We start from the raw sequence: 47,464 nt of genomic DNA on the forward strand, positions 1-47,464 counted from the left end.
CCCCCGCCTTCGGCTTCCCCCCTTATCAAGGGGGATCCCCCCGCCTTCGGCTTCCCCCCTTATCAAGGGGGGCTAGGGGGGATCGAACCTAAAATCCATTTTTAATTTAATTATAACCAATAACTTAATCCTATACCTTGACCGATCGCCCTCCGCACCTTAAAACTTCTATACAATAGCCCCAATAAGTCCGATAACAACGATGACTGAAACCTTAATTCAACCTGCCACCCTAGTAGAACTCTTACGTTACCGCGCCACGGCACAACCAGAGGGCCATGCCTACACTTTTCTTATTGACGGCAAAAAAGAAACCCCACCTTTAACCTACAGTGAACTCGATCGCCAAGCAAGAGCAATCGCCGCCTATTTGCAAAAATACCAGGCCCAAGGAGAACGGGCCCTGTTACTCTATCCTCAAAGTTTAGAAGTAGTGGCCGCTTTTTGTGGTTGTCTCTACGCGGGAGTGATTGCCATTCCCGTCCCCCCACCGGAATCGGGACGACTTAAGCGCACTCTGCCCCGTTTACGCGCAATTGTCAAGGATGCTAATGCCACCTTTGCCTTAGTTACCGAAAGTATTCTGACTCTTATTGAAGGTGTAAACGAAGAATTCCCAGAATTAGACCAAATGAAATGGATTACTACCGAAAGCATTGATATTTCCTTGGCGGACCAATGGCAAGATCCCCAGGTGGATAAATCGGCGCTTGCCTATCTGCAATATACCTCCGGTTCGACTAATATCCCCAAAGGAGTGATGTTAAGTCATTTTAACCTGATGCACCATTGCGGTTACTTGCAAAAAGCTTGTGGTTACGAACCGGATAGCGTTACCCTCACTTGGATGCCCTATTTTCACGATTACGGGTTAGTCGAAGGTATCACCGTCCCCCTCTACAACGGTACACCCTGCTATCTCATGTCTCCCTTTGCTTTTATTAAGCGTCCGATGCAGTGGTTAAAAAATATTACTAAGTACAAAGTTACTCATAGTCAAGCGCCCAACTTCGCCTATGATCTTTGTACTCGCAGGATTAAAGCTGCCGATTTAGCGGAATTAGACCTGAGCAGTTGGCAGGCCGCGGGAAATGCCGCCGAACCGATTAATCCGAAGGTCATGGCCAAATTTGTCGATACTTTTGCAGATTATGGCTTTTCTTGGCAAACTTTCGCCCCTGCCTACGGATTAGCTGAATATACCCTCTTGATTTCCAATAAACCCAAGGGAACCACCCCAATTATCACCGCTTTGGATGCCACCGCCTACGAACGCGGTAAAATTGTCCCTGTAGGCTCCGATCAAACCACGGGAGTTAGATACGTCCCCAGTTGTGGTCGTCGCGTCTGTGATACCCGTATAGCTATGGTTAATCCCGATACTTTCACCCTTTGTGCAGCCGATGAAGTGGGCGAAATTTGGGCCAGTGACCCCAGTATGGCCGCTGGATATTGGCAACGGGAAGACGCAACCAAAGAGACTTTTCAAGCTTATCTTGCTGATACAGGAGAAGGGCCGTTTTTACGCACCGGAGATTTAGGTTTTCTTCTCGATGGGGAATTACATATCACGGGACGGATTAAGGATTTAATTATTGTCCGTGGCAGTAATCATTATCCCCAAGATTTAGAATGGTCAGTACAGCATCTTAATGAGGTTTTTCGTCCCGATTATGGCGCCGCTTTTTCTATTGAAGATAACGGGGAAGAACAGTTAGTTATTGTCCAGGAATTAGAACGTCGCAGCGGCGAATTAGATACGGCTGAATTAATTGCTGATATTCGTCAGGAAATCGCCGAAGAACACGAAATTATGACCCATGCCATTGTTTTGGCTAAATCGGGAACAATTCTCAAAACTGCCAGTGGCAAAATTCAACGCCGCGCTATTAAACAGAATTTTCTCAATGGTAATATTAGTATTATCGATGCTTGGTCAGAAAATCCTCAGTTAGTTAGTAAATTTGATCGCTCTAATTCTGCAACAGAAGCATAGTTTTTCGGGTGGGCATTGCTCACCCGATCGAGGATAACAGAGGCAGGGGGCAGGAGGCAGGGGTAGGGTTGATTCATAGTAGGGTTGATTCATAGTAGGGTTGATTCATGAATCAACCCTACCCGTTGGGGGCGTGGCGCCGCCCCAAACCCCGGAGCGCATTAGTTTTTCGGTGGGATGCTTACAGACGGCTGCTGATATATCTGTAATAATTTAAGAGTCACTCCACTTGCATTTGAACAGAACAAGTAAGGGCGAAGCATTCGGATAGGAAATCTACGGTTTCAGCGATAGGTTATCGCTCGAATGCTTCGCCCCTACGGGACCCTTGACTTGTGGGGAAAGGTAGAAATTAATAGGCAAATAATCCCGATATTAATAAAGACATCAGCCAGATTAAAAACAGGAAAATTAATCAATCTAAAATCGAGAAAATCCACCACATAACCAAACAAAAAGCGATCGATGCCATTGCCGAAAGCCCCTGCTAAAATAAAACCGTAGGCTAATTGTTCCCAACGGCTTAAATGCGGTCCAAAGTAAGCAAAAGCCATTAATCCCAAACTAACTAATAAGGATAGCCATTTGAGCCAACCAACACCGCCCCGAAAAGCACTAAAAGCCGCCCCGGTATTAATCACATAGGTTAAATGAAAAACCCCCGGAATAACCGGAAAAGTATCACCGATTTGCTCAAAACTCTGCACGGTTATATACTTAGTTACTTGGTCTAAACTTAGACCAAGCACCGCCACTATCCAAAACCAGCGATTTTTTTTTAACATTGGCTCTGGCATCAATAAAATAATAATTTACGGAAGAAAAAGGCAATAATTACCACCACACAAATTACTACTAATTGCCCTAAAAATGGCCAGACTGAATAATTCATAAATAGGGTGGGCAAACTATCGGGAAAGGTGATTTGACTGGCTTGGGGCTGAAAAATCGACAATCCCAGCATATATAATAAACCGCACAGATGAATCACTAACAAACCGGCAAAGGCACTTAAAGCCAGAGTTTCTATCTTAGCCCGCCAGCGAAAAGCCAGCCAACCACACAGCCATGCCCCCGGCATAAAGCCTAAAATATAGCCAAAACTGGCTTCTTTCAGATAACCCATTCCCCCACCCTGAGCAAACACCGGCAACCAAGTTAAACCGAGAAAAATATAGGCCACCTGGGCAAGAAGCCCGGCATTTTTGCCCCCCAGACAGCCCGTTAACAATACTGCCCCAATTTGGTAAGTTATGCCTAGTTTTTGCGAAGATAGACCCGCAGCCGACCAACTAGCTAGGCTTACTGGAACAAATGTACTAAAAATTGTCAGCAACAAGCCAATCAAGGCCCAGATTAACTCATTGGGAACCGATGCAGAAGTGCGCCGCGGCGGAGATTCTCGTCCTCGACGTGATTTAGGTTGTCTGTTGGGGTTGGTATTCACCGGGGATGGGGGCTTCTCCTCCTATTAAACTAAGATCAGCCAACATCGCCTGATCCTGTTGGGGCGGTTGTCCTAGGGTGGTCAAATAATGCCCAATCAGCATAGCATTAATTCCCGATTTTAGCCCCAGATTTTGCAATTCTCCCATCACTGCCTCTCGTCCCCCGGCATAACGGAGAATTTGTTGAGGTAAGATAAACCGGAAAATGGCGATCGCTTTTAGGGCAGTAAAAGGGTCCAGTTTGGGTAAATGACCTAAAGGGGTGCCACTTCTGGGGTTTAATAGGTTAATCGGCACTGATTCCACTTCTAATTCCGCCAGAGAAAAAGCTAAATCAATGCGATCGGTCCAACTTTCCCCCATACCGATAATTCCCCCCGTACAAGCCTGAATTCCCGCCGCTTTCAGGTTTTTAACCGTTTCTACCCGATCCTGCCAACTGTGGGTGGAGACCACGTTAGGATAAAAATTCTCGGAAGCTTCCAGATTGTGATTATAACGGGTAACTCCAGCTTCTTTTAAGGCCTGGGCTTGGGGGAGGGTTAACTCTCCTAGGGCGCAACAGGGTTTAATCTTGGCTGTTTCGATGATTTCTTGAACTGTGGCCAGTATTTCCTCGAATTCCTTGGATTTGGGGCTATTGTACTTTAATCCCCGGCCTTGACTAACTAAACAGAAGCGTTTGGCCCCCGCGTCGGCTGCCGCTTTCGCATGGCTGACGATTTCCTCGCGACTTTTTAAACCGTAGATAGGCGAATCTTGACCGGGATGGTGGACGGATTGGGAACAAAAACTGCAATTTTCCGAACAACTTCCCGATTTTATGTTGATAATGCTACATAAATCTACCGTATTACCACAACAGGCCTGACGAATGCGATCGGCAGCTTCACATAAGCTGAAAATATTTTCCTGACCTTCGATCGCAGTTAAAGCTAGGGCCTCTTGCTTACTGAGTCGATCGCCAGCGATAATCTGATTAGCCCTAGTCTGTAACCAGTTTTTTAAGGCTTCTCCCTCCATGGGGATAGATTGAGTAGCGGTGTGTGTAGAGACTTGTACCACGTCGTTTATGCTCTGACTAAGTTAGGCTCATCTTATCATTATTCAGTTACCTGGGAAAGATTAATAAAAAACTTTAGAAAAAAATGCCCTTTTGTGCTAGACTACCCGCAAAAGTTATCTTGTCTCCGATTTTATGAAAGTTATTCCGACGGAAATTCCTGATGTTTTAATTATTGAACCGCAAGTTTACGGAGACGATCGAGGTTTTTTCTTGGAGAGTTTTAATCAGAAAGATTTTCGAGAAAAAACTGGGGTTAATACCACTTTTGTCCAAGATAATCACTCTATGTCCTTAAAAAATGTCCTGCGAGGATTGCACTATCAAATCCCCAATCCCCAGGGTAAACTGGTGCGAGTGGTGAATGGTAGTGTTTTTGATGTGGCAGTGGATGCGCGTCAAAGTTCCCCCACTTTTGGGCAATGGGTAGGCTGTGTTTTAAGTGCGGAAAATAAACGGATTTTCTGGGTTCCCGAAGGTTTTGCCCATGGCTTTCTAGTTCTCTCCGATCGAGCAGAATTTCTCTACAAAACCACTAATTATTATTATCCAAAGTACGAAAAAACTATTTTATGGAATGATGCCGATTTAGGGATTGATTGGCCCCTAGAGACCCCCCCGATTCTCTCCCCTAAAGACCAAGCTGGACAACCCTTTAAATCCGTGGAAGTTTTCCCCTAAAGACGATGAAAAAAGTTTTACTAATTGGTGCTAAAGGTCAAGTGGGACAAGAGTTACAAGTAACTTTACCCCAGTTAGGTGAAGTTATTAGTATCGGTCGAGAAGAACTAGATTTAACTAACTCGGAAAAAATCAGCCAGTTAATTAGGGAAATTCACCCCGATTATCTGGTTAATGCCGCCGCTTATACGGCAGTGGATAAAGCCGAAACCGAACCAGATTTAGCCTATTCTATCAATGCTATAGCTCCAAAAATCATGGCGGAATCTGCCGAGAAAATTAAAGCTAAATTTCTCCATATTTCTACCGATTATGTCTTTGATGGTCGGAAAAATACCCCCTATCTAGAAACCGATCTAACTAATCCTTTAGGGGTTTATGGACAATCAAAGTTAAGGGGAGAAGAGGAGATTAAAACTGTTAATTCTCAGGCAATTATCCTCCGGACTGCTTGGGTTTACGGCAGTTATGGCAAAAGTAATTTTGTCAAAACTATGCTGAGATTAGGCAAGGAAAGAGAGGAGTTAAAAGTAGTTGTTGATCAGGTGGGAAGTCCCACTTGGGCAAAAGATATCGCCACGGCCATTACTCACCTTCTAATTAATGTCGATAATCCCCCAGGAATCTATAATTTTACTAATAGCGGTGTCGCCAGTTGGTTTGATTTAACTAAAGCGATTTTTGAGGAGGCAAAAATAAGCGGTATTCCCCTAAAAATTCAGAGAGTAATTCCCATTACTACTGCTGAATATCCTACCCCAGCAGTGCGTCCGGCCTATTCGGTTCTTTCCAGTCAAAAAATATCGCAACAATTAGGTTATATTCCTCCCTATTGGCGAGATTCCCTCAAAGCTATGCTCAACCAACTATTTAATCTTTAAAACTATGAAAGCACTAATTTTATCTGGTGGTAAAGGTACGAGGTTACGTCCCCTAACTTATACTGGGGCAAAACAGTTAGTTCCCGTGGCCAATAAACCGATTTTATGGTATGGAATCGAATCAATTGTGGCCGCAGGAATTACCGATATTGGCATTATTATCAGTCCCGAAACTGGGGAAGAAATTCGTCAGACCACGGGCAATGGTGAACAGTTTGGCGCTAAGATAACTTATATTCGCCAAGATCAACCGGCAGGATTAGCTCACGCGGTCAAAACTGCCCAATCTTTCCTAGGAGATTCCCCCTTTATTATGTACTTGGGTGATAACCTAATCGAGGATGATTTATCGCCCTTTTTAGACTCTTTTCACCAACAGTCCCTTGATGCTTTAATTCTGTTGCGAAAAGTCTCTAATCCTAGTGCTTTTGGGGTGGCAAAAGTAGATGAAACTGGCAAAGTTTTATACTTAGTCGAAAAACCCAAAGAACCCCCCTCAAATTTAGCTTTGGTGGGGATTTATTTTTTTGCCCCCACCATTCATCAAGCGATCGCATCTATTCAACCTTCGGGCCGGGGTGAGTTAGAAATTACCGACGCTATCCAAGAATTAATCAATCAAAATAAAGCAGTAGAAGCCAATAAACTACTGGGTTGGTGGTTAGATACGGGGAAAAAAGATGATTTATTAGAGGCCAATCGGATTATCCTCGATACCTGTCTAGAAATCGCTTTACAGGGAGAAATTGATGCTAATAGTCAGGTGATCGGACGGGTACAAATTGGTCAGGGTAGTAAAATTATTAATAGTACCATTCGCGGTCCTGTCATTATTGGAGAAAATTGTCACATTGAGAATTGTTTTATCGGTCCCTACAGCAGTATAGCTAATGGAGTAAAATTAATTGATGCCGACATAGAACACAGTGTAATTCTCAAAGATGCCACGATTATTGGCATTCATCAGCGCATAGTTGATAGTGTGATTGGACGACGGGCAAAATTAGAAATTGCTCCCCAACGTCCAAAAGCTTTACGCTTTATGATTGGGGATGATTCCCATGTGGAATTAGTGTAGTTATTGGGGATTAACTGCCCCTTTAATTAGGGTTTGCGGCAAAAAGTTTTTCCTGGGTGTAGGGTGTAGGATTTTACCGATTTTCAGGGAAAAAGTCCCGGAATTTTCACCCCAATCACTGCAATCGCTGGCACTTTTTGATGGGAAAAAAGTCTAAAAGCCTTATCCAACAAGGTTTTTAGATTTATTCAGCCAACCCTAACTATGTTATAATCAAGAGTCTGACCTATTTTACCGTTCTAGAACTATGACGCAACAGTATCGCATTACCCTACTACCCGGCGATGGCATCGGGCCGGAAATCCTCGCTGTCACCGTAGAGATACTGAAAGTCATCGGTAAAAAATTTGACCTCCAGTTTGACTTCCAAACCGCTTTAATTGGAGGGGCAGCCATTGATGAAACCGGCAGTCCCCTCCCCGAAGCAACCCTGAGCGCCTGTAAAAATAGTGATGCTGTTCTCCTGGCCGCTATTGGGGGTTATAAATGGGATAATTTGCCCCGGCAGCAAAGGCCGGAAACCGGATTATTAGGCTTAAGATCTGGTTTAGGTCTTTTTGCTAATTTACGTCCTGCCACCATTTTTCCGCAATTAATCGACGCTTCTAGTCTCAAACGGGAGATTATCGAGGGAGTGGATATCATGGTCGTCCGGGAATTGACCGGGGGTGTCTATTTCGGTCAACCGAAGGGGATTTTTGAGACGGAAACGGGAGAAAAATGCGGTGTAAATACCATGGTTTACTTGGAATCGGAGGTGGACCGCATCGCTAAGGTGGCCTTTGAAATTGCCCAAAAACGCGGCAAGAAACTCTGTTCCGTCGATAAAGCTAATGTTCTTGATGTTTCCCAACTCTGGCGCGACCGGATGACGAAAATCGCCGCTAATTATCCCGATGTGGAACTTTCCCATCTCTACGTCGATAACGCAGCCATGCAGTTAGTCCGGGCCCCCAAACAATTTGATACTATCGTCACGGGCAATTTATTCGGTGATATTCTCTCCGATGAAGCGGCCATGTTAACTGGTAGTATCGGAATGTTACCCTCCGCTAGTTTAGGGACTGCTGGGGTGGGAGTTTTTGAACCCGTCCACGGTTCGGCCCCGGATATCGCCGGCCAAGATAAAGCCAATCCGATCGCCCAGATTCTCAGCGCTGCTATGATGTTAAAATATGGGCTAAATCAGCCTTTAGCGGCAGTATCGCTGGAAAAAGCCGTAGAAAAAGTCTTAGACCTCGGTTATCGTACTGGAGATATTTTCTCAGAAGGTATGACCTTGGTGGGATGCCAAGCTATGGGCCAGTCCATCCTGAAAGTTTTAGAATCATAACAAAAGTGGCATAATTCGGAAATCGTCATATACCATTGATTTAATAAATACGTCAATTTAATCGTGGGGAGACGAGTGAGATGGTGGCCCTATCCGAGAAAACAGAACAACAGCGTGTCGATATGGAAATCCCAATTTTGTTAGATCCTACTGTCTTACGGGCAGCCAGACGCATTTATCGCATCTACTGTACCCTCAACAGCCGAGTTAGTAAACGTCCTTTCGGTGTCGCTATTAACCGCGACAATCATCGCGGCCAATTGATTTTTAACAATAAACCGATTCTACTCCCCGGGGAGTGTTTCGTCCCGATTAAGCAAATCGAATCGGAAGCCTATTAATTTTTGTGAAGATTTGCCCTAAATATCTTGCCAAACGTCAGCTAATACCCACTGACGTAATTTTTTTGTCTAATATAGGGTTTGCTGAATAAATCTAAAAACATTGTTCGATAAGACTTTTAGACCTTTTTGCAATCCAAAAGTACCGGCCATTGGAGTAATGGGGGGGAAATTTCCTGGACTTTTTCCCTGAAAATCGGTAAAACCCTACACCCCACACCCTACACCCCACACCCCACACCCAAGACAAACTTTTTGCCGCAAACCCTAATATAAAAAGATGTTCGGGAATAATCTTAACTCTACCCTAATCCAAGACCTCGATCGCCTAGAAAATCGTCTTCGGGAAATTCCCCTCGAACCGGGGGTGTACTTCCTGCGCGACCAAAATGGTGAAATTCTCTACATCGGTAAATCCAAAAAACTCCGGTCTAGAGTCCGTTCCTATTTTCGTCCCAGTCAACCCCTCAGTCCCCGCATTGCTTTAATGGTGCGACAGGTGACGGAAATTGAATTTATCGTCACCGACACGGAAGCAGAATCCTTGGCCCTGGAAGCTAATCTAATTAAACAACATCAGCCCCATTTTAATACTCTCCTCAAGGACGATAAAAAATATCCATACATTTGTATCACTTGGTCGGAAACCTACCCGCGCATTTTTATCACCCGCAAACGGAGCATAAATAACCAAAAAGACCGTTATTATGGTCCCTACGTCGATACTAGGCTGCTGCGCTACACTTTACACCTAATTAAACGCACTTTTCCCCTGCGTCAACGTCCCCAACCTCTTTTTAAAGACCGTCCCTGTTTAAATTATGATATCGGTCGTTGTCCGGGGGTTTGTCAAAAATTAATCAGTCCCCAAGATTATCGGGAAACCTTGCAGAAAGTGGCGATGATTTTTCAGGGAAGGACGGGGGAATTATTAGAGAAATTAGCAGCAAAGATGCTAGAAGCGTCGGAAAACCTAGATTTTGAAAAAGCGGCCACGATTAGGGATCAAATTCGCGGATTACAGGCTCTTAATACCGATCAAAAAGTCTCTTTATCTGATGATACCGTATCCCGGGACGCGATCGCTTTAGCTAAAGACGAGCAGCATTGTTGCATACAATTATTCCAAGTGCGTTCTGGTCGTTTGGTGGGACGTTTGGGATTTTTTGCCGATAGTCAGTCAGCAAACGAGGGAGAAATCCTGCAAAAAGTCCTAGAAGAACATTATTTATCGGTGGAAGGGGTGGAAATTCCCAGCGAAATCCTGTTACCCTGCGAATTACCGGAAGGTGAGGTGTTAGCGGGGTGGTTAAGGGAAAAAAAAGGTCGCAAAGTCGAGTTAACTGTCCCCCAACGGCAAAGTAAAGCGGATTTATTAGCTATGGTCGAGAAAAACGCTCTTTATGAGTTAGAAAAGACGAAAAGAAGCGCCGACCGGGATTTACAGTCTTTGCAAGATTTAGCGGTAATTCTCGATTTACCGGCACTGCCGCACCGCATCGAGGGTTATGATATTTCTCATATTCAGGGTTCTAATGCAGTCGCGTCGGGAGTGGTGTTTATCGATGGGGTGGCCGCTAATCAACATTATCGTCACTATAAAATCAAAAATCCCGAGGTTAAAATCGGCCATTCCGATGATTTTGCCAGTTTAGCAGAAGTAATTCGCCGGCGTTTCCGTCGTTATGCCGAAAATCCCGATAATATTGCCGAAAGTGATGATTTTCCCGATTTGGTTATGATTGATGGGGGAAAGGGACAATTATCGGCCGTGGTGACAGTTTTAGGGGAGATGAATTTATTAGAACAGGTAAAAGTTGTTAGTTTAGCTAAACAGAGAGAGGAGATTTTTTTACCGGGGGAATCCTCTCCTTTAGAGACGGATAAGGAACAACCCGGAGTGCAATTATTGCGTCGAGTCAGGGATGAAGCGCATCGCTTTGCTGTTAGCTTTCACCGACAACAAAGGATGCAAAAAAGTCGCCGTTCCCGTCTGGATGAGATACCGGGGTTAGGTTTTAAGCGACAAAAAGATTTATTAGCTCATTTTCATTCTCTGGATTATATTCGCGAAGCTTCCCTAGAACAATTGCAACAGGTGACAGGAATTGGGGAACAATTAGCTAAGGAAATTTATAATTATTTTCATCCTAGGTAGGGATAAGCTGTTGAAGAATATCTAAGGCTTGACGGGGGGTTATGATGAGAATATCTTCAATAACGCCTAGTTTTAGCAAATCCGATTTATCCCCACTCACCAGATAATCAGCTTTACCCGCAATCGCTGTGGCCAAAATGATATTATCATCTGGGTCGGGTGAATAAGACACAATAGGGAGGGATGTCACGCAGAGGGTAGAAGCGGTTATCCCTGCTAACATGGTTTGGGCTTCTTCTGGGGTGAAATAACGTTGCAATTTAGGATAAGCCATCACTCGCTGTAATTCTTCAAGTTGCGATGTCGAGGTCACTAGCTCAAACAGATTCACACGCCATGCTTGATAAAGAAGATAAGGCGGTGTGTTTTTGCGTAACAGTGCAGAAATTAGAATATTGGTATCAAGAACGAGACGCAGCACGAGTTTCTCGGATAGCCTCATTGATAGATTCTTCGATTTCTTCCTCGGAATAACGCAAGTTACGTTCTTGGACAGAATCCACGGTTTCTTCAAAGCTCGCTCTTTGTGCCGCTTCTTCAACGTATTGGGATAAGCTTCCCTTTTTTGCGCCTTTTTGTCCTAAAGCTGATTCGGTTAGTGACCAACGTACCATGATTTTTCTCCTTTAGCCCCTAAACGCATAAACATCATAACCCATTTCTAGCAACAATTAGAAAGAATAAATCTTAACCTCAGATAAGGTGCTTTACACCCAACTAAGAATAACCGTTGGGGTGGTTGGGTTTCGCTTTTTCAATCGAATTGAGCCATTTTCGACCCCGTATTGTTTCGCTTAACTCAACCTACGAGGCTAGTTTTAGCAAATCCGATTTATCCCCACTCACCAGATAATCGGCTCTCTTGGGTTTGGTGGGTAAAATGTATTCTAAGATACATTCTTCCTAGCGAGGGGGTGGAACGAACCACAAAGACACAAAGGACACAAAGACTGATCGATCGTATTGTAAGTTAAACTTATCACACAGAACCTAGAAGAGTCACTCGGTTTTAACTTCCGTATCGAGAATCGTCCCTTTGACGTTAGCATCTATAAAATTAGCCCCGTCAAGATTTGCCCTTTCAAGATTTGCCCCTTCAAGATTTGCCCCATCAAGATTTGCCCTTTCAAGATTTGCCCCTTCAAGATTTGCCTCGCCCAGATTAGCCCCGACCAGATTAGCCCCCACAAGATTAGCCCTTTCAAGATTCGCCCGTTGAAGATTTGCCTCTTCAAGATATGCCCCATCAAGATTTGCCCCATCAAGATATGCCCATTGAAGATTTGCCTCTGCAAGATATGCCCCATCAAGATTAGCCTCGCCCAGATTAGCCCCGTAAAGATTAGCCCTTCCAAGATTAGCCTCGTAAAGATTAGCCTCGTAAAGATTAGCCCCGACCATATTAGCCTGGTAAAGATTTGCCCCTGCAAGATTTGCCCCTGCAAGATTTGCCCCTGCAAGATTTGCCCCTGCAAGATTTGCCCCTGCAAGATTTGCCTCGACCAGATTTGCCCTGTAAAGATCTCGATTTATCAACAGACAGTTTTGTAAATCAAGAAAACTGAGGCAATCTAACACAAACATAGGCCCATAATTTATTCTTTGTCCCTGAAGACGGGCTAACCAATTGCCGAAAGCGTCAAGAGAAGGCCATTGAATGGAAGAAATTTCTTTGGTGACTCGCCCACAGGCATTAAATAGGGCTAATAAAGCTTCCTCGGCATTGCGTGCCTGTCGCATTTCCTCCTGAAAATTGGGGCGGTTTGTTAAATTCTCCATCGGCATTCCTTTGTCCAAAAGATATTTAATTAAATCACCCAGAGTTTTCTGCCACTGTTTCACTTCATCAGGGGACTGTAATTGCATTTGATTGAGAATAAAACTAAAAAGATATTCATCTATTGCCCTCGGTCCGCATAAAGTCGCCCAGGCGATTAAAGCTTGTCTGGGATCGTAGTCATTGTCATAATCATTTTCACTGTCTTGTAATTTCTTATGAATTTGCTTAACTCGGTCAACAATTCTGCGGGCAGTTAAATATTCACCAAAACTTTTATGGGTAAATTCAAAGGTTTTTTCGCTGCCTCGTAAATCGCCACTTTCTCGAAAATAAAAGGCTGTTAAAAGACGGGTAATACTCCCTTGGGAATCGCTTTGAAAACTATCTTGGAAATTTTTTAGGAGATTTTTTAAGCCATTATTTTCACAATGTTCTTCAATCTCTCTCACGGTGGTGGTTCTACCGTTACCATGCCAACAGGAAAGGGCAATTTCCATTAAAATTAGCACAAAATCTTTTTCTGTAATCCCTTCTATAGCCCGGTGGCCTGGACTATTTTTTTCATAACCTCGCTCATAGACTGCCTTGAGCAAATTTTCATAAATATTATTGAGGTTAGTTTCTTGGGAAAATTGAACCTCGCCTCGTTCAAAAGTGAGAGCAATAAGATAATTTAATAGCGGTTGAGCGGTAATTTCTTGTAAATTTTCCCCCGATAATTCCGGCGGTAATTGTGCATAGTTTTTCCCTTTAGCTTGCCCATACTGTTGCCACCATTGATCACGTTGATCGACCTTTAATAAGTTATCAACATCGCTAAAATCATCGCTTTTATCAACCAAATAGGGTAAAATGGTGATAATTTGCTGAGGTTTTTTAAAATTATTTTTATTGGATTGTACCACCACATCACGCCCGCTAATCAACACTTGTAAACGGGTTTTATTTTGATTAAAACTTTTGACCTGATCTCGTACTTCATTAATAAAATTTTGGGCGACTTCTTGGGCGAGTTTTCCCTGCATAGATAGCTCATCTAAGCCATCAAAGATAATTAGTAATTTTAAATCTTGATCGCTCGGTTCTAGGGGATTTTCTGGTAAAAAACCGTCATGTTGAACAAAAGTTTTAACTGCTGTTACTAAATCTGTGGAGAAACTCAAGCGATGCAAGGGAATATATAAAACTTGTTTTTCTAACCCAGCTTGTTGGGCAGCAAATACTTTACAAAAGGACGATTTTCCACTACCCGGCCCACTGGTCAATAAACGGATAGCATCATCGGATTTTGCCGCTTCTAACCATGTTTCTAACTGCTCTTGGAGCTTGATAACAATGCGTTTACATGATGGCTCTCGATGGTAATCTGTGTCTGTGGTGGCTTTGATTTCTTCTTCATAAAATCCCCGTAGAGGTACATAAATTTGCTTTAAACTAAAGGTTTCCCAAAAAATAGGTTCATCGATCTGTTTTTGCAACCAAGCTCGATAATGTAACCAGCCTCCTTCTCGTTTCCAAGCATTGTTAAAAGGAGTGTCGATTTCATCTAAAAGCAGACTGTATTCATCTCGTTTATCTTTCCATTGCTCCTGCAATGCTAAGACAAAATAAGCTGGTAAACGGTTACTTAGGCTCTGTGCTTCCTGGGAATTAGTGATTAAATTATTTGTTGTTAACCACCGTAAAAAAGCTGCTTGGATTGGTGCGACTATAGGTAATCTTTCGGGATGCTCAAAAAAATCTTGATCGAGAATTAATTCCTGCTCTTGTAAAGAGTCGGTAATCTGACTGTAAAGTTCTTTTAAAGGCAGCTTTTCAACTTCTTGGGGCAGTAAATCAGCATTACTTTTAAGTAATCCTTTCATCGCTTTCATTAGCGATTGACTTATTAATAAACCCGCTAATTCCCCCGGAGTCCGACTTAAACCAAGAGCATCTAAAACTTCTACTCCATTTTCGGCCAGATCATCCCACTGCAAAAATGCCCCGTTAAGAGCGGCTTTTCCCAGGGTACTAAAGAGACTTCTCAGATTGACTTTAACTTGTCGTTTCCAGATATTTTGGGGTTTGGAAACAGAAATTCCAGCAGCTGATTCGGACATAGAAAAAAGCGATCAATAAAGCTTATGTAGTCTATTATATAAGTAATAACAACCGTTGAGGTGGTTGGGTTGCGCTTTTTCAATCGAATTGAGCCATTTTCGACCCCGTATTGTTTCGCTCAACTCAACCTAGGAGGCCGAAAACCTAGACTAACGCGGAGTAATTTCACTCAACGCTTCTTGCAGCAGTTCATCACTTACACCATGACGCTTCAAACTAGCAACGAGAGCAGAAATTGTATCTCCCTCTAGACGCTCCAAATCCGCACGCAGCCCTTGTCCAATGTAAGCACGGATCAAAGGTTGATAACCTGAGAAACCAAGCAACGGTGCAACCCGCTTTAAATCTTCAATCACATCTTCGGGAATACGAATCGTGATTGTAGTCATAGGGCGATTTTTCTCCAGTCGTTTTTTTAATGCCTCAACTTTCATAATACTCACGTTCCTTGCGTGTGGCTTTGCGAGCCGAAATGATCCGAATGATGTCGTTTTCACGCTCAATATAGACGACGTACAGGAGATTCCACCGTCTATCTAACCCAATGATCGCATCTCGTGCCTCATCATTGCGACTTGCATCAACAACAACCAGCAGTGGATCGAAGAAGACTTCTGCTGCTTGCTGAAACGTAATACCGTCATGGTTGATCGGGTTAATCCTAGATTTCTCGTCATTCCAAACAAAAGTAATGCCACTGAGGACAAAATAGACATCCATACTTGTAGTATAGGCAGAATGTATTTACATTGTCAATACTTTATTAACACACCCTACGAGAGCAGCAATTATTATAGGTTGGGTTGACGCAAGGAAAAACACCCTACGAGGCTCTAGGCTTATTGACAGATAAAAATCAATTCAGGGTGATTTTATGCTAATCTGCAACTTACCGACTTATAATAAAAATGTTCTTGCCAAAGAAGTTGTAGCTAACTGCTTAACTGAATCTGCTAGGATGCTATTACAGAATAGAAGACTACATCTATTAATTGCTGAGGCAGAACTAAGTTTAACCGCTCCTTTTTTAACTACTTATATCGCTTTCAGGCAAAAAATTAGGCGTTTTCGGTTTACCATAGTCAAAGTGTGCTTTCTAGGCTAATGACTTTGACTAAAAACCCCGTGATCAGAAACCGTCGTTTTTCCCTACGCAATCTCTTTGAGACTTGCATGGCCCTATTGGTGTTATGCAATTATATTCTGGTTATTTTCGATTTAACCTATATTCCCCTGCGAGATTTTTGGTTACAGGGACGCTTGCAAATAACTTTATTAAGATTTAATGAACCAATAAAACTCGGTCCGATTTCCTTTCAAGAATTACAAATACCTCCCGATAAACCCCTAGAAATTCCCTTTGTTAAAGGAATTGCTAAGTATGATGTGGTGAAAGGGATTAAACCCTATCGCAGTACCAGCGAATATTTAGCTACGGTTGATAAACTTAATGAAATAATTAATCAAAAGGTCTTTAACCCAGAGTTTAATCTGCAAGAATATCGCCAAGAGATCGAGAAAATTTTAGCCAATTTACGCCAAAAAAGTGTCGATATGATCGATAATAATCCCTTTGCCTCGGCCGAGAAAACTGGGACTTTAGAGAAGATTAAAAATAAAATGCGCTTGCGGGTTTTTAAAACAGAAAATGTTTCCGCAAAAGCAGCCTTTCAGAAGTTTTGGACTTGGGATTATCTCAGTCAAAATGGCTGGGAAAAAGAGTTGAAATTTTTCAATCAAGAAATTCAACCTTTAATAGAAACTAATTATTTTCGTCCCCTGGGAGAAGATGGGAGACCGATAGATAACTTTGAGGCGATCGATTTTTTCTTTGGCACCATCTTTTTCTGGGAATTTATGATAAGAACTTGGTGGATTGCTCGCACTCATAAAGGTCTGCGTTGGCGCGAGGCTATGTTATGGCGATGGTATGATATTTTTCTGTTTGTTCCTATCTGGAGATGGCTGCGATTTATTCCTACCATTATTCGCCTAGATCAAGTTAAAATTATTAACTTAAGAGTAATTAAAGAGCAGGCAGTTAAAGGCTTAGTTGCGCTAATTTCTAAAGATATTACTGAGATAATATTCCTGAGAATTATTAATCAAATACAGGAATATATCCGACGGGGACAAGTGGAGAAATTTCTCGATCAATCCCTTAGTGGTGGATATAATAATCTCAATGATACTAATGAAGTTATCGAAATTTTTCGGTTAGTAGTTAATAGTACCGTTGATAAGGTTTTACCGCAAGTTAAACCGGAAGCAGAAGCTTTAATTAAATACAATATCGAGAAAATTCTCAGTCAAACTCCTGCGTATCAGAGCTTATTGCGATTACCCGGCATGAAAGGGTTAAAAACTGACTTGAGTAATCGTCTATCTAGTCAATTGTATCAATCCTTTGTTAATATAGCTGACAAGATTACCCAGGAAGACGAAGTTTTTGAGCGTTTATTACAGCAATTAGTCCAACGTTTCGGGCAATCTCTCGCCGGGGAATTACAATCCCGTCACAGTCTAGAAAGAATCGAGATGTTATTAATTATCTTCCTAGAAGAAGTGAAATTAAACTATGTACAAGAATTCTCGGATGAAGAATTAGAAACTATCCTCGAACAAACTCGCTTACTCCACTCTAAAAGTGCAGAAATTACCCCAAGAGAAACCATGGATCCTCGTCTTCTTCCCTAAAAATTAAGTAGCTGGTTATAATTAAATTTAAAATGGATTTTAGGTTCGATCCCCCCTGCCCCCCTTGATAAGGGGGGTGCCGATAGGCGGGGGGATCTCCCCTTAATAAGGGGGGCATCTGATAATTTTTAACGCCTACCTACTTAGCGATCATTGATTAGGTAATATCCCTTGATCTTTTGATCACTTTTCTAGTAAAATATCTGCTGAAACCCCCATTACTCAATTAACCTAATTATCTACTCCCATGTTAACAAAAATTATTCTCGGTTTACTTTGGTTAGGCTTCGGATTATACGCTTTTTTACTAGCACCACCCGATCAACCAGATACAATAAATTTAATTATCGATCTTTCCACTGGGAAATGGCAAAATATCAACCCGTTAATTATCGCTCTTTTTAACCTGATGGGAGTTTGGCCACTTATCTACACTAGCCTTTTAATTATCGATGGTCGTGACCAAAAAATCATCGCTTGGCCCTTTACTTTTGCCTCCTTTGCCGTGGGTGCTTTCGCTATTTTACCCTATCTAACTCTCCGTCAACCTAACAGCAATTTTACTGGTAAAAAAAATCTGGTCATTAAACTTTTAGACTCACCTTGGTTAGGAGTAATTGCCCTAATTACTGCGGCAATTTTAATCGCTTACGGATTAATTAACGGCAATTGGTCTGATTTTTGGTATCAGTGGCAAACTAGCCGTTTTATTCATGTTATGAGTTTAGATTTCTGTCTTTTAACCCTATTATGTCCAATTTTGCTGCAAGATGATCTAACCCGACGGGGATTAAAAAATCCTTTCCTGTTGCCGGTAATTTCCCTTTTGCCTCTAATCGGTCCGGCAATTTATTTAATTATTCGTCCTCGCTTAGGGGAGAATTAAGGGTAAATTGTCTTGAGCAAACTTAACTATTTCTTGACAAGAGAAGTTCATATTTAACAAAAATTATGCTGAGGTTCCCCTAAAATATGGGGAAAGAGATTAATGTCCAGATTAGAAGGAGTGTTTAACCTTGTTAGAGAGTCAAAAACCACCTCGGATTTACTGCTTTCAAGCTGATTATCTTGCCTCCCAACAATTTAACCCCCAAGAGATTCCCGCTTGGTTATCTTTAGAAGTAAACTGGCAGGGTTATAGAATTCATACCCTACCCTGGGTAGCAGACGTAGCTAGGGTATTAGGATTATTAGCGATCGAAGATACTCCCCAAGGGTGGCAAGATTATTTAGAAAGCTTGGGATTAGCCAAAATTAGGTTAATGGACAGCGAGGAGTTTTTTGAGGATAAATCTTTATCGGGATGTTAGAAATGCCCTATAATTGGCAATTTAGTGATGATTCTACCAGTCAATTTATGCCCTATAAACTACTCTTTGTCTGTTTAGGAAATATCTGTCGTTCTCCCGCTGCCGAGAATATCATGACTTATCTGATTGAACAAGAAGGATTAGGCAATAAAATCCTCTGTGATTCTGCGGGGACTGCCGGTTATCATATCGGTTCTCCTCCTGATTCTCGCATGAATACGGCCGCCAAAAAACGCGGTATTCTTCTGCAAGGGACAGCTAGACAATTTACCCGCGAAGATTTCGAGAATTTTGATCTAATCCTAGCCATGGATAAAGCCAATTATCAAGATATTTTATCCCTAGATCGGACAGGAAAATATCAAGAAAAGATCAAGTTAATGTGTGACTATGCTCGTTATCACCCAGAAAAAGAAGTTCCCGATCCCTACTACGGTGGTCGTGAAGGTTTTGACCGCGTAATCGAGCTACTTTTAGACTCCTGTGGCAGTCTTTTGGAGGAAGTAAAAAACAAAATTTAAGTTTTTTCTTTCAGCTAATCGATTAATCTATGTTCGAGGGAAAAACGAACCAATTCGGCGCGATTGTTAGTAGTTGTTTTTCTGAGTAAACTACTAACATATTTCTCGATCGTGCGAGAACTAAGATGCAGTTTTTGCCCAATTTCACTGTTAGAAAGTCCCCGGGCTAAATGTTCTAACACTTCCCGCTCGCGATTAGTTAACTTAAAATCGTCCTGTAAAGAAGAAGTTAAAACATCCCTAGTTTTGGGACTTTCTTCTGGTTTTAATTTCTGATATTGACGTTCACTTTGCACCATTTGCGATCGCTCTAAAAGATTGCGAATAACTGCTTTTAATTCCTCCATCTCAAAAGGTTTAGGAAGATAGATATCACAACCCACTTGATAACCGCGGATTCTTTCCTCCGTTGACCCTCTTTCGGTTAAAAAAATTACTGGTAATAACCTAAATTCTGGCTGTTGCCGCACCTTAGTCACCAAAGAATAACCGTCTAAACGCGGCATTTTGATATCCGATACCAAAAGATGGGGATGATAGGTATCCAATAAATTCAAAGCTTCCAAACCATTACTCGCCGCTACCACACTATAACCTGCTAATTCTAAATAGTCTTTGACTGCTAGGCGGATACCAGGGTCATCATCGGCAATTAGAATCAAAAGAGGCATAGAAATCAACAGGACAAGGTTTTTTCGTTATTAATAGCCTAGCACCCTCCGCTCGTCACAATTGTCCATCAAGCTACAGAGGCCGTTGTAACTGATATTATACTAGCAGTTAGCTATCAGCCTTTTCAGTAATCAGATGTGAGTTTTCAGCTTTTTTCTCCCCAACTCCGGCACTCCCCCACTCCCCCAACCCCTTTTTTACTTTTTACTTAAGATGACAGATTATTTAGTTTCCCTGACAATTTGGGCGGGTATTTACGCGATTTTTGCCCTCGGTTTAAATCTACAATGGGGATTTACTGGCTTAATTAACTTTGGTCACGTTGCTTTTGCCACTTTAGGGGCTTATGCAACGGTTTTATTAACTTTACAGGGTGTACCGATGATTTTTGCTGCCATTGTCGGGGCGCTCCTAGGGGCATTGTTGGGATTAGCCATCGGTTTTTCCACCCTGAGATTAAGAGCCGATTATCTAGCGATTGTCACCATCGGGGTGTCTGAGTTAATTCGTTTGCTGGTGCTTAACGAGGATTGGTTAACGAAAGGCAGTTTCGGACTACAACGTTATCCCCTACCTTTGGATATAAATCCCAGTTTTCCCGTCAAATTATTAATTATTGCCCTGTTTACCCTGCTTGCTATCTTTGCTCTCTGGCAATTGGGGCGCAATCTGCAACGACAATGGCGCGAAGCCGGGCAAATTAGCGGTAAAAGCTATCAACCGACGCAAAAGAGAGCTTTAATCTTTTGGGGGTTGTTAGGGGCGATAATCCTGCTTTTTCTGTATATAAACGGTGTAATTGCCTTGAATGATTATAATTACAAAGCCGGGCTGATGGTGGTAGTTTTAGTCCTCCTCGCTCTCGTTTATACTGGTTTAGAATTAGTTTTGCGATCGCCTTGGGGACGCATCCTCAAAGCGATTCGGGAAGATGAAGAAATTCCCCGGGCTTTAGGAAAAAATGTCTTTTGGTATAAGTTACAATCTTTGATGTTAGGCGGTGCGATTGCTGGTTTAGCCGGGGCTTTTTTAGCATGGCAATTAACCACTATTTACCCGACTAATTTTGAACCGTTATTGACTTTTAACGCTTGGATTATTATTATTCTCGGTGGCTCTGGTAGCAATGCCGGCACCTTACTAGGAGCAGTAATTTTCTGGGCTTACGATTCCCTGACTCGCTTTATTCTACCCCAATTAGATATTTTTAATGATAGCCAATTAGGGGCTTTACGGATTATGATTATCGGTCTGCTGCTCATGGTTTTAATGATCTGGCGACCCCAGGGTATCCTCGGCAAAAAAGAGGAGTTAACTTTGGGAAAATAATTTCAGTTATCAGTTATCAGTTATCAATTATCAGTTATCAGTTATTAGATTTGAATATTAAGTGAGCAGTATTAAATAGCAGTTTTCTAAGGACTTGAGCAAAATTAATTACACATTTAAATAATCCTATTGCCTATTGCCTGTCTCAACTAAGAAATTTATTTCCCACGACTACTTACTGTCTTTTCACTGATTACTGTTTAATGTTTACTGATAACTGATGTTTATCTGATCAATTATGTTACTTTCTGCCAAAGGATTATCGAAAAGTTTTGGAGGCATTCGCGCCGTCAATAATGCTTATTTGGACGTGCCGCAGGGCAGCATCACCGGGTTAATCGGTCCTAATGGAGCCGGCAAAACCACACTTTTTAACCTTTTATCTAATTTTATTCGCCCGGATAAAGGAGAAGTTTTTCTTGATGGTCAGCCGATTCATCAGCTGCCTCCCTATCAAATTGCCCTGAAAGGATGTGTGAGAACTTTTCAAGTCGCCAGGGTATTATCCCGATTAACGGTGTTAGAAAATATGCTCTTAGCTAGTCCGGGACAAACGGGAGAAAATTTTCTCAAAGTCTGGTTTCAGGGGGCAAAAATTCGCCAACAGGAACAGGAAAATCGTGCCAAAGCTTTGGACATATTAGATTCGATCGGTCTAGGGGAAAAAGCGCACGATTATGCGGGGGCTTTATCGGGAGGACAGCGTAAATTATTAGAGATTGGCCGAGCGCTAATGACCGAGCCAAAATTAATTTTATTAGATGAACCGGCCGCCGGAGTTAATCCCACTTTAATCGGTCAAATCAGCGACCATATTATCGAATGGAATCGTCAGGGAATTACCTTTTTAATTATCGAGCATAATATGGATGTGATTATGTCCCTTTGTCACCACGTTTGGGTATTAGCAGAAGGGACAAATTTAGCCGATGGCATTCCCAGCGAAATCCAAAAAAACGAGCGGGTTTTAAAGGCTTATTTAGGAGACTAAAGCTAATTTTTGCACCTGTTCAACAAAGTTAGCCAGAATTTTTAAGCCATTAGTGGAGGATTTTTCCGGGTGAAACTGCACCGCCACCAAACGCTCACGAGCGATCGCTGCCGTCACCGTTTGACTGCCGTGGGTGACGGTGGCGGCAGTTAGATGACTATCAAGGGGATCGACATAATAGGAATGGACAAAATAGACGTGAGGATGGGGGGGTAATCCCTGCCAAAGAGCATGATCCGGCTGGGTGAAGTCTAATTGATTCCAACCCATGTGGGGAATGGTAATGCCCGGTTCCGAGCGAAAACGGCGCACTGTCCCCGGAATAACCCCTAAACCCGCCTCTTGTCCTTCCTCCGATGAGTCAAAGAGAATTTGTAAACCGAGACAGATACCGAGAAAGGGTTTACCATTAGCGATCGCTGCTTTGATCGGTTTTTCGAGATGACGGCTGCGAATTTGCCGGACAGCAGGATCAAAAGAACCGACTCCGGGTAAGACAATAGCGTCAGCTTTTTCGAGATCGAGGGGAGAATCGGTAATTTTCGGCACTGCACCCACGGTTTCCAGTCCTTTACAGGCAGAGTGCAGATTTCCCATGTCATAATCGATGACAGCTATTAAGGTCATTGCTATATACTGATCAGGCGATGACCTTATTTTAGAGCAATCACGCCGCTAAATTAGGTCTTGACTCAAAAAGCAATTAAGGTCATTGTTATATACTGATCATCCGAAAGTTTCTAAAGCCATAGCCTCTCCGTTTTCTTAGTTGAAGTTGCCAACGAAAGCCAAACACCAGAGCCTATTTACTAGGAGAGCGGGAAGCAGAGAGAAAAAATCCCTAACCGAGCAGTGTTGACGGACCCGCCATCACCCCGGCAATTTGTCGGTCTAACTGTTCTAAATTTTCCGCCGGTTCAAGGCAGCATAACCCTTGACAAATTAACCCAAATGTGCTAGGGGGTAAACTGTCATCGACTCGATACACCGCAGTGGGCAAATAGCGACCTAACAGAGGCTCGATCGAGCTTTCCGGGGCGCGCAGACAGAAACCGTGACGATAGTGATCGAGAGCAACAAATAAACTGGGGCAAGCGGTGGGGGACTGTTCTAGGATGGTACTAAAAGATTGCAAGGCCTTTTCGGCCCGATCGAGATATTCTAGATTTTCCGTCAATCGCGACAGACGAACTAAATTAGCGATCGCAATTCCGTTGGCTGAAGGGGTGGCATTATCCGTATAACCCCGTTCCCGCACGATCAGATCGAGACTATGATCGGAAGCAGTATTAAAATATCCCCCCTCATCCTCGGCCCAAAACCAGCGATCGAATTCCCCCTGTAGATCGATAGCCGCCTCTAACCAGCCAGTTTCTTGGGGTTTAGCGGTTTGCAGGTCCAGCAAAGCCTTAATAAAATAGGCAAAATCCTCCGATTGGGCTAAAACCGAGGCTTGACCCTGATAATTCAAGCGCTGAAAACGTCCATCTAACCATTGATGCTTGAGAATAAACTCGGCCGCTTGAGTAGCCATTTGCCAGTACAAAGGTTCGCTAAAGACGGCAAAGGCCCGGGCTAAACCGGAAATCATCAAACTATTCCAAGCGACAATCATTTTCGTATCCGTTACCGCCGGAATCCGTCCCGGCCAAGAGACGGTTTTCGCCTCTTGATTGTCTCTGGCCGGGGGAAAAAGAGCTAATTGGGCTTGAGAACTGCCATAACGCCGAATAAATAACTTATCGAGCAGATTTTCTATCTCCTTCCCTAATTCTCCCCCTTGCCGACGTTGCAGGACATTACGACCCTCAAAATTCCCCTCGGCAGTGACGGTAAAATTAGCCTGCAGCAGCCCCAATTCCTCGGTCGAGAGATAATCCCTTAACGACCGATCCGACCAGACATAAAAGGCCCCTTCCTCCGGTTCCCCATCCGTGGCCTTCTCAAAACTATCGGCATCTTGGGCCGCATAAAAATAACCTTCTGGGGCGGTCATTTCCCGTTTTAGCCAGTTAACCGTGCCTTTAATCCCTCTCTCAAAGGCCGCCTCTCGATTACCCGCACTCCACAAATTGGCTAAATATTCGACAATTTGCCCGTTATCGTAGAGCATTTTTTCAAAATGGGGAACTGTCCACGTCGAATCCACCGTATAACGATGGAATCCTCCCCCCACATGGTCATAGATTCCCCCCAGGGCCAGATCTTCCCCCCGTTGATAGGCCGCTTGCCAGAGGGAGTCCTCAAAATCGTCCCCAAAGCGACTGCCCTGCAAAGCCAGATGAGAATATGGAATCATCGGAAAACTGGGCCGACCGTAGTTATTGGGATTAACCTGAATCACCGCTGTATTTGTCTCGATTCCTGTGGCTAAAAGGGAAGGATCGGCTAAATTGGTCTCTGCTCGCGGTAAAATAGCCGATTGACGCAGTGCGCCCAGCATTTCGGCCGTGAATTTGCTTAATTTCTCCTTTTCCTCGTCATAATAACGACGTACCGATTGCAACACTTGCAGAAAACCGGGCCGGTTAAAACGCGGTTGCACGGGAAAATAGGTGCCACCATAGAAGGGAATTAAACTATCGGGTGTTAGGAAGACATTCAGCGGCCAACCCCCTTGACCGACCATCATCTGCAATGCTTGCATATAGATACTATCGATGTCCGGTCTTTCCTCGCGATCAACTTTGATCGGCAAAAAATACTGATTGAGATAATCGGCAATGGCTCGATCGGAAAAAGCTTCTCCTTCCATAACCGTACACCAATGACAGCTAGAATAACCGATCGAGAGAAAGATCGGTTTATCTTCTCTCCTGGCAATTTCTAGGGCGCTGTCACACCAATACCACCAATCGATCGGGTTTTCGGCGTGTTTTCGCAGGTAAAGACTTTCAGATTCAGCCAGATGATTAGCCATGGGAAAAGGGGTATTTTTGCTCTTGCTGCTTATTAGTTTAAGCTAATTAGAGACTAACCGGAATCAAGCCTCTGCTCATGCTGAAAACTTCGATCGCCCTAGGATTTTTTCTCACTCAATCTTTGTCCCTTAACCCGGAAGTGCAGGGGGTGGCTAATCATTTAATTGGGGTTATGGATACGACGCAACAAGCGCAGACTAACCCGCGCATTGCTAAGGTGCAAATGACCACCTGTGCCGTGGATTTTTCCCCCAAACAGGATAATATTTATCTTTATCAGGAACAGGCAATTATCGATCGCTTAAATCAACCCTATCGTCAAAGAATTTTAGTCATTCAACCTAGCGCTGATAATTCCACTGTGGAATCGAAAGCTTATAAGTTAAATAATGCCCCTAACTTTATTAATTTTTGTAACAAAGACTTGACAGAAAGAAAATTAAATGTATCAGATTTGGCTGAGTCGGTGTGTACTGTGTTTTTAAAACCGATAGCGGGGGGGTATCGGGGAGAAACTCCCCCCCAGGGTTGTCCCACTAATGCCAGAGGTGCGGTAAAAATAACTAATACAATTATTCTAAATTCCCAGGGCATGGATACCAGCGATCGAGGTTATGATAGCCTTGGCCGGCAGGTATGGGGAGCGCAGGATAATGTCTATCAATTTCGCTGGCAAAAACCCTAAAATCGGCTTTCTTGTTTCATTAATGCCACATCGGCAGCAAAATAGGTCAAAATCAAATCGGCCCCCGCTCGTTTCATACTGATTAAAGTTTCCAAAATCAGGCTTTTTTCGTCAATCCAGCCCTGTTTTGCCGCCGCTTTAATCATTGCGTATTCACCACTGACGTTGTAAGCGGCGACGGGAAGATGGCTACTATCGCGCAGACGACGGATAATATCGAGGTAGGCCAGAGCGGGCTTAACCATAATAATATCTGCCCCTTCTGTTATGTCTAAACTGGCTTCCCGTAACGCTTCCCGACTATTAGCCCCATCCATTTGATAGGTTTTCTTATCACCAAATTTTGGCGCTGATTCTAAGGCATCTCGGAAGGGACCATAATAAGCAGAGGCATATTTAGCCGTATAAGCGAGAATTCCCACATCTAAATAGCCAGCCGCATCTAAAGCTCGACGGATCGCCCCAACCCTACCATCCATCATATCGGAAGGAGCGACGAAATTAGCCCCGGCTGCCGCTTGCGAGAGCGACATTTTCACTAAAACTTCTAGGGTTTCATCGTTGAGAATTTTACCGTCCTCCACAATACCATCATGACCATAAATCGAAAAAGGATCGAGGGCCACATCGGTGATAATAATTATTTCAGGGACTTCTTTTTTGATCGCTTTCACTGCCCTTGGCACTAAACCATCGGGATTATAACTTTCTCTACCGAAATTATCTTTTTTATCTTCGGCAATCAGAGGGAAAAGAGCGATGGCATTAATGCCTAAATTATAAGCATTAACCACTTCTTTGAGCAATAAATCAAGGGAATAACGATAACAATCGGGCATAGAAGAAATAGCCACCTTTTGATTTTCTCCCTCCATGATAAAGAGGGGATAAATCAAGTCATTAACGGTTAATTCGGTTTCACGAACAAGACGGCGAATCGCTGGAGTATAACGAAGACGACGGGGACGAATCAGCATGATAACAGCGCGTCAAAAATAAAAAGTAAACAGTAAATAGCTGGTTTTGCTCTGGTTTTTTACCTAGGAAAAAACTGGGGATAGGACGATCAAATAATCCCAATCCCCCTGACTAATTAGTGAAAATCGGGACTATGACGAATCAAACTCATAAACTCTTGACGAGTCTTAGCAGAATCGGCAAAAATACCGCGCACGGCACTCGTAGAAGTCCAAGAACCGGGTTTTTCAACCCCGCGCATTACCATACACATATGAGTCGCTTCAATCACCACAGCTACCCCTTGAGGTTGTAGTAATCCTTGCAAAGCATCGGCAATTTGTGCGGTTAAACGTTCCTGTACTTGCAGTCGTCTGGCGTACATTTCACAGATGCGGGCAATTTTCGATAAACCGATCACTTTCCCGTTAGGAATATAGGCAACATGAGCGCGGCCGATAATTGGTAAAATATGGTGTTCACAGGAGCTAAAAATATCGATGTCTCGGATTAAAACCATCTCGTTAGCATCCTCGTGAAAAACTGCCCCATTCAGCAATTCATCCAGGGATTGCTGATAACCAGAAGTGAGAAATTTTAGGGCTTTTACTACTCGTTTAGGAGTGTCTCGTAAACCTTCGCGATCGGGATCTTCTCCTAATCCTAACAGCAGTGTTCGTACCGCTTGCATCATCTCGGCTTCTGATACCGGCGATTTAGGTTCGGTAATCACTTCGGGAAAGTGATTGTAGTCATCATTGTCAAAAATTGCTTTGGACTTAGCTAAGGTCATAGATATTTTTATGGACTCCAATAGTTAATTGATCGGCCGAGTTTTCTGATTTTACCAATGTTAATAAATACCCTTTGCTAGAGTATTTATTTTTCTGGGCATCTAGACGATAACTAATGAAAGCTATCGGGTTATTCCCTCGTCTTTGGGTTTATCTCCGGTGCGGAAATCTGGAAAAATTGATTTTCCTAGTCACCGAAAAAGTCTTGAGTATCTCCCTCGTTAATTGAGGGCAGAGTTCCACTACACAATTAGTTTATTTTGTCAAGTAGTTCATTTGTTTGGTATTTTAGCTTTCCTAGAATGATAATCGTTATCATTTTAACAAAAAATTTAGATTTACGAACAAAAACTTTGTCGTCAGATAAATATAGTCCTGTTAAGCTGTTTAAACTATTTTGAAGAGATAAGCATATTTTGCGATTTTATCGCTTATATTCAGCAATATTACTGATTTTTTGCTATTCTTCCTCCGAGTATCAATTCGCTGGAGAAGCAAGGCGATCGAGAAAGAGTATTCCTTCCAGATAATCCTATTCGTGTTGAAAGATAGTTAGTAAAAGTATAGTCAAATGATGAATCGGCAAAAAATGATGGCCAGTTCCGGTCTAATCCTCTCAAAACTTGTTGGGAAACTTTAGCGGGTAAAGCTTGATACTGTTCTGTCTTTTTCATCAGAGAGGCCATCTGATTATAGGTCTTGAAACTTTACAATACAACCCACATTCTGCACTTCAACTTGTAGTATAACTGGTAGCATATAAAATGAAAAACCAGTTAAGTATTTATACTTATAATCTTAGGGAAGAAAAAGTGGCTCTCTTATTCTTTGTTTGATCAGTTTAACTTAATATAGAAGCGATCAATCTTTGCGTCCTCTGTGTCTGGAGTGGTTCCTTCCACTCCCTCGCCAGCAGGAATGTATCTTAGAATACATTTTACCCACCAAACCCAAGGGAGCCAAAAAGTGAGAAACTAAAAAGGTTCTCAAAAAATATTCAAGTCAAGAAAAATTTCAAAGATAGAAGTAAAAAATCTAGATCACTTAGGAATAGTAGCGGGAATAATTGATGAAATAGGAATCGAAGAGATAATTAACTTAAAATTAGGAATAGATCAGCGAGAGAAAATAACATTTTGAGGGCTAATTGCCTACTCTCATCTTAACCAAATTCTTAAATCTTACTGAAATCGTCTAAAACTGACTGAAAGTGTTGGCTAATTTATCAGCAATTCCCTCGATCCAAATTTCGTCTTGTTTAGTGTAACTGCGCGGTGCATTTGCCGCCAAAATTAACACCCCTTCCTTACCGATGGGTTGACAGATTAAGCCTTGGGTGTTTTCTGGCAAATAGTCAAACTCGATTTTAGCGGGATATAAATTTAAATTAACTAAATAAACGGCTTTACCGGTTTCTAAAACTCTTTTGATAATATTACTAACTTTAACTTCAGAATTCTGGCTTAAGATACCGCGACGTAATAAAACTTTTCCCTGATAATAAACGATCAGAGATTTTGTCACGGTGTTGGTTAAAAGTAAATGGGAAGCCCAAGCAAGCTCAATTTTAACTGATTCTGGCAAATCTGGGGCAAATTCCAGACCTTCGCGCCCGATTAATTCCACCGCATCCGGTAAGCGGGGTTGAACTCTTTGCCAGATTAAACCCACCAAAATTAAAACCCCACTCAAAATCACTCCCATCACATCGGAACGCGCTTGCGATGGGGTTAAATCGGCAGTGGCAAAACGATTAAACATTAATACCGTACCCCCGACGATGCCGGCGAACAGGGGTAACAGTCTTAAAATACGATTGGGATCAGCTGGTGCCATAGCTGAGAACTATTCCTCGTCTAGTTCTAAAATCCGCTGGAAAAGATAGCCTGTACCTCTAGCGGTGAGAATTAACTCAGGATTGCTGGGATCATCTTCTAATTTGGCTCGTAAACGGGAAATATGCACATCCACTACCCGCGTATCCACATGACGTTCGGGGGTATAACCCCAAACTTCCTGAAGGATTTCCGAGCGGGAAAAAGCTTCTCCCGAGCGACTGACCAATAATTCTAGTAAACTAAATTCCATACCGGTCAGACGGATGCGTTCATCCCCCTTATAAACTTGGCGTTTATTGGTATCGATTTTAATGGAACCGATATGAATCACACCGGAACTGGGAATCCCCGGAGCGCCATTTTTCTCTACCCGACGCAACACCGAACGAATCCGCGCCTCGAGTTCTTTGGGAGAAAAAGGTTTAACCACATAGTCATCCGCGCCCAATTCTAGCCCAGTAATTCGATCGGCCACATCGCCCAAAGCGGTTAACATAATGATAGGAATATCCGATTCTTTGCGGAGTTCCTGACAGACACCGTAACCGTCTAATTTCGGCATCATCACATCCAAAACCACTAAATCGGGTTCGGCGGTGCGGAAGGTTTCTAAAGCTTCCTCTCCGTCGGCGGCGGTGACGACTTCATAACCAATCATCGACAAACGAGTCTCTAAGATACGACGGATGCTGGCTTCATCATCAACAACGAGAATTTTTTCCTTCTGGTTCTCCAACTGAATTAACACTCCTTAGTTAAATAGTGTGATGAATTTTAAAGTTAAATAACGAGCGTTCCTGTTTATAGAATATCCTTTGGCCGTTATCATTAAGCCTAAATTTCCTATTTTATTTCTTTTATGGCAATTATCAATAACTTTAGGGTCTTCCTTCCCCTTTATCATACTTAACTAAATTTGACAAGAGAATTGATCCTCAAACCGCTTTTCTTCAACTTTTCTTAAAAAACATGGCGAAATCGCGAACAATATATATCTGTAGCGCTTGTGGGGCGGAATCTCCCCAATGGTTGGGAAAATGCCCCAGTTGTGACACCTACGGGACGCTAGAAGAACAAGTGATGGCTGGTGGCAATAATCCGGCGGGAAATCGCCCAGGATGGCAAAATAGTCGCCCAAATAACGGCAAAGGGCAACGCAACCCGCAACCGCGCATCTCGGTGCGCTTCTCGGAAATTACCCAGTATGAACAGGAACGTTTTCCCTCTGGTTACGGGGAATTCGATCGCGTTCTCGGTGGTGGCATCGTCCCGGGTTCTCTTGTACTAATCGGCGGCGATCCGGGTATCGGCAAATCAACGCTTTTACTGCAAGTTACCAACCAACTCGCCCAAAGATTACCGCGCATCCTCTACGTTTCCGCCGAAGAATCGGGACAACAGATTAAACTGCGGGCTGCCCGTTTGGGGGTGGGAGTGGTTCCCGTGGAGTCGGAAAATAACGGCAATGGCAAGGAGAAAAAAGCCTCTGAATCAACCGCAGAACTCGATAATCATCTCTACGTTCTGCCAGAAACAGATTTAGAGGAAATTTTGCGGGAATTAGAATCTCTACGCCCACAGGTGGCGGTAATTGACAGTATTCAAACTCTTTATTTTGGGGCGTTAACTTCCGCACCGGGATCCGTCGCCCAAGTTCGCGAATGTACCTCTGCCTTGATGCAGGTGGCAAAACGGGAGAATATTACTTTATTAATTGTCGGTCATGTGACTAAAGAAGGGGCGATCGCTGGTCCGCGAGTTTTGGAACATTTGGTCGATACGGTGTTATATTTTGAAGGCGATCGCTATGCCTCCCATCGTCTCTTAAGATCTGTGAAAAACCGTTTTGGGGCAACCCATGAGATTGGTATTTTCGAGATGGTGGATCACGGTTTGGTGGAAGTGGAAAACCCCTCAGAATTGTTTTTAGGCAATCGCGATGAATTTTCCCCGGGTACGGCGACGGTGGTAGCCTGTGAAGGTACACGCCCGATTGTGGTGGAGTTACAGGCATTAGTTAGCCCTACCAGCTACGCTTCCCCGCGCCGATCAACCACGGGGATAGAATACAACCGATTACAGCAAATTCTCGCCGTTTTAGAAAAGCGCGTCGGTATTCCTTTATCGAAATTAGATGCCTATGTTGCCTCCGCAGGAGGGTTGGGAGTGGAAGAACCGGCGGCGGATCTGGGAGTTGCGATCGCTGTTGTCGCCAGTTTTCGCGATCGAGTCGTGGATCCGCGCACAGTCTTAATCGGGGAAGTGGGATTAGGCGGACAAGTGCGCCTAGTGTCGCAAATGGAACTAAGATTAAAAGAAGCGGCTAAATTGGGCTTTAAACGGGCGATTGTCCCCAGAGGTCAAGTTTATCCCGAAGATGTGGGCTTAGAAATTGTTCCAGTCGGCAAGGTAATCGAGGCAATTGTCGCCGCAATCCCCCCCCAGCAGCGCTTTGGGGAAGATATAGAAGAGGAGGAAGGGGAAGGGCAAGAATAACGGTACAATGCTAAAAAAGATTAAATTACTTGGGAGATTTTCACCATGTCTGTGTTAGCTGTTGCCGCTTTAGCGGGTTATCTGATCGTTTTTACCGGAATTGCCCTCGGTCTCTTTTTCGGTCTGCGCGCCGCTAAAATTATCTAGTATATAAACAGTAAAAAAGCAATAGTGATCGGTTTAACTGATCACTATTGCCAATTCTAGGGGAAATAAAAAATGACTGTTATTCTAGACTTAAAAACTCTCTACGAAATTGATGATTCTCTTTGGTTAGAAGAAACTATCGAACTGCTCAAGGCTAAAAATTTTGACGCTTTAGACTTAGATAATTTAATCGAGGAGTTAGAAGACTTGGGAAACGAAAAAAAGTTTCGTGTTGCCAGTTTATTAGAGCAAATTATCAGACATTGTTTATTATTACAGTTTTGGATAAGCGAAAGAGAATATAATCAGGCTCATTGGAAAGCAGAGATAGTGAGTTTTAAAGATCAACTAAAACGTTATTTAACCACAAATCTTCGTAAATATCTAGAACAGGAATTTGAGCAAATTTACTTTGAGTCCGTGCGATACGTTCGTCAAAAAACCGATAATAAAGTCAACTTTCCTGATACTTGTCCCTACAGTTTAGAAGAACTTCTCGATCCTAATTGGCTACCATCTGACAATCAAGGAGATAAAAAATGACTGTTATTCCCGACTTAAAAACTCTCTACGAGATTGATGATTCTCTTTGGTTAGAAGAAACTATAGAACTGCTCAAGGCTAAAAATTTTGAGGCTTTAGATTTAGAGAATTTAATCGAGGAGTTAGAAGACTTGGGAAACGAAAAAAAGTTTCGTGTTGCCAGTTTATTAGAGCAAATTATTCGTCATGCTTTGTTACTGCAATTTTGGACAGAGAAAAGAGCATATAATCAGGATCACTGGGAGTTAGAAATAGTCAACTTTCAAATTCAGCTAAAAAGAGGCTTAACCACCAATCTCCGTAATTATTTACAAAATGAATTAACTAACATTTATGAAGATGCAGTTTTCTTTGTCAGAAAAAAGACTAAAAATCAAGTCAACTTTCCCGATACTTGTCCCTACAGTTTAGAAGAACTTCTCAATCCCAATTGGCTACCACCTTACGAATAAAGGAAATGATAATGACTGTTATTCCCGACTTAAAAACTCTCTACGAAGTTGATGATTCTCTCTGGTTAGAAGAAACTATCGAACTCTTAAAAGCGAAGAGATTTGACGCTTTAGATTTAGAGAATTTAATCGAGGAGTTAGAAGATTTGGGAAACGAAAAAAAGTTTCGTGTTGCTAGTTTTTTACAGCAAATTATTCGTCATGCTTTGTTACTGCAATTTTGGACAAGGGAAAGAGAATATAATCAAAGTCATTGGGAATCAGAACTGGTAAATTTTCAAGATCAATTAAATACCTACCTAACGGCAAGTTTACGGAAATATTTAGAACAAGAATTTGATAATATTTATCAGAAGGCAACCCGTTATGTGAGAAAAAAGACAAAAAATCAAGTTATTTTTCCCGATACTTGTCCCTACAGTTTAGAAGAACTTCTCGATCCCAATTGGCTACCACCATACGAATAAAGGAGATGATAATGACTGTTATTCCCGACTTAAAAACTCTCTACGAAATTGATGATTCTCTCTGGTTAGAAGAAACCATCGAACTCTTAAAAGCGAAGAGATTTGACGCTTTAGATTTAGAGAATTTAATCGAGGAGTTAGAAGATTTGGGAAACGAAAAAAAGTTTCGTGTTGCTAGTTTATTAGAGCAAATTATTAGACATTTTTTACTGCTACAATTTTGGATAAGGGAAAGAGAATATAATCGTTCTCATTGGCGTTCAGAAATCGTCAATTTCAAAAACCAGATCGACACTTATTTAACTACTAATCTCCGCAATTATCTCACTCAAGAATTACCTCGTATTTACCAGAAAGCTTTAAATTATGTTAGAGAAAAAACCGATAATCAAGTTAGTTTTCCTGGGGAATGTCCCTACAGTTTAGAAAATCTTCTTGATCTCGATTGGTTCCCCCCAGAAAATGAATAAAGGAAAAAATGAAATGCTGAAAAAGTTTCTACGTTGGCTGATTATTGGGGGAACCTTATTTTTTGTTCTCAGTAACCTTAAAAATAACTGGGATAACGTCACCTCAGTTAGAATTGAAAATCATGGCTGGTTATTTCTTTTCTTGGCACTTGTAACCACTGTTATCGCTCAAATTTGGGCAGGATGGGTGTGGACATGGATACTCAAAAGCTATCAACAACCGATTAAAACCTCCACAGGAATTGGCATCTATATGATTACCAATTTAGGAAAATATCTACCTGGTAATATCGGTCACTTTTATGCTCGCATCGTGGCCATTAATAAAGCAGGAAGTGATTGGGGAATCGCCAGTTTAAGCGTTTTATTAGAACTTTTATTGCTGGTGTGTGCAGCCTTAGCCATAGCAGTTATTGGTAGTGGTTTAGGTTGGATGAAATCTAGCTCAAGTCTAGGGATACAGATATTAGTTTTAGGATTAATTTTAATCAGCATTCATCCCAAATTTTTAAATTATCCTCTCAAAATCCTTAGCCAAAAGAAAAAGATTGCTCAAGAAACTGTTTATCTAACTAAATATCCTCTCGTCCCTCTCTTGGGTGAAACTGGATTTTTATTGTGGCGCGGTGCGGGTTTTATTTTAGCTTGGATGGTGTTAAAAATGATTACCCCCGCTCAGATTTTACCCCTCTTAGGAACCTTTAGTTTTGCTTGGTTATTGGGTTTAGTTGTCCCCGGAGCGCCGGGGGGATTAGGAGTGTTTGAAGCTACAGCGATTGCACTTTTTGACACAGAAAAATTTCCCGCCGCTAACGTACTTGTCACCGTTGCTATCTATCGTTTAATTAGCATTCTCTCCGAAGTCATTGCCGCCGGAATCGGGACAAAATTAGTTAAAGATAAAGCCAAGTTTTTTGGTTAGCTTAAGGATATTATTCGGGTGTGTTAGCCCAGTATAATGCACCCGGAAGAAAAGTTTTGATCATTGTTAAGCGAAGATAATTTTCTCAACTCCTAACATCTATCTCCTCACTCCTAAATTCTGATGTAACATAGGATCAATAATCAGCAAAAACATGGATACTCCCACCTAGAGAGGCCGAAAAAATGACGATTGCCAAAAGCGACGAAACTGCCACCTCTCCGGCACTGATAGAAGAAGATTTCGAGGACTTCTGGGAACCCCCCCCACCCCCCACAGACTTAATTTTTGATGATGGTGAACCTTTGGAAAGCAACCGACACCGCATTGCCATGAATGTCTTGATTCGCTCCCTACAGCAGGGTTACGGCGAACGAGACGACTTCTACACTGGTGGCAATATGTTTATTTATTTCAGCCGCGAACAGGCGAAAAATCGCGATTTTCGCGGGCCAGATTTCTTCGCCGTCCTCAATGTCGATGGTACGAGAGAGCGACAGGGTTGGGTAATTTGGGAAGAAGAGGGACGTTATCCTGACGTTATCGTGGAATTAACCTCTCCTAGTACCGCTAAGACTGATAAAGTGCGAAAAAAGGCAATTTATGAGGGAACCTTCCGCACGCCAGATTATTTCATCTACGATCCTTTTGATGCCAATTCTTTACAAGGATGGCATTTAGGGGCCGACCAACGCTACCATTCTTTAGAACGAAACGAGCGCGGCTGGTTATGGTGCGAAACTTTAGGCTATTGGTTGGGAACTTGGGAAGGCACTATTGACCGAGAAACGGCAATCTGGGCAAGATTTTATGACTCGGAAGGCAATTTAATCCCCTTGCCAGAAGAAGCAGCCCAGGAGCAAGCGGCTGCATCACAGGAGCAGGCGGCTGCAGCACAGGAGCAAGCGGCTGCAGCACAAGAGCAATTAAATGCTACTCAGCAAGCTCTGGAAGCGGAAAGACAGCGTTCTCAACGGCTGGCAGCTCGTTTGCAGGAAATGGGGATAGAGCTATAGTATAGCTGTATTTGTTTAGGTGAGGAGGTAAACTGCTCCTGTTCCTCCTCGCTCAAAGTCGGTTAATTTCTCCTTTCACGGTTGAGGGAGCCTGTAATCCCAGTCTATTTGAAATCTAGCTCGACACCTGTTTGCTGCTTTGATTAGCTTTTGACCAGTGAGTAATTATTGATCAGAGTTTTCTTGGATTCTTTCTTAAACAGTAAACAGTGAACAGTAAACAGTAAACTGTGAACTGAAAACTCAAATTTGATAACTGATAACTGATAACTGATAACCGTCTCAACTAGGAAATTTATTTGGCACAACTACTTATATGTCTAATCTATCTTTGGGCGCACAACCTCCTCTAGAATTTATACCCCCTGACCTTAATCCCTTGCTTTTAAAGGGATGTCAAATCTTTTTACCTCTCTGGTTACAAACTCAAACCAACTTAAGGGAAATTTCGGCCGCTAATCTAGAAACTTTAATCACATTTTATCAAAAAAGTCAAGAGAAAAAAGTCCGTTTACTGCTTGCCTTTCGTCATCCCAGTATTAACGATCCCTACTGTATGGCCTATCTTTTGTGGAAATTAGTACCCAAAAAAGCCCAAGAGTTAGGAATAAAATTAAACAATCCAATTCACGCTTATTTTATGTACGATCGAGGGATTCCTTTATGGGCGGGAGAAAGGGTAGGATGGTTATATTCTAAGTTAGGTGGCACACCAATTCAACGGGGAAAAGCTGATTTAATCGGATTGCGTTCGGCTCGTCGTTTATTATTAGAAGGAGATTATCCTTTAGCCGCCGCTCCGGAAGGGGCAACTAACGGACATAATGAGCTTGTGAGTGCGATTGAACCGGGTATTTCTCAATTGGCTTTTTGGGGGGTGGATGATGTCAGAAAAGCTAAACAACAGCAAGAAGTAATTATTTTACCTATTGGTATTCAGTATTTTTATCTGACTCCAGTGTGGCAAGAAATCGAGCGAATTTTAACTAATTTAGAAACCGATAGCGGTTTAGAAACAATCCCAAATTTATCCCTAGAAGAAAAGGTTTTATACGAGCGTCTTTTTCGTTTAGGAGAAAGATTATTATCCTTAATGGAGGATTTTTATCGAGATTTCTACTATCAATCTTTGCCTGTAGTGCCTGCCAATGGTGATGATCCAAATGAAACCCTAGCCAAACGTTTAGCCAATTTATTAGATGTGGCCTTACAAACTGTAGAAAAGTATTTTAATCTTTCTCCTAATGGTAATGTAATTGATCGCTGTCGTCGTTTAGAACAAGCAGGATGGGAACGCATTTATCGGGAAGAATTAAAACCCACTCATTCTATTTCTCCCCTTGAATTAGGATTAGCTGATCGCCTGGCCGATGAAGCTAATTTAAAAATGTGGCACATGAGAATTGTCGAAAGTTTCGTCTCAGTAACTGGTTATTATGTCAAAGAAAAACCCACCGTAGAAAGATTTGCTGAGACAATTTTATTACTCTGGGATTTAGTGACAAGAATTAAAGGAGGTAATCCCTTTTTCCGTCCCCAAATTGGTCAACAAAAAGCGATAATAACTATCGGTAAACCTATTTCCGTATCCGAGCGCTATGCCGATTATAAAAGCGAGCGACGCTCGGCCGTAGCACAATTAACCCAAGATTTACAAACCAGTTTAGAAAGTTTAATTATTCATCAGTAGATAATTAATATCAAAATGTTTTAATTTTTTATCCTATCTATGAGTAAATCTAAAACTTTGCATATCAAAGAATCTATCTCTCTTTTAAAAGTCTATCTGCTAGAGGCAGAAAAAACTCAGCCGATACAAGCATTGATTGACTTTAAAACATCTCAGTCTGATAATATTAGACAGTTTGCTCAATTTTCAGATTATAGCTATAGCACATTATACAAATGGTTTAGGCGTTATCGTCAGCAAGGAATTAGAGAATTTATCAAAATTAATCCTCTAGAATCAACCATTGGAGAAACATTAATTAATCGAGACGGTGAAGTTATTTTTTACCAAGAAATATTCAATGATAAACAAAGTGAATATTTGCTAAATATTTTGCAAAATGAGATAGCTTGGCGACAGGATTATATAAAAATGATGGGGCAAACCTTACCTCTACCTCGATTAACTGCTTGGTATGGCGATTCAGATAAATCCTATACTTATTCAGGAATTAATATGAATCCTCTTGCTTGGACAGATACCTTATTATATATTAAAGAGAGAGCGGAAACTCTAGCAGGTACGAAATTTAATAGCGTGCTTCTGAATTTTTATCGAGATGGTCGAGATAGCGTCGCTTGGCATAGTGATGATGAACCAGAATTAGGCAAAAATCCAGTTATTGCATCGGTTAGTTTTGGCAGCACAAGAAAATTTTCACTTAAACATAAACAGGAGGAAGATATTATCAATCTTGAGCTAACATCAGGTAGTTTGCTAATCATGCGCGGAGCAACTCAACACCACTGGTTACATCAATTACCCAAAACTAATCACAATATTTCTGCGAGAATTAATCTTACTTTTAGGAATATTATCTAACCATGAACGAACTTAACAATTTATACCACTTAATTATCGAAAATTTAATTGATCTGAATAGATTACAGGGAAAAAGTCTTAGTATTAAATCTTACTTACAATCTTTGCAACCTGATGTTAAACGACTAAGAAGTAGTTTTCATACTAATCATGTAAGTGTAGATTATTCTAATTATAACACTCAGGCTGCTTACTTACTGGCTTACTATCCTCATTATGTAGAAATGACTTATAGAGTTTTGGAAAGCTTGCAAGAAAAAGACCCCAGCTTGATGCAGCTAGTTTTTGATAAAAAACATCTCAAAGTTTGTTTATTTTGCGCGGGTGCTGCACCTGAAGCTCTTGGTTTATTAAGTTTTTTACGACAATTTTACCCAGAAGTAAAATCGATAGTTATCTATTCCTACGACCTATATTCTGATACTTGGCGAATCAGTCAAGACATCACTAAAAATATAATCAACAATTGCTTTAAAGACTATCATTTTGCTCTCCTCAGTCATCATTTAGATATAAATCAAATTGATCCTTTTTTTTCAATAGTTAGTAATATAAAAGACAGCAGTATTTTCATGTTTCAAAACTGTTTAAATGAATTTGGAAAAAATGATAAAGATTTAAAAACAATACTTGAAAACATGAAATTCTTATCAGAAAATATGCCTAGCCATAGCTTTATGTTTATAAACGATTTGAGATTATACACTCAAGTTAACAGAATTATAGATAGTATTATTAGTATAATTAATGATTTAAATAAAACGAACTTTGATGATTACAATGAACAAGCATTTTTGATCAATAAGAGTATGGAAGAAACTTTCAAATCATCAATCGCCATTTCTGATAATGTAACGAAATATTTATTAACGGGTGCGAACAACTTAATTCCCAGAAAAATAATTAATTATAATTATCTTAGCGTTTACAAAATTTTCAGGAAAGAAAGCAAGCTATTTGAACAAAGTATTGATAATAAATATATCGATTTATTAGAACAAGTTAACCGACTACAAACTAAGTTTAATAGTTTTGATGTTAAGCTAGAACAGTTATTAGCTGTTGAAAGTAATTATTTAAAAATTTCTGAGATTGTAGAATCCTATGATCAAAAATTAGAGGAATTTCAGACAACCTTGCAAAAGCAAAAAGATACAATACAAGCTGATTTAGAAACTTTTAAATCTCATCTGCAAAATCTTGAGACTAAGAACTCGAAACAAAAAATTAAGTTAGAGGAAATTGAGCGCAGACTGAATCGTTTTCAGGAAGAACGAAAAAACTTAACACGCCAACTAGAGAGAAATCGCAAAGCCGTTATATTCGCCATCTTAATTGGCTTGCTAGGGGTTATTTTAGGAGTTATTGCTCTATTTCGATGAAAATAATAGACAACAATTAGGGTTTGCTGAAAAAGTTTGTTGTTGGAGTCAGTTATCAGTTATCAGTTATCAGTTATCAGTCATCAGTTATCAGTTATCAGTTCACTGAGAAAACACCCCACACCCCACACCCCACACCCCACACCAGGAAAAACTTTTTCAGCAGACCCTAGTATAGGAGATAGTACGGGAATCTGGAAAAACTCAATACCGAAAACCCTACCCCGGTCAGACAATCTTTTATCTATCCTAAAAGTGTAGAGATAAACCAACATCTCTAGCGTTAAGAAAACTTCGGAGGTGACTTATATGGCACTTATACGCTGGGAACCTTTCAGAGAAGTAGAAAGCCTACAGAAAGAAATGAATCGCTTGTTGGACCGTATCGTGCCGACTGATGTAGGCAATGGCGAAAAAGTGGGGTTATCCTTCATCCCGGCGGCGGAAATGACCGAAACGCCAGAGGCAGTTCAGCTTAAACTGGAAATACCCGGTATGGAAGCCAAAGACCTCAACGTGGAAGTAACAGCCGATAGTCTGACCATTAATGGTGAAAGAAAATCGGAAATTAAAACCGAAGAAGAAGGATTTACCCGCACTGAATTCCGTTATGGTAAATTCCATCGGGTTATTCCTCTACCGGTTCAGGTTGATAACACTAACGTGGCTGCTGAATACAAAGATGGTATTCTCAATCTCACCCTCCCGAAAGCGGAAGAAGAAAAAAATAAAGTGGTGAAAGTGTCCATCAGTCCTGCCATTGCTCAATGATGTAGCACTCATTGTCCGGTCTTAAGCGAAAGAGTTAACTTAGTCTGATTAAACCGAAGCGGGAGTATTAAATCATACTTCCGCTTTTAGCTTCTTAACCCTTTAACTTAAAACTTCTAACACTGCTTGGGGTGATAATTTATCTTTAAACCAGATAACCTGAGCGGGTAGATTTTGAAATTTAACTCCGGCTTTTTCTAGATTTAACCGTTCCGATACGGCTAAAATTAGATTATTTGCTTGGGCCGATTTAACCTGTAAAAATTTCTTTTGTAGGTATTCTGGTCGCCAATAACCAACAATTTCGAGGAGAAAAACGCGACCATCGGGATGCACTAAACGGAAATCGGGAATCATCACTCCTCCGGGTAAAGGCACTAAATCTACTTCCCTTTCTAACTGCCATTCAGTTTTTAACTGTAACCAACGTTTAGCGAAAGATTCCTCTAACATACTATCGTAGGGTTTACCCGGGGAATAGTGGGACACCAGACCACAGTTATCCTCTAAATTGAACTGTTGTTTTTTAATAGTTCCTGTATAGGAATCTTTATACTGTAATTGTGCCTTCAAATTCCAGTGAGTAACATGGAGTAAGGCAGGAATTAATTTAGCGATTTCAATGCCATAACGACTATTAGCTTTAAATAAACTGGTGGGACCATCGATAGTAATAGTAAATCCCGTGTCGGCATCCCCTTCGATATAAGTCATTAAACGAAATAGTTTTAGATAGCGAAAGAGATATTTATATTCCCCCGGATCATTGCGGTGGACGTTGATGATTAAATAACTGGCCCGATAAAAAATACCTTGAATTTGCGAGAGGTTAAAACGATGAATTAAGTTTTCGGGAGTGGGAGCATCAAATTGAGTGAGAATTTTATTCTCCGCTAAATCAGCATAGAGTCCTTTTTCTAGAGCTACTGGAAAAATTTCTTGATTTAATTCTTGGCTGAGTTGCTGGGCAATTTTCTCCAGAATTAGCGATCGATTTTGGGGAATAGGAACAAAGTTGGCCGCTTGTTCAAAAACTCTTTTTCTTAATTCCTGTGGTTCTAAGGGACTAATAATCTCAAAGTTGGCAAAATGATTGGTTAATAGGTGAGCAAATCCCCGTTTAATTTTATAATCGGGACTGTCTCCCTCCAAGATTAGGAGTTTTTGGCTTAATTCTCCCTTAGTTTCACCGATACTTTCCTGAAAACAGCTGATTTGTTCTTTGGCGATCGCCAGATAATCGGCAGCGATCGGTAAGCGTTTGGGAATAATTGTCTCGCCATTTTGACGGGAAATCAATAAATCGGTCGGTAACATGGCAAGCTAGAGGAGAATAATCAGATGGGGAAAGGTGGGACGACAAGGAAAGGTCTAAACCCCAAAAATCCCCCACTTCTAACTATTTTGGTCGAGATAACGCTCTAAATCTTCGATCACACGGGTTAATTCTGCTTCTGTGGTTAAGCGTAGGCGATCATCGCGAACCGTTAGCAAAACTTTAGCCGAAAAAGGATTCGGATAAATATTGGGATTACAAAACACTTCCAGAAACACATCACCAGTGTGCTGATATTCCAGCGGTTTTTGGGGTTGGGGTTTACCCCCACTAGCAGCATTACTGGCGATCGCTTTCAGTCGATCGAGTAAAATGTTAATTTCCCTTTGCAAATCCAGAGCAGCACTGGGACTGAAACGAAAAGTAACGGAACCTTGCAAGAGATTAAGAGTTAAAGGAATCATCGAAGAAATCAGGTTAAGAGAAAGCCTGAAGTTAATTATATTAATTTGGGGAAATTTGGGGAAATTGGGTTTTGGGGGATGGTTCAGCCAACAGTAATCAGTCAGGTTCTTCGTTACTAGGTCCGGTTCGATCGGGTGATCGCTAAATCATCCCTTATAACCCCGTCCATTGCATAAGCAGGAACCGAAAGGCCATCAGTGAACTGAAAACTCACCACTGATAACTGATAACTGATAACTGAAGTTACCGACGCGGAACGAGATTAATCCGGCCTTCGTCCATTTCATCCATGAGTAACTCGAGGGCCTCGTAATCCACATCAGAAACGTAGCCAAGACGACCGAGGAGTTCACTAATTCCGTTCTCGATTTCTGGGGTGATTTGACGATAATATAGGGCTTTTTCCACTAATTGGCGGATAGTCGGCTGGGTATCCACAAATTCCTTACTCTAGCTCAATAAATCTAGTTTCTGTATCCTGCTTTACTTTATTTTAACAAAAATACCGGTATAATAGTGGGTTATCATCAGTTATTCGGGATTAGAGCTTAAACCTAACGACTTTCCCCTAGTGTTCACCCTAATAAGCCTTGATGACTGTTTCTCTTTACTGCCCAGATTATGAGGTTAACCTAAAACCAGTTCCTCCCTACAGGGGTCAAGATTAAGAAAAGATTAATCTTTTCAAGAGAGAGGAAATTTATCAAGACCGGGGTTGCAAAATCAGAAAGTTAGGACATAATAGCGGTATCTGATTTCTAGTTAAAAGGTTCATTTATGAATTTCAAAGCCCAGCCATGAAAAGTCCCGTAAAAGTCCCAGAAATTGCTCTATTTGAGCCAAGTGGCTATATTACCGCCGCTAACGTCCTAGAATTTCAAGAGCAGCTCACCAATCTGGTTAACCGGAGTCGCTCTGTCACTTTTCTTGTGGATATGAGTAGGGTGGAATTCCTCGACAGCGCTGGATTAATGGCTTTAGTTACCGTCTTTCGTCTGGCTCAAAGTCAAGAAAAATCCCTCAATATCTGTTCTATTCCACCTTCAGTCAAGATTATCTTTGAATTAACCCAACTGGACCGGGTTCTCTCGATTTTCCCTAGCCGTGCTGACTTTGATGCTGTTATCACCCTCCCCCAAGCGGCGTAAGCCGACAAAATAGGGTTTCTCGCCGTAATTTCTCGGCTGCACTCTCAATTCTACCGATAAATCACCTCTTGACCGGATAGATTCCCATTTATATAACCCACTCCTCATGACAACAATTTTTCTCAAGGAGAGCCATTATACTGCTGAGATGGCTCTCCTCCTGTTTGGATATTATCTCTAGGGACAAACTACTCTACACTTGTTCGGAGCAGCTCACAAAAGACTGTCTGTTAAGAAATTCCATGACTTTAGTGATGACAGGGGGGAAGGGGGGCAAGATGGTAGATAGGTAATGAGTAGTAATTTCCTAGAATCCATGACAGTCAACAATCTCCAGTATGCTTATTTTCCCGGTTGTGTCGCCCAAGGTGCCTGTCGGGAACTATATCTATCCACGGCAGCCCTGACGGAAGCTTTGGGGATTAATTTAGTCGAACTCAAAAAAGCTGCCTGTTGTGGTTCGGGAACCTATAAGGAAGATTCGCAACTCTTGGAAGATGCCGTCAATGCGCGCAATATTGCCCTAGCAGAAGCCCTCAATTTACCCCTGTTGACTCACTGTAGCACCTGTCAAGGGGTGATCGGTCATGTGGATGAGCGCTTGAAGGAAGCAAAGCATAATAATCCCAATTATGTTGAGGAAGTTAATAATTATTTACAGAAAGAACATTGTTCCCCCTACCAAGGTACGACGACGGTTAAACACCTACTCTGGGCAATTGTGGGCGATTATGGCTTAGATAATCTGGCGGCCAAGGTGATTCGTCCCTTATCAGGCTTAAATTGTGCCGGTTTTTATGGTTGTTATCTCCTGCGGGCCCAGGATACTCTCCCCTACGATAATCCTTTTCAGCCGGAATCCCTAGAAAATGTCTTTCGAGCGGTGGGAGCAAATCCGATTTATTATCAAGGACGCACTCAATGCTGTGGTTGGCCCCTGTCCAGTTATGCCACCACCCAATCGTTCCAAATGGCAGGAAAACACATTTTAGAGGCCATGGCAGCGGGGGCCGATTGTTTAGTCACCCCTTGTCCTTTATGCCATCTTAATCTTGATTCCCGACAACCGGAAGTGGCAAAAGTGATCGGTCGAAGTTTAGGTTTACCTGTACTACATTTTTCCCAATTAGTCGCTTTAGCGGTGGGAGTCAGTCCCGATCGTTTAGGATTAGATCGACACATCGTTTCCACTAAATCCCTCTTAAAGAAATTGGGGTTTTAGAACTCAATCAGGAGTGTTAGCAATGGATTGGTTAAAAAGAATTTTTGGCTTAGATAAACCGGCAGATGCCGCTAGTGCGATCACAGGTAAAGCCGCTGCTGCGGGTATTCCCCCCGAAAGAGTCGGATTAGACGGAAAATACGACGAAAGCGGACTAGCTAAACGAGTAGTTTTAGCTTTTGACGAGACACCGGATTTAGCTGATGAAGACAAATTGTGGGTCGCTCAAACTGGTGGTAAAGTTGTACTAAAAGGCAAAGTTTCCCATCAGGCGACTTTAAATAAAATGGTAGCAATTGCCAGTAAAGTCCATGGGGCAACCAGCGTCGATACCAGTCAAGTAACTATTGGGTGAAGTCGAACGGCTGTATTCCCCCTGAAAATTAACCACTGAGTAGGTGGATTAGCATTGTTTTTTGTTCCTGAGTTGTTGTTAGGTCATTGCCGGCTGATTAATCATGGTTAAATGTTAATCGGCTTTTCCTTTTAGGGAGACAAAACCGGGCCTATGGGAATTACTATTGTTACTATTTTGCGGGGTATGAAAACGATTTCTCAGTTCGGGGGGAGTGGGTAAACCCTGTTTCATTTCCGCCACTTTTAAGAGGATCAAATACTCATAAAAAGCTTGCAGAGTACACCAAGCAAAACCAGCTTTACCATCGAGAATTCCCGCTAGGATAAAATACATATAAAACCAACGAAGCAAGGGACGAAAAGGCAATCGTAGGGATAAATCTTTTAAAGCTCTCCGTCTATCTACTTCGGTTTCACCAAAAAATAAATTTTTCCAACTAACACCCCCGTTAGCCAACTGATGTAGGGTTTCTGCTGCTTCATCGGTAGAATAACGATTGTGTTTTTCAATCCAACGACTTAAACCCTTACTACAGGTATAGTGGGGATAGGTTTCTTCTAAAAAAGAGGTTTTTCCTCGACATTCTTCCCTTTCCGTGTGACCATAATCGCTAAACCAGACTTGATCTTTTCTAAATAGACGCATTTGATAACGGGGATACTGGGTGCTGCGACGAATCCAAGTTCCCATAAACATAACTCTTTCGGCCACATAAAAACCAGTAAATTCTGTCTGTTGCGTGGCACTCAGACATTCTGCATACAGTTGGGGTGTCATCCTTTCATCTGCTTCGAGAATATAAACCCAATCGTATTTAGTCTCGATATTTCCTAACATCCAAGTTCTTTGTTTACCATGACTTTCAAATTGATGCTGAATCACGCGCACTGGATAACGAGAAGCAATCTCTACTGTTTGATCGCTACTGTAGGAGTCAACCACAATCACATCATCGGATAGAAGTGCCGATTCTACACAGGCGGCAATATCAATTTCTTCGTTATAGGTGAGAATGTAAATGGAAAACATGGATATAATATGGTGTTTGATTATACGCAAACCGATCGGGCAGTAGTCCTATTTTGTACCAGAAAAAGCGGAACAAAAACCCATGTTATGCCAGAAACTTTCTCAAAACTACTAGACTGAGCCTATTTTACCCTTGATCGCCATTTTGTCAATATTCCTTAAGTATTACTTGAAAAATTCTTTACCTGAGCTGACAGCGACCGGCGATGAGCTATTCCCCGCCATGAGATAATAGACGGTGCTTTATCTCTCCAGTAATTTTCGATGACTGCTGTTTCCGAGTGTTTTCGTTCTCTCCGTTCCCAGGGGAATTGTGCCTTGATTCCCTTTATTACTGCCGGTGATCCCGATTTATCTACTACTGCCCAAGCTTTACGCATTTTAGACCGGGCAGGGGCTGATCTGATCGAGTTGGGGGTTCCCTATTCCGATCCTCTTGCGGATGGTCCGGTTATTCAAGCGGCAGCCACCCGCGCTTTAAATCGGGGTGTCAAGTTGGAAGATGTGCTAGAAATCGTCAAAAATGCCCAGGGAGAGGTGAAAGCTCCGATTATTCTGTTTACTTACTATAATCCCATCTATCATCGCGGGATAGATGTCTTTTTAGACCAAATTAAAGCAGCCGGGGTGAGTGGTTTGGTGGTTCCCGATTTACCCCTAGAGGAAGCGGAAAGTCTGCTGCAACCGGCTGCCGCTAAGGGAATTGAAGTGATTTTATTGGTAGCGCCTACCAGTCCCCCGGAACGAATACAAGCGATCGCCCGGCAATCCCAAGGTTTTATTTATCTGGTTAGTGTCACGGGAGTGACGGGAATGCGGAAGCAAGTGGCCACCAGAGTGGAGGAATTGCTCGATTCTATCCGTTCTGTCACCGATAAACCCGTCGGGGTAGGATTTGGCATTTCTGACGCGACACAGGCGCTACAGGTGAAAAACTGGGGTGCTGATGCGGTAATTGTCGGCAGTGCCATGGTTAAACGTTTGGCCGATAATTCCCCCGGCGATGGTCTAAAATCCCTCGAAGAACTTTGCCGTAGTTTAAAACAGGCGATTCGTTGACATCCTCACCGCCGTAAACGGACGGTGATTCCCAAACCTCACGATTTAGGTTTCTGCTTCTTTCCCGAAGGATTTTTCGCACCTGCCTTAACAGATTTACTCTGTTCTGGTCT

49 protein-coding genes and 1 pseudogene are annotated in these 47,464 nt (G+C 42.0%); 31 read left to right on the forward strand and 19 right to left on the reverse strand.

Annotated features, from left to right (window positions below):
• Positions 1–202: 202 nt before the first annotated feature.
• Complete coding sequence (locus tag EWV60_RS10160) at positions 203–1,996, forward strand: fatty acyl-AMP ligase (protein WP_287232163.1); 1,794 nt, start codon at positions 203–205, stop codon at positions 1,994–1,996.
• Positions 1,997–2,313: 317 nt separating this feature from the next.
• Here the strand turns inward: EWV60_RS10160 and lspA are convergent, their stop codons facing one another.
• The 3 genes from lspA to bioB are packed head-to-tail and all read right to left on the reverse strand — an operon-like array spanning position 2,314 to position 4,509.
• Positions 2,314–2,781, reverse strand: coding sequence for a signal peptidase II (gene lspA, locus EWV60_RS10165; protein ID WP_024968658.1), 468 nt, complete (start codon positions 2,779–2,781; stop codon positions 2,314–2,316).
• A gap of 11 nt (positions 2,782–2,792) precedes the next feature.
• Entirely contained in the window at positions 2,793–3,443 is a 651-nt protein-coding gene (locus EWV60_RS10170; RefSeq protein ID WP_103111903.1) for a biotin transporter BioY, read from the reverse strand.
• Entirely contained in the window at positions 3,415–4,509 is a 1,095-nt protein-coding gene (gene bioB / locus EWV60_RS10175; protein WP_042790378.1) for a biotin synthase BioB, read from the reverse strand. The genes EWV60_RS10170 and bioB overlap by 29 nt, the downstream gene beginning before the upstream one ends.
• Positions 4,510–4,642: 133 nt before the next feature.
• Between bioB and rfbC the strand changes: the two genes are divergently transcribed.
• The 6 genes from rfbC to uvrC all read left to right on the forward strand — a co-directional run bounded on the left by rfbC (position 4,643) and on the right by uvrC (position 10,979).
• Positions 4,643–5,188, forward strand: coding sequence for a dTDP-4-dehydrorhamnose 3,5-epimerase (rfbC, locus tag EWV60_RS10180; RefSeq protein WP_002732824.1), 546 nt, complete (start codon positions 4,643–4,645; stop codon positions 5,186–5,188).
• Positions 5,189–5,193: 5 nt separating this feature from the next.
• On the forward strand, positions 5,194–6,069 hold the full coding sequence (gene rfbD / locus EWV60_RS10185; protein WP_287232168.1) for a dTDP-4-dehydrorhamnose reductase: 876 nt from the start codon (positions 5,194–5,196) through the stop codon (positions 6,067–6,069).
• A gap of 4 nt (positions 6,070–6,073) precedes the next feature.
• Positions 6,074–7,147 (forward strand): glucose-1-phosphate thymidylyltransferase, encoded by a 1,074-nt coding sequence (locus EWV60_RS10190; protein ID WP_002776234.1) that lies wholly within the window; start codon positions 6,074–6,076, stop codon positions 7,145–7,147.
• A gap of 247 nt (positions 7,148–7,394) precedes the next feature.
• The gene (leuB, locus tag EWV60_RS10195) at positions 7,395–8,480 is read left to right on the forward strand and encodes a 3-isopropylmalate dehydrogenase (RefSeq protein WP_287232170.1); all 1,086 of its coding nucleotides are present in this window, start codon (positions 7,395–7,397) and stop codon (positions 8,478–8,480) included.
• Positions 8,481–8,560: 80 nt separating this feature from the next.
• Positions 8,561–8,821 carry a hypothetical protein gene (locus EWV60_RS10200; protein ID WP_002734814.1) on the forward strand — a complete coding sequence of 87 codons (261 nt, stop codon included), beginning with the start codon at positions 8,561–8,563 and terminating at the stop codon, positions 8,819–8,821.
• Positions 8,822–9,101: 280 nt separating this feature from the next.
• On the forward strand, positions 9,102–10,979 hold the full coding sequence (gene uvrC, locus EWV60_RS10205; protein ID WP_287232172.1) for an excinuclease ABC subunit UvrC: 1,878 nt from the start codon (positions 9,102–9,104) through the stop codon (positions 10,977–10,979).
• On the opposite strand, the gene EWV60_RS10210 is transcribed toward uvrC, so the two are convergent.
• The 5 genes from EWV60_RS10210 to EWV60_RS10230 form a co-directional block, all read right to left on the reverse strand.
• Complete coding sequence (locus EWV60_RS10210) at positions 10,972–11,400, reverse strand: putative toxin-antitoxin system toxin component, PIN family (RefSeq protein ID WP_223210666.1); 429 nt, start codon at positions 11,398–11,400, stop codon at positions 10,972–10,974. The genes uvrC and EWV60_RS10210 overlap by 8 nt on opposite strands.
• Positions 11,381–11,593, reverse strand: a complete 213-nt coding sequence (locus EWV60_RS10215) for a ribbon-helix-helix domain-containing protein (RefSeq protein WP_016516995.1) — start codon at positions 11,591–11,593, stop codon at positions 11,381–11,383. Before EWV60_RS10215 ends, EWV60_RS10210 begins: the two co-directional genes overlap by 20 nt.
• Positions 11,594–11,978: 385 nt before the next feature.
• The gene (locus tag EWV60_RS10220) at positions 11,979–14,861 is read right to left on the reverse strand and encodes a pentapeptide repeat-containing protein (protein WP_287232176.1); all 2,883 of its coding nucleotides are present in this window, start codon (positions 14,859–14,861) and stop codon (positions 11,979–11,981) included.
• A 150-nt stretch (positions 14,862–15,011) separates the two neighbouring features.
• Complete coding sequence (locus EWV60_RS10225) at positions 15,012–15,296, reverse strand: hypothetical protein (protein WP_149989904.1); 285 nt, start codon at positions 15,294–15,296, stop codon at positions 15,012–15,014.
• The gene (locus EWV60_RS10230) at positions 15,286–15,582 is read right to left on the reverse strand and encodes a BrnT family toxin (protein WP_002784536.1); all 297 of its coding nucleotides are present in this window, start codon (positions 15,580–15,582) and stop codon (positions 15,286–15,288) included. Before EWV60_RS10230 ends, EWV60_RS10225 begins: the two co-directional genes overlap by 11 nt.
• Before the next feature lie 384 nt (positions 15,583–15,966).
• Here EWV60_RS10230 and EWV60_RS10235 point away from each other — a divergent pair, with 384 nt between their 5' ends.
• From EWV60_RS10235 to EWV60_RS10250, 4 genes are all read left to right on the forward strand, one after another.
• Positions 15,967–17,559: a hypothetical protein gene (locus EWV60_RS10235; protein WP_287232179.1), complete on the forward strand. Its 1,593-nt coding sequence runs from the start codon at positions 15,967–15,969 to the stop codon at positions 17,557–17,559.
• Between the two features lie 247 nt (positions 17,560–17,806).
• Positions 17,807–18,445 (forward strand): DUF2834 domain-containing protein, encoded by a 639-nt coding sequence (locus tag EWV60_RS10240; RefSeq protein WP_287232181.1) that lies wholly within the window; start codon positions 17,807–17,809, stop codon positions 18,443–18,445.
• 130 nt (positions 18,446–18,575) lie between these two features.
• Entirely contained in the window at positions 18,576–18,869 is a 294-nt protein-coding gene (locus EWV60_RS10245; RefSeq protein WP_002733401.1) for a hypothetical protein, read from the forward strand.
• A 2-nt stretch (positions 18,870–18,871) separates the two neighbouring features.
• Positions 18,872–19,390, forward strand: coding sequence for a low molecular weight protein-tyrosine-phosphatase (locus EWV60_RS10250; protein ID WP_002752385.1), 519 nt, complete (start codon positions 18,872–18,874; stop codon positions 19,388–19,390).
• A 14-nt stretch (positions 19,391–19,404) separates the two neighbouring features.
• On the opposite strand, the gene EWV60_RS10255 is transcribed toward EWV60_RS10250, so the two are convergent.
• Positions 19,405–20,061 carry a response regulator transcription factor gene (locus EWV60_RS10255; protein WP_002742402.1) on the reverse strand — a complete coding sequence of 219 codons (657 nt, stop codon included), beginning with the start codon at positions 20,059–20,061 and terminating at the stop codon, positions 19,405–19,407.
• Positions 20,062–20,275: 214 nt separating this feature from the next.
• On the opposite strand from EWV60_RS10255, the gene EWV60_RS10260 reads away from it, so the two are divergent.
• Both EWV60_RS10260 and EWV60_RS10265 read left to right on the forward strand, forming a co-directional pair.
• The gene (locus EWV60_RS10260) at positions 20,276–21,391 is read left to right on the forward strand and encodes a branched-chain amino acid ABC transporter permease (RefSeq protein WP_287232183.1); all 1,116 of its coding nucleotides are present in this window, start codon (positions 20,276–20,278) and stop codon (positions 21,389–21,391) included.
• Positions 21,392–21,629: 238 nt separating this feature from the next.
• The gene (locus EWV60_RS10265; RefSeq protein WP_002731723.1) at positions 21,630–22,382 is read left to right on the forward strand and encodes an ABC transporter ATP-binding protein; all 753 of its coding nucleotides are present in this window, start codon (positions 21,630–21,632) and stop codon (positions 22,380–22,382) included.
• On the opposite strand, the gene hisH is transcribed toward EWV60_RS10265, so the two are convergent.
• On the reverse strand, positions 22,371–23,009 hold the full coding sequence (hisH, locus tag EWV60_RS10270; RefSeq protein ID WP_002752387.1) for an imidazole glycerol phosphate synthase subunit HisH: 639 nt from the start codon (positions 23,007–23,009) through the stop codon (positions 22,371–22,373). The genes EWV60_RS10265 and hisH overlap by 12 nt on opposite strands.
• A gap of 214 nt (positions 23,010–23,223) precedes the next feature.
• Positions 23,224–25,302, reverse strand: coding sequence for a thioredoxin domain-containing protein (locus tag EWV60_RS10275; protein WP_287232186.1), 2,079 nt, complete (start codon positions 25,300–25,302; stop codon positions 23,224–23,226).
• A gap of 77 nt (positions 25,303–25,379) precedes the next feature.
• Here EWV60_RS10275 and EWV60_RS10280 point away from each other — a divergent pair, with 77 nt between their 5' ends.
• Positions 25,380–25,988, forward strand: a complete 609-nt coding sequence (locus EWV60_RS10280; RefSeq protein ID WP_287232188.1) for a chromophore lyase CpcT/CpeT — start codon at positions 25,380–25,382, stop codon at positions 25,986–25,988.
• Here EWV60_RS10280 and hemB read toward each other — a convergent pair.
• Positions 25,985–26,965, reverse strand: coding sequence for a porphobilinogen synthase (gene hemB, locus EWV60_RS10285; RefSeq protein ID WP_125732642.1), 981 nt, complete (start codon positions 26,963–26,965; stop codon positions 25,985–25,987). The genes EWV60_RS10280 and hemB overlap by 4 nt on opposite strands.
• A gap of 116 nt (positions 26,966–27,081) precedes the next feature.
• Positions 27,082–27,738, reverse strand: a complete 657-nt coding sequence (gene folE, locus EWV60_RS10290; protein ID WP_002752393.1) for a GTP cyclohydrolase I FolE — start codon at positions 27,736–27,738, stop codon at positions 27,082–27,084.
• Positions 27,739–28,750: 1,012 nt separating this feature from the next.
• On the opposite strand from folE, the pseudogene EWV60_RS10295 reads away from it, so the two are divergent.
• Positions 28,751–28,873 (forward strand): annotated as a pseudogene (locus tag EWV60_RS10295) (DUF4277 domain-containing protein); the annotation flags it as partial.
• 60 nt (positions 28,874–28,933) lie between these two features.
• Here EWV60_RS10295 and EWV60_RS10300 read toward each other — a convergent pair.
• Together EWV60_RS10300 and rpaB are read right to left on the reverse strand one after the other, a co-directional pair.
• Complete coding sequence (locus EWV60_RS10300; protein WP_002731649.1) at positions 28,934–29,575, reverse strand: cofactor assembly of complex C subunit B; 642 nt, start codon at positions 29,573–29,575, stop codon at positions 28,934–28,936.
• A gap of 9 nt (positions 29,576–29,584) precedes the next feature.
• Positions 29,585–30,313, reverse strand: coding sequence for a response regulator transcription factor RpaB (gene rpaB, locus EWV60_RS10305; RefSeq protein ID WP_002734727.1), 729 nt, complete (start codon positions 30,311–30,313; stop codon positions 29,585–29,587).
• A gap of 233 nt (positions 30,314–30,546) precedes the next feature.
• Between rpaB and radA the strand changes: the two genes are divergently transcribed.
• The 12 genes from radA to EWV60_RS10365 all read left to right on the forward strand — a co-directional run bounded on the left by radA (position 30,547) and on the right by EWV60_RS10365 (position 40,794).
• On the forward strand, positions 30,547–32,073 hold the full coding sequence (gene radA, locus EWV60_RS10310) for a DNA repair protein RadA (RefSeq protein ID WP_002742386.1): 1,527 nt from the start codon (positions 30,547–30,549) through the stop codon (positions 32,071–32,073).
• 45 nt (positions 32,074–32,118) lie between these two features.
• Entirely contained in the window at positions 32,119–32,220 is a 102-nt protein-coding gene (gene petL / locus EWV60_RS10315; RefSeq protein WP_002791324.1) for a cytochrome b6-f complex subunit PetL, read from the forward strand.
• 72 nt (positions 32,221–32,292) lie between these two features.
• Positions 32,293–32,763 (forward strand): DUF29 domain-containing protein, encoded by a 471-nt coding sequence (locus tag EWV60_RS10320; RefSeq protein WP_287232191.1) that lies wholly within the window; start codon positions 32,293–32,295, stop codon positions 32,761–32,763.
• Positions 32,760–33,215: a DUF29 domain-containing protein gene (locus EWV60_RS10325; RefSeq protein ID WP_287232193.1), complete on the forward strand. Its 456-nt coding sequence runs from the start codon at positions 32,760–32,762 to the stop codon at positions 33,213–33,215. The genes EWV60_RS10320 and EWV60_RS10325 overlap by 4 nt, the downstream gene beginning before the upstream one ends.
• An 11-nt stretch (positions 33,216–33,226) precedes the next feature.
• Positions 33,227–33,682 carry a DUF29 domain-containing protein gene (locus EWV60_RS10330; protein ID WP_287232195.1) on the forward strand — a complete coding sequence of 152 codons (456 nt, stop codon included), beginning with the start codon at positions 33,227–33,229 and terminating at the stop codon, positions 33,680–33,682.
• Between the two features lie 11 nt (positions 33,683–33,693).
• Positions 33,694–34,152 (forward strand): DUF29 domain-containing protein, encoded by a 459-nt coding sequence (locus EWV60_RS10335; protein ID WP_271939393.1) that lies wholly within the window; start codon positions 33,694–33,696, stop codon positions 34,150–34,152.
• On the forward strand, positions 34,145–35,074 hold the full coding sequence (locus EWV60_RS10340) for a lysylphosphatidylglycerol synthase transmembrane domain-containing protein (protein WP_149107573.1): 930 nt from the start codon (positions 34,145–34,147) through the stop codon (positions 35,072–35,074). The genes EWV60_RS10335 and EWV60_RS10340 overlap by 8 nt, the downstream gene beginning before the upstream one ends.
• Positions 35,075–35,259: 185 nt before the next feature.
• A complete protein-coding gene (locus EWV60_RS10345; RefSeq protein WP_287232200.1) occupies positions 35,260–36,090 on the forward strand; it encodes a Uma2 family endonuclease in 831 nt (276 codons plus the stop codon).
• Between the two features lie 316 nt (positions 36,091–36,406).
• Positions 36,407–37,780: a 1-acyl-sn-glycerol-3-phosphate acyltransferase gene (locus EWV60_RS10350; protein ID WP_002731961.1), complete on the forward strand. Its 1,374-nt coding sequence runs from the start codon at positions 36,407–36,409 to the stop codon at positions 37,778–37,780.
• A gap of 39 nt (positions 37,781–37,819) precedes the next feature.
• The gene (locus EWV60_RS10355; RefSeq protein WP_149107570.1) at positions 37,820–38,641 is read left to right on the forward strand and encodes an alpha-ketoglutarate-dependent dioxygenase AlkB; all 822 of its coding nucleotides are present in this window, start codon (positions 37,820–37,822) and stop codon (positions 38,639–38,641) included.
• 2 nt (positions 38,642–38,643) lie between these two features.
• Positions 38,644–40,023 (forward strand): AAA family ATPase, encoded by a 1,380-nt coding sequence (locus EWV60_RS10360; protein WP_287232203.1) that lies wholly within the window; start codon positions 38,644–38,646, stop codon positions 40,021–40,023.
• 309 nt (positions 40,024–40,332) lie between these two features.
• Positions 40,333–40,794: an Hsp20/alpha crystallin family protein gene (locus EWV60_RS10365; RefSeq protein ID WP_002733604.1), complete on the forward strand. Its 462-nt coding sequence runs from the start codon at positions 40,333–40,335 to the stop codon at positions 40,792–40,794.
• A 102-nt stretch (positions 40,795–40,896) separates the two neighbouring features.
• Here EWV60_RS10365 and EWV60_RS10370 read toward each other — a convergent pair whose 3' ends face one another.
• The 3 genes from EWV60_RS10370 to EWV60_RS10380 all read right to left on the reverse strand — a co-directional run bounded on the left by EWV60_RS10370 (position 40,897) and on the right by EWV60_RS10380 (position 42,973).
• The gene (locus EWV60_RS10370) at positions 40,897–42,111 is read right to left on the reverse strand and encodes a DUF790 family protein (protein WP_287232206.1); all 1,215 of its coding nucleotides are present in this window, start codon (positions 42,109–42,111) and stop codon (positions 40,897–40,899) included.
• Between the two features lie 78 nt (positions 42,112–42,189).
• A complete protein-coding gene (locus EWV60_RS10375; protein WP_004160645.1) occupies positions 42,190–42,534 on the reverse strand; it encodes a hypothetical protein in 345 nt (114 codons plus the stop codon).
• A gap of 244 nt (positions 42,535–42,778) precedes the next feature.
• Entirely contained in the window at positions 42,779–42,973 is a 195-nt protein-coding gene (locus EWV60_RS10380; protein WP_002734413.1) for a hypothetical protein, read from the reverse strand.
• A 359-nt stretch (positions 42,974–43,332) separates the two neighbouring features.
• Between EWV60_RS10380 and EWV60_RS10385 the strand changes: the two genes are divergently transcribed.
• From EWV60_RS10385 to EWV60_RS10395, 3 genes are all read left to right on the forward strand, one after another.
• Positions 43,333–43,683 (forward strand): STAS domain-containing protein, encoded by a 351-nt coding sequence (locus EWV60_RS10385; RefSeq protein WP_287232208.1) that lies wholly within the window; start codon positions 43,333–43,335, stop codon positions 43,681–43,683.
• Positions 43,684–43,975: 292 nt separating this feature from the next.
• Positions 43,976–44,905, forward strand: a complete 930-nt coding sequence (locus EWV60_RS10390) for a CoB--CoM heterodisulfide reductase iron-sulfur subunit B family protein (protein WP_002776286.1) — start codon at positions 43,976–43,978, stop codon at positions 44,903–44,905.
• 22 nt (positions 44,906–44,927) lie between these two features.
• Entirely contained in the window at positions 44,928–45,260 is a 333-nt protein-coding gene (locus EWV60_RS10395; protein WP_287232210.1) for a BON domain-containing protein, read from the forward strand.
• Between the two features lie 114 nt (positions 45,261–45,374).
• Here the strand turns inward: EWV60_RS10395 and EWV60_RS10400 are convergent, their stop codons facing one another.
• Complete coding sequence (locus EWV60_RS10400) at positions 45,375–46,292, reverse strand: glycosyltransferase family 2 protein (protein ID WP_002776288.1); 918 nt, start codon at positions 46,290–46,292, stop codon at positions 45,375–45,377.
• A gap of 264 nt (positions 46,293–46,556) precedes the next feature.
• On the opposite strand from EWV60_RS10400, the gene trpA reads away from it, so the two are divergent.
• Positions 46,557–47,351, forward strand: a complete 795-nt coding sequence (gene trpA, locus EWV60_RS10405) for a tryptophan synthase subunit alpha (protein WP_002732665.1) — start codon at positions 46,557–46,559, stop codon at positions 47,349–47,351.
• Positions 47,352–47,464: the final 113 nt, after the last annotated feature.

It is taken from the genome of Microcystis sp. Msp_OC_L_20101000_S702, assembly GCF_007095705.1.
GTDB lineage: Bacteria > Cyanobacteriota > Cyanobacteriia > Cyanobacteriales > Microcystaceae > Microcystis > Microcystis ichthyoblabe_A.

Bases quoted from the DNA above. Each gene is read 5' to 3' on its own strand.
- EWV60_RS10160 (WP_287232163.1), top strand. From the start codon at position 203: ATGACTGAAACCTTAATTCAACCTGCCACCCTAGTAGAACTCTTACGT.
- lspA (WP_024968658.1), bottom strand. From the start codon at position 2,781: ATGTTAAAAAAAAATCGCTGGTTTTGGATAGTGGCGGTGCTTGGTCTA.
- rfbC (WP_002732824.1), top strand. From the start codon at position 4,643: ATGAAAGTTATTCCGACGGAAATTCCTGATGTTTTAATTATTGAACCG.
- rfbD (WP_287232168.1), top strand. From the start codon at position 5,194: ATGAAAAAAGTTTTACTAATTGGTGCTAAAGGTCAAGTGGGACAAGAG.
- EWV60_RS10190 (WP_002776234.1), top strand. From the start codon at position 6,074: ATGAAAGCACTAATTTTATCTGGTGGTAAAGGTACGAGGTTACGTCCC.
- leuB (WP_287232170.1), top strand. From the start codon at position 7,395: ATGACGCAACAGTATCGCATTACCCTACTACCCGGCGATGGCATCGGG.
- EWV60_RS10200 (WP_002734814.1), top strand. From the start codon at position 8,561: ATGGTGGCCCTATCCGAGAAAACAGAACAACAGCGTGTCGATATGGAA.
- uvrC (WP_287232172.1), top strand. From the start codon at position 9,102: ATGTTCGGGAATAATCTTAACTCTACCCTAATCCAAGACCTCGATCGC.
- EWV60_RS10215 (WP_016516995.1), bottom strand. From the start codon at position 11,593: ATGGTACGTTGGTCACTAACCGAATCAGCTTTAGGACAAAAAGGCGCA.
- EWV60_RS10220 (WP_287232176.1), bottom strand. From the start codon at position 14,861: ATGTCCGAATCAGCTGCTGGAATTTCTGTTTCCAAACCCCAAAATATC.
- EWV60_RS10225 (WP_149989904.1), bottom strand. From the start codon at position 15,296: ATGAAAGTTGAGGCATTAAAAAAACGACTGGAGAAAAATCGCCCTATG.
- EWV60_RS10230 (WP_002784536.1), bottom strand. From the start codon at position 15,582: ATGGATGTCTATTTTGTCCTCAGTGGCATTACTTTTGTTTGGAATGAC.
- EWV60_RS10235 (WP_287232179.1), top strand. From the start codon at position 15,967: ATGACTTTGACTAAAAACCCCGTGATCAGAAACCGTCGTTTTTCCCTA.
- EWV60_RS10240 (WP_287232181.1), top strand. From the start codon at position 17,807: ATGTTAACAAAAATTATTCTCGGTTTACTTTGGTTAGGCTTCGGATTA.
- EWV60_RS10250 (WP_002752385.1), top strand. From the start codon at position 18,872: ATGCCCTATAATTGGCAATTTAGTGATGATTCTACCAGTCAATTTATG.
- EWV60_RS10255 (WP_002742402.1), bottom strand. From the start codon at position 20,061: ATGCCTCTTTTGATTCTAATTGCCGATGATGACCCTGGTATCCGCCTA.
- EWV60_RS10260 (WP_287232183.1), top strand. From the start codon at position 20,276: ATGACAGATTATTTAGTTTCCCTGACAATTTGGGCGGGTATTTACGCG.
- EWV60_RS10265 (WP_002731723.1), top strand. From the start codon at position 21,630: ATGTTACTTTCTGCCAAAGGATTATCGAAAAGTTTTGGAGGCATTCGC.
- hisH (WP_002752387.1), bottom strand. From the start codon at position 23,009: ATGACCTTAATAGCTGTCATCGATTATGACATGGGAAATCTGCACTCT.
- EWV60_RS10275 (WP_287232186.1), bottom strand. From the start codon at position 25,302: ATGGCTAATCATCTGGCTGAATCTGAAAGTCTTTACCTGCGAAAACAC.
- EWV60_RS10280 (WP_287232188.1), top strand. From the start codon at position 25,380: ATGCTGAAAACTTCGATCGCCCTAGGATTTTTTCTCACTCAATCTTTG.
- hemB (WP_125732642.1), bottom strand. From the start codon at position 26,965: ATGCTGATTCGTCCCCGTCGTCTTCGTTATACTCCAGCGATTCGCCGT.
- folE (WP_002752393.1), bottom strand. From the start codon at position 27,738: ATGACCTTAGCTAAGTCCAAAGCAATTTTTGACAATGATGACTACAAT.
- EWV60_RS10300 (WP_002731649.1), bottom strand. From the start codon at position 29,575: ATGGCACCAGCTGATCCCAATCGTATTTTAAGACTGTTACCCCTGTTC.
- radA (WP_002742386.1), top strand. From the start codon at position 30,547: ATGGCGAAATCGCGAACAATATATATCTGTAGCGCTTGTGGGGCGGAA.
- petL (WP_002791324.1), top strand. From the start codon at position 32,119: ATGTCTGTGTTAGCTGTTGCCGCTTTAGCGGGTTATCTGATCGTTTTT.
- EWV60_RS10320 (WP_287232191.1), top strand. From the start codon at position 32,293: ATGACTGTTATTCTAGACTTAAAAACTCTCTACGAAATTGATGATTCT.
- EWV60_RS10325 (WP_287232193.1), top strand. From the start codon at position 32,760: ATGACTGTTATTCCCGACTTAAAAACTCTCTACGAGATTGATGATTCT.
- EWV60_RS10330 (WP_287232195.1), top strand. From the start codon at position 33,227: ATGACTGTTATTCCCGACTTAAAAACTCTCTACGAAGTTGATGATTCT.
- EWV60_RS10335 (WP_271939393.1), top strand. From the start codon at position 33,694: ATGACTGTTATTCCCGACTTAAAAACTCTCTACGAAATTGATGATTCT.
- EWV60_RS10340 (WP_149107573.1), top strand. From the start codon at position 34,145: ATGAATAAAGGAAAAAATGAAATGCTGAAAAAGTTTCTACGTTGGCTG.
- EWV60_RS10345 (WP_287232200.1), top strand. From the start codon at position 35,260: ATGACGATTGCCAAAAGCGACGAAACTGCCACCTCTCCGGCACTGATA.
- EWV60_RS10350 (WP_002731961.1), top strand. From the start codon at position 36,407: ATGTCTAATCTATCTTTGGGCGCACAACCTCCTCTAGAATTTATACCC.
- EWV60_RS10355 (WP_149107570.1), top strand. From the start codon at position 37,820: ATGAGTAAATCTAAAACTTTGCATATCAAAGAATCTATCTCTCTTTTA.
- EWV60_RS10360 (WP_287232203.1), top strand. From the start codon at position 38,644: ATGAACGAACTTAACAATTTATACCACTTAATTATCGAAAATTTAATT.
- EWV60_RS10365 (WP_002733604.1), top strand. From the start codon at position 40,333: ATGGCACTTATACGCTGGGAACCTTTCAGAGAAGTAGAAAGCCTACAG.
- EWV60_RS10370 (WP_287232206.1), bottom strand. From the start codon at position 42,111: ATGTTACCGACCGATTTATTGATTTCCCGTCAAAATGGCGAGACAATT.
- EWV60_RS10375 (WP_004160645.1), bottom strand. From the start codon at position 42,534: ATGATTCCTTTAACTCTTAATCTCTTGCAAGGTTCCGTTACTTTTCGT.
- EWV60_RS10385 (WP_287232208.1), top strand. From the start codon at position 43,333: ATGAAAAGTCCCGTAAAAGTCCCAGAAATTGCTCTATTTGAGCCAAGT.
- EWV60_RS10390 (WP_002776286.1), top strand. From the start codon at position 43,976: ATGAGTAGTAATTTCCTAGAATCCATGACAGTCAACAATCTCCAGTAT.
- EWV60_RS10395 (WP_287232210.1), top strand. From the start codon at position 44,928: ATGGATTGGTTAAAAAGAATTTTTGGCTTAGATAAACCGGCAGATGCC.
- EWV60_RS10400 (WP_002776288.1), bottom strand. From the start codon at position 46,292: ATGTTTTCCATTTACATTCTCACCTATAACGAAGAAATTGATATTGCC.
- trpA (WP_002732665.1), top strand. From the start codon at position 46,557: ATGACTGCTGTTTCCGAGTGTTTTCGTTCTCTCCGTTCCCAGGGGAAT.